This is a genomic window from Shewanella sp. SW1 (assembly GCF_025653545.1).
GTDB classification, from domain to species: domain Bacteria; phylum Pseudomonadota; class Gammaproteobacteria; order Enterobacterales; family Shewanellaceae; genus Shewanella; species Shewanella oncorhynchi.
The window spans coordinates 1-57,671 of sequence record NZ_JAKKSG010000017.1 but is presented as its reverse complement, the minus strand read 5'-3'; the positions used below and the strand labels follow the sequence as shown (position 1 = coordinate 57,671).

Genomic DNA, 57,671 nt, shown 5'->3' with positions numbered 1-57,671 from the left:
ATCGCCATGGCGATCACTAACGGCTTTTTTTCCATCTCTTCATCCTCAAGTGATATTCAGCTGTTTCCGTGCAATTTAATACTGAGCCTAGGCTCTCTTTCCAGACGCCAATCCTTTCGAGATTGAGTCTGTTCCAGATTTGGCCCTTTCGAGATTGAGCCTCTTCCAGATCGAGCCCAAGGCAATCAGTACCCATAAAGTAGGATAAATTGTCGGTTTAGCTGCTTTTTTAAGCGCTCATTCGAGCTATTGCAGGCACTCTACCTGAGATAATAAAATATATCAAATGCAAATCATTATCATTTGCGATCTTGTTTATATTGAGATATCTTAATTAGGAAAATGGCTTTCATTGGAAAAAAAGAGGTTGCTGTGACACCAAAACGATATCTTGCCTTTGGCGCGTTAACGGTTGCCATCCAGACGGGTGTTATCGCCTCCCAACCCGCTATGACTATGCAGCAAAGCGCCCAAACATCGAGCGTAAATCAAGCATCACTCACTCCCAGCGCGAATACTGTCACCCTTAATTTTTCTACAGCGACAAGCGCTGCAAGCAACACGAGTGCAGAGCCCATCAAGCAAACAGACACCAAAGTAGCCACTGTGAACAGTACAGTGCAAAAAAACAGTACAGCGCAAAAAGTATCAACAGCAGAATCTGTCGATAAGGCGGTTATCCCGACAATAGAAAAAACTAAAGCTGATCAGCGAATTGACAGCCAACTCGCCAAAAAATCTTCAGCAACAAAACCCACTGCTAACAATCTTCCGGATACTGCTCCTTTAGCGACGAACGCTTTAGAACCAAGTGCTTTAAATTCAAGCGCTTTAAACCCAAGCGCTTTAGCACATAAGCGACTCGAACAAGTTGAACAACAAACAGAACCCAAAACTGCACAAATGGATTTAATCGCTAACGCAGCCGAAGTTGATGCAAAAGCGACCCCAAATGTAGCCAGTGTAACAACTGACAGTGCCCAAACTAACATAGTGGAATTAGCCAAACCGCTGTTCGCTGCAGCACCACCGCAACCGACTTATCCAAAGATAGCGCGTAAAAAAGGGCTAGAAGGCACCGCAACCATAGAAGTGATGTTTAACGAACTTGGTGAGCAACTGGCACTGACGTTAGTAAAAAGCTCAGGGTTCAGTCTGTTAGATCAAGCCGCCTTAGATGCAGTTGAAAACTGGCAATTTGCGGCGCCAGCGCAAAGGCTAGCGAGTCATTATAAGGTCAGAGTGCCTATTCGCTTCGCGCTCAACTAACAGGCCCAATGTTGCCACTGAAAAGTTAGCTCGTGGAGAATTAGCTCGTGGAGTATTAGCCACCGCACAACTAACCTGATTTTTGTTTTACTAACTTACATATAAAACTACTTTTTCAATCGATTGGAGAGGCTTAATGCCCGTAACTGATTTTTCAACCCTACAGACTCAGCTTGGCGTGCTCACTTGGCCCTTGTTGTTATGTGCTTTTTTAGCTTTGATGATCTGCCTTGAACGTAGCGCCTTGTTTTTGCATCAAACTCTGCTGTCAATCTGGCCCCAAAAACAGGCCTGGGTAAAAGCATTGCGTCAATCAAGCTCAGCGGCGACCACTGAAAACGTCAGCGCCCTGCTAGCGCAAACCAGCGCACAGCAAGATTTACTCGCCCGTGGCGCGACCTTATTACTCAAACAAGTCCACCAGCCAAAAGTGCTAAGGGAAGAATTACTCAGTCTGTGGCTGAATAAGCAACAACGCGACTTGCAAGCCGGACTCAAGGTTTTACAAGTGATTGGCATCATTAGTCCACTGCTCGGTCTGCTCGGCACAGTATTAGGACTCATCGAAATGTTTGCCCAACTCGGGCAATCACAAGGCCCCGTCACTCCAGCACAACTCAGTGCTGGACTGGGCCTTGCGATGAACACCACAGCTGCCGGACTCATGATCGCCGTGCCCGCCATTACCGCCGCCCATCTTTTTGGGATCTGGGCTCAAGGCCAATGCCTGCGCGCTGGGCATGTGCTCAATCAACTCAATCTCTGGTTAGCGGGTATCGAAGATATTTCAATTGATGCCAATCATTACCATGCATTCACCCGAGTCAGTAAAACCAGCGTCGAGCAAAAATTGGCATCCAAGCCCCATTCTCAAATTGAGCCACAGACATGATAAGTGCAGATAAATCATTCTTATCGCAGGCTGGCATTGCTTCGCCTGAGCAACTTCCGAGCCTAGATTTAACCGCGTTAATCGACATTATTTTTATCGTGCTGGTGTTTTTACTACTGACGGCAAATAGCCAATTATTAAGTTTGCCGGTAGATGTGCCACAAAGCCCAAGCTCAGCTATCACGGCAATCGACAACAAACAAACAATTGCCATCAATATCATGGCAACAGCGCCTTATTGGGCTATTGATGGCAAAGAGTTTGATGACTTAGCCACTTTTACCACTGAATTTACTGCACATTTTCAGACTATGCCGAAGGCGACGGTTGTCATTGCCGCCGACAAAGCCGCGCCAGTGGAACCTTTGATGCAACTGCTTGCACTGTTGCAGACGCAGTCCATCAGTCAGACCCAAATTTTGATGGAGCATTAGCGTATCCGAACCAGCCATTTAAATGAGAAAGCAAAAGTCTGACATCAAAAAACGGCATATAAGCCTGTCGCGAACAAGTTGTATTAGGAGTTTAACCATGTTGTTTCAAGCAACTAAAATACCAGTAAAAAAAGGTCCCAGAGTTCAGCGTTATCAACATATACGCACATATAAGACATTAAAAAATTTGATGTTTTTCACATCAGCACTTACGGCCTTACTATCCTCAAGCGTTTTTAGCGCTGAACTGAGTGCCGAGCCAGAGATAAGACTCGTGAGTGCAGGTACGGGAGTTACAGAACTCGTGCTCGCCCTCGACGCAGGCAATGAGCTAGTCGCCATCGACTCCACCAGCTATGTGCCTGAAAGTTTGAGCCATGTGGCTAAGCTTGGTTATCACAGAATGCTCTCCGCCGAAGGCATTATTGCCCTCTCCCCAACGCTGGTTGTCGGTTCAGATGTGATGGGACCAGAAACCACACTAAAGGTATTAAAACAGGCGAATATCCAAGTTGTGCAATTACCCGCAACAAATGATGAACCACAACTGATGAACAATGTGGATACCTTAGGTCACTTACTCAATCGCCAAGAACATGCGGTTAAATTAAAACAAGATTTACATCAACAACTGCAAAGCTTAGCGGGTAAAAAACAACAAGTGCGCGATGCAGGCTCTCAGCCAAAAATTCTCTTCATGCTGTTACAAGAAGGCCGCGGTGCACGGGTTGGCGGTAAAGGCACAGCCGCAGATACTATTATCGAGCTGTCTGGGGCACAAAATATCGCCGAGTTTGATGGCTACAAAAGCATGTCTCAAGAAGGGATTCTATCCTTGCAGCCCGACATTATTTTGCTGTCAAAGCGTAGCGATAAACCCACAGATCAGACTAATGCACAAATTGCTCAAGAACTGTTGAAAGAGATGCCACTACTCGCCCATACCCCAGCAGGTGAAAACGGCCATATTCAAACACTAGCACCGCAAGCCCTTCTCGGTGGTTTAGGCATCAGTGCCATAAGCGCCGCGGATACGCTCGCCAGCACATTGCTCAAACAAAACCATTAACAGACGCAGCGATGAGCACAGTTAACACTAATTAGCCCCAGATAAAAATAGAAAGGATATTTGAGATGTTCCTCAACCGCTGGCTCTGGCCGAGTCTCGTCACACTGTTAGCCCTAAGCGGCTTACTCTCGGTCAGCACTGGCCCCGTTAGCATCAGCTTTGTCGACGCCCTAAATGCAGTGTTCAATTGGGCTACCCAACAAAATATCGGCAATATTGCGCCCCACGAGCAACTGGTAATCAACAATGTGCGCTTACCACGGACATTACTGGCGTTAGCAGTAGGCGCTACGCTCGCACAGTGCGGCGCGGTAATGCAGGGGCTTTTTCGCAATCCCTTAGCGGATCCCGGTATTATCGGAGTGTCATCCGGCGCTGCACTTGGCGCAGCCATCTGTATCGTGCTGCTACCCAACGCGAATCCGTTGATGATCCCCACCAGTGCGTTTGCATCGGGATTAGTGACCACCCTTATCGTCTACCGACTCGCCAGCAGCCCAACAGGTACATCGGTCGTATTATTACTTTTGTCGGGTGTTGCCATAGCTGCGCTGGCAGGCGCAGGAATAGGTGTTCTCACGTATCTTGCCAACGACATGGCGCTACGTGACTTAACCTTATGGCAAATGGGATCGATTGCAGGTGCGCAGTGGCTATATGTCAGTCTGTGTCTTGTGACCTTAGCGCTACTGAGTTGGCGATTTCACCAAGATGCGGCGGCACTCAATGCCTTGCTGCTTGGCGAATCCGAAGCACGCCACTTAGGGATAGATGTCGATAGGCTCAAACTTAGGCTTATTTTGCTTTGCGCCTTAGGGGTTGGCGTAAGTGTAGCTGCAACAGGAATTATCGGCTTTATCGGCCTCGTCGTACCGCATTTAGTGCGCATGATGTTAGGGCCAGATCATCGCCAACTGCTGCCCATCAGCGCACTTTTAGGTGCAGCCCTATTGGCATTGGCCGATATCGGCGCGCGCGCTTTTTTACCGCCTGCCGAGTTACCCGTTGGACTCGTCACCGCGCTCATCGGTGCACCTTTCTTCATCTTTTTACTACTGCAACAACGCAGTAAGCTAATCTAAGCGAGTTTTTATGGCTGCAACATCCTTTGCAAATCAACCATCACAATCGACAACTTATTCAGCCAAGGCGCAATTTGATCGCACCCAGCTCAGCATTTGTCAGCTCGATGTCAGCATCGGTCCAAAAACCGTGCTCAGTGATATTAATGTACAGTTTCAATCGGGTGCAGTAACCGCCCTACTCGGCCCAAATGGTGCGGGTAAATCCACCCTGCTTAAAGCCCTTTGCCAAGAAATCAGCACACCAAGGCAAAGTATACGGCTAGGCCATAGCCAGCTGGCGGATTGGCCTAGGAGCGAGCTGGCAAAATCCTTAGCTGTACTGCCGCAACACGCCAGCCTCACCTTTCCCTTCACTGTGTCAGAAGTCGTAGCAATGGGCTTATATCCCTTAACCATCAGTAAGATAGAAGGAGATGCGTTAGTTGCCGAGCAACTGGCGCAAGTGGGCTTAACCCATCTGGCTAAGCGCAGCTATCCAACCCTCTCTGGCGGCGAGAAACAGCGAGTCCAACTCGCCAGAGTCTTAACTCAACTCAGGCAATCGCCGTTTCCGCCCGTACTATTACTGGATGAACCAACATCAGCGTTGGATCTTGCCCAGCAGCACAGAGTACTTGAGTTAGCCCAAAACTTAGCTCACCAACAAGGCTACACTGTAATAGTAGTACTGCATGACTTGAACCAAGCCGCGCGCTATAGCGATCAATTAATTGTGTTAAAACAAGGGCGAATCGTCAGTGAAGGCACGCCATCCGATGCTCTGTCGGTTGATACCATTAGGGAAGTATGGGACTACGAGCCCGTATATATCCCCGCCCCACAGGGTGGACATCCACTGATTTTTTAATGGAAAGAAGATATTCATCTTACGTTTTTGAGGTCTAATGTGGGTATAATCGCTGCGTTTACACTTTAGCTATCACCTTTTAGCCACAGCCGCATTAATTTAGGCAGAGCCCAGATGAAACCCACTATCTCGACAGAAACTCAACAAGAAGCACTGGTCGCAGCCAAAGCCACCCAAAAGCCGGGACAAACCAAAGAGCAAACTAAACTCATTGCCCAAGGGATAAAAAAAGGTATAGCTGAATATAAAAAGCTGCAAAAAGCCAAAGCTCGCGAACGGGATAAAGCACGTAAACAACAGTTGAGAGCAAAATCTCGTACAATTAATGACACTGATGAACTAGAGGATTCAGACGAATTATTCGAATCTCAACGTCAGTTCACCACCGCGACTTGGATTGCCATAACGCTTTTACTATTAAGTTGGGTAGGGGTTGCCGCATATATCCTTGCAGATTTAAAGCTATGATTTATAAATAAAAACCAAGATGTCCATATATCACTTGTTAGGCAATATCCTCTAATACCTTACACACATCATTAATTGAAAAAATATTACCGTTAAGGCTTGCTCGGTCTTTTGATATATTCAGAACGAGCCTAAATACGTTGTTCGCATCAGGATAACGGGCAAGCTTTAAAATGATGTCATCACCATTTTCTTCTGCTGACCGAAAATCCCAGCCCTTCCCTGATAAATCAAAAAGCACTTCCGCCGTTTCAGTATTGATTAACACTGGCGCATAAACCCAATGCGACATTCGCATCTCACTGGGGTTGACATCCAGTGTTAACTTACCATTTTGAAAAAACAGCTTAGTGTCCATAAACAGTCCCTGAGTAACAAGTGCACAAGCGATAGGCCGATAGCTTGTATATTGAACCCCTTATCCATTTGTTGTCCATACCGCATCACTTCTAAAACGAACCGTTTACGCTCATTGCCATCAGGCAAAACCGTTAAATGCTTAAGCGAAAAAAAGACAAAAAAAAGCCTGCTCAATGAGCAGGCAAAGACATATTTCAAGCGTCCCTTTCGGGGAAGTACATTACCGCGCTAGCGGGAAAAACCTGGCATATCCATGCAAAAACATCAATATGCTACTTGAGTCTAAACACGCCAAAAAAGGCGATACAAAGGTTGATGGATGATGGAAACTCAAACTTTAAGGAGGGTTAGGCCTTAAAGCTCATGGCGAATAAACCGCCACGCAAAACATCAGTGTTAAACCAAGTGTTTTGCCAATAAATATGGTTGTTGCCTGTATAAGACATAGTCAATACTCCTAAATTAGTTGTGATTAAGTACTCTAGTGAAGCTTGGCTCGGTTCCTTGGAACTAGAGATTCTCATATCCGTTGAGACGACTTGTCACTCAGGTCCTTGGAGAAAAATATCCATCCTGGATAGACTAGAGAGGAAAGGCGTAGTGCCTAATCCACGAAAGTAATTATATGGATTTGTAGTTTTATTACAACCTTTATTTGTATTTTTTTTGATTAAGGCTTTTTAATGTAATTAAATTACACAATTATAGTGAGGTTAATGGCGACCTGCTTCACAGAAAAACAGAAATAACCCTGTAAATATCTAATAAATAAGATATTACAGAATTATTTCTATTTGTTACTAGGGCGTGTTGACGTTTCGAGATTAAATTTTGTTCGCTCTGGCAAGCTCGTGATCGCGAAACGAGGAGTGACGTGTAGTTATTCTACTCAAATGACGAGTGACAAAGAGCAAGAGCTTGCCAGACGAACCCTTCGGGCAGCGTTTGGCTGGCATTTCTGCTGCGTTATCGCCCGTTTATGTAGAATAACTACACCGCACGGGCTTTACCTTGCATAAAAGCCAGCCAACTCGCTGCAAAAATAACCCTGAAACGTCAACACGCCCTACCCGTTAGCGATTGATCAGATATTGATACAAGCCCACCAGCGGACTCGCTGTAGGTTTGCCGTAGAGCGGATCACCTTCTGTTGCACTGCCTGCGATATCTAAGTGTATGTAAGCCAATGGAATAGGGGCTGTTACACCATGGTCAAATAGCCCCGACGCTTTCAGTAAAAACGCCGCGGGATATTGATGTCCACGGGCGGTAATCGATGATGGCGCATTATTGGAAGATAATATTTCAGCAGCGCCTGACACATCGCGGATCTTAGCGAAGTCTTCAGGGCGTAATGTAGACACTTCAAAGGGTTCGCCCCATTGAGTCGCCTGCTGTTGTAAAGTGACAGCGCATTGCTGTGAACTCGCCACTGAGTTTTCCACCGCCGCGGGATAGCTGCCATAACAACGCACGACATGACCTGTGAGTGTTGCTACCGAAAACATCTCAGGCTTCACCGCCGACACGGCTTTGATACGTAAATGGCTCAGTAAATCCGCCAGCACTAAGCGCCCTTCGGCATCCGTATTACCAATTCGTACCCGCACACCCGCATGGCTAGTGATGATTTCATCGGTCACGAAGGCTTCGCTGCCTATGCTGTTACGCACTAAACCTAACTCGGCAATCACTCGAATACCTTTAGGCTTGAGCATTGACAGAGTTTTAAATAAACCCGCCACGGCAGAAGCACCGCCTTTATCACGACTCATGCCCGCCATAGCGCCGCCGACTTTCAGATCGGCGCCGCCGGTATCGTAAATCACGCCCTTACCCGCAAACAGGAAAGTGCGAGTCACTTGACCCTCTGGCAGATACTCTAGTTTCACCACCCGAGGCTGATGACGACCGACGGCAAAAGAAGAACGCGCCACAGCACTGAGCAGCGGATAATCACGCTCTAAAATATCTCTGTCTTCTACCACTGCGGTTTTGATCACGCTGCCCGCTAAGGATTGCAGACAATAATCGGCAAAGGCTTTAGCCGACATGCGCTCAGGTTCAGTACCACACAAATCCCGTGCTAATACGCGGCCCGCTTCTAAGGCATTGAGCAAATTGCTGTTATGGGTTGATGAAGATAATAACCCTATGGCCTCAAATGCAGGTGTTAAGCCCGTCGCTTCACGCAGCTCTAAGGTTTGCCACAGTTCTTGACCGCAGGCTAACGCCGCGACTTCAGAGGCAAAACTAAAACGCAGCTCCTTCGATGGCACCACATATAACAACGGACGTTTGGCGCCCGCCTCTTTTGCGATAGCAATCGCCGCCCTTGCAGCATTGGCATAGACTCGCACGTCCACATACTCGTCATTCACTTGGGTGACAGGGGCAATGATCAAACGCCCTCCCGCAAGCCCTGGGGCAAACAGTAATGTCGGGCTCTTACCCACGCGCTTATCCACGTGGGCACCGTGCTGAGCCAATAAACCTATCTCATCAAAACCGATAGAATCCAGATCGGGCGTCACCACCACAACCGCATCCCAGCCTTCACCATCAAAAATGGCATTTTCTGCTTTTACATCAACGAAGTTAACTTGAAACATGACCCATCCTTTTTCATTATTGTGCCTGCATTATTCCCGCTCTATCGCTTAATTACCAATCTAAAAGTGCTACCGACACTCCCAGAAAAAATCGAACTGGAAACTTTGGCTGCCAGCTCACCAAAAGCCTGTGACACTGAGATTATTTGGCTGCACAGAATGTGGTAGAATGGCCGCAAATTTGCCCTATACCCACAAGACCTTATGAGGGACACTCAAGTGACAGCCTTAAGTCAGTTATACCCGCAGCCATTATGGCAATGGTTCGAACAAATTTGCGCGATTCCCCATCCATCTAAGCATGAGCAAGCCTTAAGCCAGCACATTCAAGCGTGGGCTAAAAGTAAACAACTTGCCGTCGTTGAGGATGCCGTTGGCAACTTGATCATCCGTAAACCTGCGACGCCGGGTATGGAAGATCGTAAAATCGTGGTTATTCAAGCCCATATCGATATGGTGCCACAAAAAAATGCCGATAAAGTGCATGATTTTACTAAAGATCCTATCGAAGCTTATGTCGATGGCGATTGGGTTAAAGCCAAGGGTACAACCTTAGGTTCAGATAACGGTATTGGCATGGCATCGGCTTTAGCCATTTTAGGCTCTGATGATATCAAACACGGCCCATTAGAAGTGCTGCTGACGATAGATGAAGAAGCTGGCATGACAGGCGCCTTCGGTTTACAGGCGGGCATGTTAGACGCTGACATTCTGATCAATACCGACTCAGAGCAAGAAGGTGAAATCTACATGGGCTGCGCCGGCGGTGTCGATGCTCAAATCACCCTGCCTATGGTGTGGCAAGCCTCTGAGCAAAGTTACTCAGCCTTTAGCCTGCACTTATCTGGCTTAAAAGGCGGCCACTCTGGGGTGAACATTCACTTAGGTCGTGGCAATGCCAACAAGCTATTGGCGCGTTTCCTCTTTGAAAACGCAGATGATTTAGCATTGGAGTTGACCCAATTTAGCGGCGGTTCACTGCGTAATGCGATCCCACGGGAAGCCAACATCAGCTTTATGTTGCCAGAAGAAAACGTCAGCGCATTAAACGAAAAAGTCGCTGAGTTTGAAGCGCTTATCCGCACCGAACTCGCCATTGCCGATCCCGATATGCGTTTAGTGTTAAACACTATCCCAACACCAAAACGTGTGATGAGCGAAAACAGCCAAAATACCCTGATCGATTTGCTGCATGTGTGTCCGAACGGCGTGATCCGCATGAGTGATGAAGTCGAAGGTGTGACTGAAACCTCACTCAACGTTGGCGTTATCAGCACTAACGATGAAGAAGTCACTATCCTGTGCCTTATCCGCTCGCTGATCGATTCTGGCCGTACTCAAGTCGAAGGCATGTTAACTGCGCTGACCAACTTAGCCGGAGCCGATATCGATTTAAGCGGTGCTTACCCAGGCTGGAAGCCAGATAACAGCTCACCTGTAATGGCGATAGTGCGCGAAACCTATCAAGACATTTACCACAAAGAGCCAGTGATCATGGTGATCCATGCTGGTCTCGAGTGCGGCCTATTCAAGAAACCCTATCCAGACATGGACATGGTCTCGATAGGTCCCACCATTCGCTATCCACACGGTCCAGACGAAATGGTAAACATCACCACAGTCGGCCAATATTGGACATTATTATTAGCCGTACTCGAGCGCATTCCAGTCAAGGCTTAATGTTCTAACCTTACCCTAGCTCACTCAATTCAAGGCCACATCTGCTCAAGTCAGATGTGGCCTTATTTTTTACCGCGGATTCTATTTGTGTAGAAATGCCATCGATAAAATTTTTATGAAAGAACTGAATAACTTGAATTTTCTACTATAGTTGTTCTGTCTGACCCTAACGTATTTTTGCTTATCGCGCTTTTAGAGATAACCGCTTTCCCCTTCAATACTGTGACCTTAAGGAATAGAGATCATGAAATTTGGTAAAATCTTGTCAGCCGCCGCACTACTGCTCAGCAGTAACCTCAGTTTCGCCGAAGAAGTCCCCAAAGCCGTTATCAACCTAGCCGATTCACTGATGCCATTAGGCAGAGAAGTGGTACTGGTGAATGCCGTTAAAGCGCAAAACGCCCAAGGCAAAAGCTTAGATTCAATCAAAACATTAGATGAAAAATGGATTGCCACCGCAGGTATTGATGACTTTATGTCATCCCTGATGAACAACGAAGCGGCTAAGTTTCTCACGACCTTCGAAGCCAGCAAACCTTACTACCAAGAAATTTTCCTCATGGACAATCAAGGCGCGAACGTCGCCATGATCAGTAAAACTTCAGATTATTGGCAGGGTGATGAGGATAAATGGCAAAAATCCTTCGCCAATGGCAAAGGCGATAAACACATAGGTCCGGTCAAATTTGACGAGAGCTCCCAAGCCTATCTAGTACAAATTTCTATTCCAGTGATGGATGGCGATGCTGCAATTGGTGCTATCACGATTGGGATCAACCTAGATCAATTTGGACTCTAATTGCCAGAGAACGCCAGTGATGGGCTGCATCCTCTTACCACAGAGGTTATTGCGGCTCTCACCTTTTCAGTGCATCAATCAAGGAGGGCGTGACTATGGAATGGTATAAAGATCTATCCGTTAATCAGAAACTGACTTATCCGAGTCTGCTACTCGCCGGCGTAGTCATCTTCGCCTCTTCAACTGGCATTTTAGGACTCAAAGCCTTAAATCACAGCGCGAATACACTCGCGCTTGAATACTTACCTAGCCAATCTGAACTCCTACAGGCCGATAAAGAGCTTTATCAAGCTCAAGTGGCCGAGCGCAGCCTGATGTTTGTTAACGTGGGCACAGACTCTTACAACGACCTTTTAAAGCAGCACACTAATAGTATCTCTCTGGTTAAAGAACATATTGATAAGTTTGCCGATGTGACCACAAGTCCCCTCGCTAAAGATAAGCTCAATGAATTAAATCACAGTTTCGATACTTGGCGAGCGACAACCACAGAAATCAGTAATCAACGCACCCAAAATGGCCGTAACGGTAGAACGACGGCGATTGATCTTAGTTTCGGTCAAGCAGCAACGCAATTCGAGCAACTACACCAGAACATTAATCATTTAATCAATGATTTAAATAGTAATACTACCGCAGCGATAGCCCAAGTAGATGATGATGCCAATCATGGACAACAGATGCAGTTAATTGCCTTAGCCATCAGTCTCTTGATCTGCATACTCTTTATCGTTGCACTGCCTAAACTCATCAGCAAACCGCTGGCGGTTTTACTCGCAAAAATCCACGACATTACCGATGGTGATGGCGATTTGACCGAACGAGTCCACTTAACCTCTAAAGACGAGCTTGGTGATCTCGCCAAGGCATTCAATCATTTTCTCGATAACTTACACGGTATTATCTCGCAATTTAAACAGTCTACAGCAGAACTCAACACCGCTGCCGAAGGTCTAGCCAAAACCAGCGCATCAGCAAAACATACCTTGATGGATCAACAAGCTGCAACCCACAGAATCGCCGATGCCAGCGATCATATTGCCGCATCAGTGCAAGAAGTATCAGTCAGTGCCAGTCATGCCGCCGATGCCGCTAAACAAGCCGACGTATTTACCGCCGACGGTCAGGCAAGAGTGAAAAAAACCATCAATGTGATTCGTGAACTTGCGGGAGATGTAGGCACGGCAGAAATGCAGATCAATAAACTCGAACAGGAAGGCCAACATATCGGCCGCGTGCTTGAGGTGATTCAAGCCATTGCCGAACAGACGAATCTATTAGCCCTTAACGCCGCAATTGAAGCGGCGCGAGCAGGCGAACAAGGACGCGGGTTTGCAGTGGTTGCCGATGAAGTGCGATCCCTTGCCTCTAAGACTCACCAATCAACCGAAGAAATTAAATTGATGATCGCCAATGTGCAAAATGGCACTCAAAGCGCTGTGGCAGCGATTAATATCGGTAATGAAAAGGCTATCTCAAGCGTAGAAGCCGCCAGTAATGCCGGTGAAGCCTTAGCGCATATTGCAGAAATGGTCAGCCAAATTAGTGAGATGAACAATCAAATCGCCCTCGCGGCTAAAGCGCAAACCACTATGGCCAACGAGAGCCATCAAAATATTCAACACATTGCCGAACAGTCGGAGGAGAGTCTACGAACCACTGATGAAATCTACGCAGCAAGCGTACAACTCTCGTCAATGGCGAGTAATCTCACTGCGCTGGTCAGCCGCTTTAAACTGTAATTTGTTGAGAGTGAAAGCTTTTATATAAGTTACCTTTTGTAAATCAGTGATGTTTGAAAGGTCCCCTCAAACGAATAAGGGAGCATAAACCTGTCGCAGTGATTATCTGAATTCAGGTGCTCCCTTATATTTAAACAGCAAAGCTAGCACCGATTAGCAGCGCTTAACCACTAAGCCTCTTGCCTCGCGTAGGTTGACTAACATAGGTAACATCAACGCAAGGATCACGATCAGCATCCCTACCAACTGAATTTCCGTCACCGCCTGCCCCATGGCTAACGCCGTTAATGCTGCAAAAACGGGCACGAGATTAAAAAAAATCGATGCCTTAGCGGGGCCAAGCGCCTTAACACCGTTAATCCAAAACAGATAACCGAGCACAGTGGCGAACAAACCTATGTAGAGCACGCTAGAAAAAGCCGTTGCCGACAGTTCCATCAACTCCAGCCAAGGGTGAAATTCACCTCGGCCAAGCCCAACCACGGACATAGACACACTGGCAGCTATCATACTCAGCAAGGTAAAGGGCAACACAGGCAACCAATGGCCGACCCGTTGCGAACAAATGGTATAACCACTCCACGCCAACATGCCGGCGGCAATCATCACATCACCTTGGTTAAAACTAAAGTTGAGCAACTGCTGCACACTACCGTTGGTGATCACTAGCAGTACGCCCGCCAATCCCCCCACTAAGCTAAACACTTGTTGTCTGCTGAGCCATTCACGCTGTAATAGCGCATTGACGATTGAAGTCACCAGCGGGCTGAGCGCCATAATCAAGGCACCATTGGCAGCAGAGGTATGCTGCAGGCCATTAAATAACGCCAGATTTAAGCCGCCTACACCAATCACACCCACTAACGCTATGACAATATATTGCACCAAACTCAATTTGGGCCAAGCCTGACGAGTAAAAACGATATATAACGCTAGAGTCACAGCCGCAATGGTAAAACGCCAGAAGACGAGGGACTCTCCTGACATCTCCTCCAGCACTCGCTTAGCAATCGGAAACACACTGCCCCAGCTAAAAACGCAAATCAGTAGACAAACGAATGTCATGTAAGGTGTATGGGATTTCATATCGGCCTCTAGGGAGGTAATTGGGATTGAGCTTAGTTTATAAGTTTCATATATTATTAAAACCAACAAGATTGAGAGCTTAAATTCCAAATATGAAACTTAATTATTCCTTAGACGATATGCGCTTATTTTGGGTGGTGGCACAGCAAGGGAGTTTTAAGCTCGCGGCGCAGCACTTAGGCATTCCACCTTCAACCTTAAGCCGTCGAATCAATCTGTTAGAACAATCCTTAGGTCTGCGTTTACTGCACAGAGACGCCCATAGAGTCAACCTTACCGCCACAGGTCAGCGGTATCTCGAACGCTGCGGCCCGCTATTTATCGAGTTAAACCAGGTATCTGGTGAGTTGCATGCGGATAAACATCAAGCGGTTGGCAAATTGCGGATCTCGGCGCCCATCAATACAACCTATCGCTGGCTGGGTGAATCACTCAACGCCTTCCAACGGCATTATCCCAATATTGATATCGATTTAAGTCTGTCGAACATGAATATCGATGTCAGTGAAAACGCCATCGATATCGCCTTTCGAGTGGGCGCACCTAAAGATCCCGATTGGATTGCAAGGCCACTTACCACGATTAGCTTTGTACTTTGCGCCAGCACATCGGCAACGCAGTGGCATGCGCTGCAATCGATTGAAGAGCTGGATCAGCATTCGATTATCATCGCCAAGCCCACAAAAACTTGGAGTTTACAGCACAATAGCACAGGGGAAAATGTCGAGTTTGAACCAAGGGGGAATATCAAATTAGCCGTCGATGATATGGCGATTGCCTGTCAGGCCGTGGTGGCGGGGCTTGGGATTGGACTCATACCCATCAGCATGGCGAGTGAACAGATACGAAGTGGCAAACTCATTCAAATACTGCCCGAGTGGCAAGGTATTCCGCGCACCGCCTACTTGATGTATCGCGATCGGGACAACCTGCCCTTACGGGTCAGACTGTTAATTGATTTTATGTTGGCGAATCCACCCGAGGCTTATTGAGCCAATGCAGGCATGAGTCTGCGGCTTATCAACTCAATAAACGGCTAGAGTGCTAAATCCAGCTGAGTCTGGCCGTTTAAGCTTGTGGTGACGACAAGAGTAGAATCGGTAAGGCCGACCGAAATACCCAATAGACGAATGCCACGGCCTTCTTGCCTTTCCATAGCCTGTGCGAGTAGCTCATAGAACATTACAATCGAGACTTCATCGCTGCGGTGCTCAATTGTAGTCTGCTTGAAATCGTTAAACTTAAGTTTGACCACCTGTTTATGTATTTTGCGTTCCTTAGCACTGCGACTTAAACGCAACGACAGTTCTTGGATCAAACTCGGCATCACCTGCTGGCACTGCTCTAAGCTATAAATATCCTTTGCTAACGTGGTTTCAACACCCACTGATTTGCGCTCTCTGTCGGCAGATATACCCCGTTCATCTATGCCTTGGGAACGCTCAATCAACACACCACCAAACTTACCGAATCGCGCTAAGAGCTCAGGTTTAGAATAAGCTTGCACATCGCCACAGGTATTGAGCCCGAGCGAAGAGAGCTTTTCGGCGGTGACTTTGCCAACACCGGGAATTTTACGCAGCGATAAGGTCTTAACAAACTCAGAAAGCGTCTCTGGCGTAATGACATATTGGCCGTTTGGCTTGTTCAGATCCGAGGCGACCTTAGCTAAAAATTTTACTGGCGCGATACCCGCCGATGCGGTTAAACCCGTTTCGGCTAAGATATCGCGACGAATCGCTTGGGCAATCAAGGTCGCAGAGCCCTTATATTGTTGGCACTCACTCACATCCAAATAAGCTTCATCTAAGGAAAGCGGCTCAATTAATTGGGTATAGCGGGAAAATATTTCACGAATTTGTAGCGACACTTCTTTGTAAACCTGCATCCGGCCTGGTACTAAAATCAGCTCAGGGCACAACTTAAAGGCATAAGCCGTTGCCATTGCTGAACGTACACCGAATTTACGTGCCTCGTAACTGCAAGTACTGATAACACCGCGACGGTCGCTACTGCCACCCACGGCTAAAGGCTTGCCACGGTACTCAGGAAAGTCGCGCATTTCCACTGCAGCAAAATAGCAGTCCATATCGATATGAATAATTTTTCGCACGTTGAATTCCTCCAACGCCAAAATACTGTATATAAAAACAGTAATCAAGTATTCCTGATAGATTTGGGGCCAATAAGATGTGGCCTAGCGCAGGAAAAGAGAACAAGACAAGTGTGAGGAACAACAGACATACTTAATAACTGAGTTTCCTAGGCCATTACACTCAGTGGCCTAGGTATTTACTCAACCTAACAATCTAAGGCTCACATCTTAGTTTGCAGGTAGTTTTGCAATCCAACACGGTCAATAAGCCCAAGTTGTTTTTCGAGCCAATACATATGGTCAGACTCTGTATCGTCGAGTAATACTTCAAGGATTTCACGGGTCTGGTAATCTTGCTTCTGCTCACACAGTGCAATCACTTTGCGCAAATCGTCCGCGACCTTGTATTCATAGGCAAGATCATTACGTAGCATCTCTTCTACATCTTTACCTATGTTCAATGCCTCACGGGCGGCAACATTGGGTGTACCTTCGAGGAATAAAATGCGCTGCACTAATTTGGCTGCATGGGCTTTCTCATCATCTGACTCATGGGCGATACGCTCATAGAGTTCATTCAGGCCCCAATCTTCATACATATGGGCATGGACAAAATACTGATCCATTGCCGAGAGTTCTCCCGTTAGGAGTCGATTTAACGCATCGATAACGTCTTTATCGCCTTTCATATCTTGCTCCTATTGGTCGCTAATTTGCGATTGTAGATAATTTTGAATACCGGTTAGCGTAATGAGCTCTTGCTGCGACTCGAGCCAATCTAAGTGCTCTTCTTCGTCTTCGAGAATATCTTCCAGCAGATCGCGGCTCACATAGTCCTGTTCGGCTTCACACAAGCTGATCGCATCACGCAGCAATGTAAGCTGCTCTTGCACCATGGCCAGATCGCAGTCGAGCATCTCTTGGCTATGTTCACCAATGCGAAGTTTTTCGAGTTGTTGCAGATTAGGCAGACCTTCCAAAAACAGCACTCGCTCGATGAGCTTATCGGCATGCTTCATATCTTGGATGGATTTTTTGTATTCGACGTGGTTTAACTTCTCTAAGCCCCAATGTTTAAACATGCGGGCATGGAGGAAATATTGATTGATGGCGGTCAACTCACAGGTAAGCACCCGATTCAGTTGCCCAACCACTTTAGGATGACCTTTCATAAGTTACTATCCTTGGTAAGCGTGAAAAGATTGATCTAAATCAAGCTTCTAGCCTAGTACAATTTATCGACCAACTCAAATTATCTTTATATTTCACTCACTTAATGATGAAAAGCATTCTCATTCCTGCTTAGATTAACTTGCTATCCCACTCTAATCCCAAGGATAAATCTCAAATGATTAACCCGTGTAAGAAAATACGAGGCAAAAAATAGCCCCCTAAATCGGAGGCTATGATCGAATCAAGACTATTTAGATAATGCGGTCTTTCGTTAACTTCTCACGACGCGCTTCTTCAGCGGCCATACGACGTTTACGTTTGTCACAAGGGTCATCACAATCACACGCTTTTTCAATCCCTAGAACACCTAAACCGCCACAACTTCCTTCAACGGCTTTGCGCTTGATGAGATAACCAATCGACATGAGCAAAAAGAAGACTAACAAGATCACAAATGCCGCGATAAAAGAGGTCATGGTTTACTCCAAAAACTAAATAAGGAAAGGCTTGAAGGCGTCGCTGTAATAGACCTTAAATCCGTCGCCTTGCTTTTCGATTAGCATTATCGCCAAGTGTTCCTTCTTGGCAAGCTCCAATGATGCTTCTGTGCCCAAAACCATCATGGCCGTCGCAAAACCGTCGGCCGTCATACAATTTTGATGCAATACAGTCACGGATGCTAACTTATGATTTATCGGCAAACCAGTACGCGGATCGATTATATGCGTAAAACGTTGGCCGTCTTCTTCATAATAATTACGATAGTCGCCAGAGGTCGCCATCGCCATAGTACCAGGTGCAATAACCTGCTGTACGGCTTCAGAGCCATCATTGGTCGGTTGCTCTATAGCAACACGCCAAGAGCTTCCATCACCTTTGGCACCTTTGATACTCAGTTCGCCACCGATTTCAACTAAATACCCTGTCGCGTGGTATTTATCAAGAATGGAAGCGATCTTATCAACCCCAAATCCCTTCGCGATTGATGATAAATCTACATATAAATAGGTGTTGTGCTTACTTAGACGGTTGCCTTCAATGGAAAGTTCACTAATCCCTGTTTTGGCTTTAGCCGCATCAATATCAGCCTGTGTCGGAACTTTCGTTGGACGCTTATCAGGTCCAAAACCCCACAGATTAACTAAAGGACCTAAGGTAATATCAAGTGCCTTATCCGTCACTTGATATAAACGTATTCCCTCTTGCACCACTTTTATGGTATCCGGTGAGACTTCAACACTTTGCTCCAATGGCAATTGGTTGAAACGGGATAATTCTGAATTAGGCCGATAGGTCGACATCTGGTCATTGACTAGCTCAAGGGCTAAATCAATTTCCGCTTGAAGTAACTGCGCCGTCGGCATCTGCTCATTCGGGACGACTTTAATGTGATAAGTCGTGCCCATAGTGCTGCCGGCCAACGAAATGACTTCGTTTTGCTTAGAACAGGCTGAAACAAAAAAGGCCAGTCCCACGAGGACTAGCCAGTTAAATGAATACTTTAACACTGAGGTATTGATCTTTAAGGTCTGAAACATAGTGACCTACTACTCTTATTTGGGCCCTTAAATGCAAAAGTTGCAGATGAAAGGTTAACCTCAACATCTGCAACTTTTCTATCTAGGACTAATGAACATTAGCCGCCGAAGTCATCCAACAGGATGTTTTCGTCTTCGACACCAAGATTTTTCAACATACCAATTACGGCAGCGTTCATCATTGGAGGTCCACACATGTAGAACTCACAATCTTCTGGAGCATCATGGTTTTTCAGATAGTTTTCATACAATACGTTATGAATAAAACCTGTGTAACCATCCCAGTTATCCTCTGGTTGAGGATCTGAAAGTGCCACATGCCATACGAAGTTATCATTCTCAGCCGCTAGGCCGTCGAAATCTTCTACGTAGAACATTTCACGCTTAGAACGTGCACCGTACCAGAAGCTCATCTTACGTTTAGACTGAAGACGCTTCAGCTGGTCGAAGATATGTGAACGCATTGGCGCCATACCCGCACCACCGCCGATAAACACCATTTCTGCATCGGTATCTTTCGCGAAGAATTCACCGAATGGGCCAGAAATTGTCACTTTATCGCCAGCTTTTAAGCTCCAAATGTAAGATGACATCTTACCGCAAGGCAGAGTCAAGTTACGTGGTGGAGGCGTAGCAATACGCACGTTCAGCATAATAATGCCGAACTCTTCTGGGTAGTTAGCCATTGAGTATGCACGGATAGTTTCTTCATCAACCTTAGATTCAAGATTGAAGAAACCGAAGTGTTCCCAGTCGCCACGGTATTGTGCAGGTACATCAAAATCTGCATATTTAATATGATGAGCTGGTGCTTCGATTTGAATATAACCGCCAGCACGGAATGGTACAGACTCGCCATCAGGAATTTGCAGCTTCAGTTCTTTAATGAAAGTGGCTTTGTTATCGTTAGAGATAACTTCACATTCCCATTTCTTGATACCAAAGATTTCTTCGTCAAGCTCGATTTCCATATCGTTCTTAACGTTAACCTGACAAGAAAGACGACAACCTTTACGGGCATCACCTTTGCTGATGTGGTCAAGTTCCGTTGGCAGAATATCGCCGCCGCCAGACTTAATCACCACGCGACATTGGCCACATGAGCCACCGCCACCACACGCACTCGATACGAAGATACCGCTGTTAGCCAAAACGCCTAACAACTTACCGCCCGCACCGGTTGTAATCGCTTTTTCAGGATCGTCATTAATGCCGATCGTGATGTCACCACTAGCCACTAACTTAGACTTAGCGAATAAAATCACTAATACCAAGATGAGGACGATAGCAGTAAACATACTCACACCGAGGTAAACCTCGAGCGGAGTAGATTTAAAAATACCAAGAATATCCATTAACTTATCCTTAGAAGGTCCAATTCAAGAAGCCGTTATGTATCTCTTACAGAGACACACCTGAAAACGACATGAAACCTAAGGCCATCAAACCAGCGGTGATAAAGGTAATCCCTAAACCACGTAGGCCGTTAGGCACGTCGGCATACTTCAGCTTCTCACGGATACCGGCCATCAATACGATAGCTAATGCCCAACCCACTCCTGAGCCGAAACCAAACACCACACTCTCGCCCAGCTTGTAGTCACGCTCAACCATGAATGATACCGCACCGAAAATCGCGCAGTTCACTGTGATCAAAGGTAAGAAAATACCTAATGCGTTGTACAAAGGTGGAAAGTACTTGTCCAGTGCCATTTCCAGAATTTGAACCAAAGCCGCAATCACACCGATAAAGGTAATGAATTTCAAGAAGCTTAAGTCAGCTTCAGGTGCGCCAGCCCAAGCAAGTGCACCAGGAGCTAGCAGCCCTTGATAGATAACTTGGTTTGCTGGGACAGAGATAGTTAACACTACAACTACCGCAATCCCTAGGCCCATGGCTGTAGTGACTTTCTTAGACACAGCCAAGAAAGTACACATACCTAGGAAGAAGGCCAGTGCCATGTTTTCAATGAAAACAGAGCGAATTAACAGGCTAATATAATGTTCCATCGCACTTACCCTTTTGCTTCAACTTGCTCTGGCTTATAGGTACGAATAATCCAAATCAAAACACCGATCAGGAAGAACGCACTCGGAGGCAGTAGTAGCAGACCGTTTGGTTGGTACCAGCCGCCATCAGAGATCTTGTGCAGGATTTCAACACCGAACAGAGAACCGTTACCAAACAGTTCACGTACGAAGCCAACAGCTAACAGAATTGCACCGTAACCTAAACCGTTACCGATACCATCCATAAAGCTCATCATTGGCGGTGTTTTCATCGCGTAAGCTTCGGCACGACCCATTACGATACAGTTCGTAATAATCAGACCGACGAATACCGACAGCTGCTTAGAGATCTGATAAGCATAAGCCTGCAGCAATTGGTCAACCACGATTACCAAAGAGGCAATAATGGTCATCTGTACGATAATACGCACACTGCTTGGAATATGATTACGGATCATTGAGATAAACAGGTTCGAAAACGCAGTTACCGCAGTTAACGCCAACGCCATTACCAGTGCAGTTTCGAGCTTGCTCGTTACCGCTAATGCACTACATACACCAAGTACTTGTAAAGCAATCGGGTTGTTGTTGACTATAGGTCCGGTCAGAACCTGTTTCAGTTCTTTAGCGTCAGACATTAGTTGAGACCTCCATTGCGTGCTTTTTCAATGAAACTCGCAAAACCTTCTTTACCCAACCAGAATGTCAGTGAATGTTGTACACCGTTACTCGTTAAGGTTGCGCCAGATAATGCATCTACACCGTACTCAGTGCTAGCAACAGTTGGGTTTTTCGTTACGCTGATAGCGAGTTTACCTTGCTCATCAAATAACTTTTTGCCATGCCATTTCGCTTTCCACTGAGCATTTTGCACTTCGCCACCTAAGCCCGGCGTTTCGCCGTGCTCGTAGTAGACTAAGCTTTGCACTGTGTTTAGGTCAGCATCCATAGCAAGGAAGGCATACATAGTAGACCATAGGCCATAACCATGGATTGGCAGAATGACACTGGTTAATTTACCTTGCCCGTCACGAACAAGATAAACCACAGCCTTATCAGCAACACGTTTCACTGAAGCGATGTCATTCTCAGGTACAAATGAGGTTTTCACATCACGAGAAGCTTTACGTTGATCATAAGTGTCAGCATCAACACCCTCAACCCAAGCACCCGTTTTCAAATCGACCAGTTTAGCTTCGATGTGTTTGCCGTATGTATCCAGAATTTGCGCTTTGGTCACTTTGCCAGCTTTAGTATCGATAAGACCAGCGGCTTCCAGAATGTACTTTTGCTTATCAAGCAGTTTATTTTCTGCTTGAGTCGGTCTCAGTAACACAGCTGCAGTAGACACAAATATCGCACAAATTAGACATAAGCCAACGACGATAAATAACGTTCTGCCGAACGAATCTTTATTACTAGCCACGGGCAATCCTCCGCTTGATATTTGCCTGAACCACGAAGTGGTCGAACAATGGCGCGAACAGGTTAGCAAACAGAATCGCTAACATCATGCCTTCTGGGAATGCAGGGTTAATCACGCGGATAAACACAGCCATTGCACCGATCAAGATACCGTATGCCCATTTAGCTTGGTTAGTAAATGACGCTGACACTGGGTCTGTCGCCATAAACATCATGCCAAACGCAAAACCACCTAACACTAAGTGCCAGTACCAAGGCATTGCAAACATTGGGTTAGTGTCACTACCGACAAAGTTAAGCAGCGTAGAAATGGCAATCATACCCACCATCACACCACCAACAATGCGCCATGAAGCAATACGGGTATAGATGATGACCAGACCACCTAACAGAATCGCTAATGTAGACACTTCACCGACAGAACCAGGAATGAAACCGAAGAACGCATCCCACCAGTTTTGATTAATGGCGTAATCTAAGGTGCCAGATGCCGCTTGGCTCAGTGCAGTTGCACCAGAGTAACCGTCAGCCACAACCCATGAGGTATCACCCGACATGTTCAGCGGATACGCGAAGAACAGGAAGGCACGACCCGCGAGTGCTGGGTTTAAGAAGTTACGCCCTGTACCACCGAACACTTCTTTCGCCACGACCACACCGAAGGTGATACCCAGCGCCACCATCCATAATGGGATAGTTGCTGGCAGCGTTAAAGCGAACAGGATAGAGGTAACGAAGAAACCTTCGTTGACTTCATGACCGCGGACAGAGGCAAACAGCACTTCCCAGATACCACCGACGGCGAACGTCACCGCGTAGATAGGTAGGAAGAAACAGGCGCCATACCACATCAGCGCTGGCCAGCCAGAGTTAGCCGTCAGTTCGGTACCGAACATGCTAAACAAGCTCACTTGCCATACGTCAGGGGTAGCAAAACCAGCCACGAGCGCTAATTGAGCTTGCAAACCTACGTTGTACATACCCACGAACATCGCGGGGAAAGCACAAGCCCAAACCGTAATCATCATACGTTTTAGGTCGAGGTTATCGCGAACATGGGTTTTGCCCTTGTTCACTTTACCTGGGGTATAAAAAATCGTGTATGCCGCTTCGAATAAGGCATAAAACTTTTCGTATTTACCGCCTTTTTCAAAGTCGGGTTCAATACGTTCGAAAAAATCTTTCAAGCTCATTAGCCTTCCCTCTCGATCGTATCTAAACAGTCACGCAGATATGAACCGTAGTCATACTTGCCTGGACATACGAACGTACACAGTGCGAGATCTTCTTCATCTAACTCTAACGCGCCTAACGTAGCAGCACCGTCAAAGTCACCTGAAATCAAGTCACGCAACAACATAGTAGGAAGAATGTCCAATGGCATTACACGCTCATAGTTACCAATTGGCACCATAGCGCGGTCTGAACCACCTGTACTGGTCGTCATGCTGAACAGACGAGAAGGAGCAAGATGTCCTAAGAATGCACGAGTGATAGAATATTTGTCTGAGCCTGGTAATACCCAGCCTAAAAATTCTTTCTCTGTACCTTCTTCTAACAGACTTACTTGAACATGGTAACGACCTAAATACCCTTGTGGGCCAACGGCTGTACGACCATTCAGAACAGAGCCTGAAATCAGACGAACATTGCCATCTAAAGCTTCACCTGCGGTTAATTCAGTCATGCTCGCGCCCACAACAGTGCGTACGAGTCTTGGCTTAGCCGCTTTAGGGCCTGCGATCGCAATAACACGTTCGGTATTGAGTTCACCCGTCGTAAATAGCTGACCAATTGCTATTACATCTTGGTAACCAATATGCCAAACGGTACGTTTTGCAGAGGCAGACAATAAGAAGTGAATATGAGTACCGACTAATCCTGCAGGGTGCACACCAGCAAATTCTTCAACTTGGGCGTTTGCGGCAGGAATATCAGCGCCAGGCGCTTTACAAAGGTAAACTTTACCGTCAGTAAGTCTTGCTAAGACCTTAAGACCATTAGCAAAATCTTCTTTATGCTCACGGATCACCACAACGGGATCAGCGGCAAGAGGTTGAGTATCTATTGCGGTTACAAAAATACCAGCAGCAGAAGAGTCTACAGCAGGAACTTTGCTAAAAGGACGAGTACGCAAAGCAGTCCATAAACCTGATTCGATCAGATTGTCACGGACTAACTGCGAGTCGAGCGTATCGAGTGCAGTGGCATCATATTTAGCAAAGGTAACGCTTTCGTTTCCTTCCACTTCAATGACAACAGACTGCAGAACACGCTGGGCGCCCCGGTTAATGTCTAATATAGTACCACTGGCTAAAGCCGTATATTTAACGCCTAAATTCTTCTTATCTTCAAAAAGAACCTGACCTTTTTGTACTTTATCGCCCACTTTGATTTTCATCGTTGGACGTAAGCCAATATACTCTTCACCCAAAGTAGCTACATGTTTAATGGCTGGGCCATTATGGATAACTTGCTCTGGTCCGCCTGCTATAGGCAGTTCCAATCCTTTCTTAATTGTAATCATATCCACAAGCACTACGTTTGAAGGAAAGACAATGCGCCGCGTTCCTGCTAAATACTTAGGTTTTAAACAAAACCTACTGCATTGAGCTAGCGCAGATTTATCACAGAAATGCGATCGCAATCACGCTGGTCGCGCGCATTTTACCCCAATTGACTTGGCATCGCCACGAAAATTATAGGTGATTTCAAACCTAAAATACGGATTGAAAAGAATCATGCGCTACGGCGTTCACCTTCCGACCTAGTGACTGATCAGAAAGAGAGAATATTACGGCCACTGGGTACTATAGCATTAATAATTAAAGATTTAATTTAGCAAAAAGTCGAAACATCCACTACACGCGGCTTAAATCGATCTTATTTGTTTCAATTGATTTAAATTCAAACGAAATAAAATTCAACTTAAAAGCGCCATTGATAACCTAAATAGCTAATACGTCCATTTTCCGATCGAATTCCGCTATTTGATGCTGTTGTGACTAATGTCTCATCTAAGAGGTTTTCTACCCTAAAATAAATCTCATGGTGACGGTTAAAATGATAATTCGCCGCCAAATCTACTCGCCATTGTACTGCGATAGGCTGTAATTCAGCGCCAAATTGGCCCATTTCCCGCTCGGATTGATAAAAGACATTTGCATTCAATTCATATTCGGCATATTTCATTCCAGCACTAAAATGCAATTGCTGCTCAGGTAACCAAGCCACTCTATCACCAGCCACAACGCAACCTTGGATTTCGTTACAGCTATTGGTTTGATACTCTGAATTCGAATATTGATAATTTAAGACTAATGGTAACTGTACACTACCGATATCCCACTGGTAGCCAAGACTCAGCTCAACTCCTTTGGTCAGTACATCCACGACATTGCCTTGAACCCACAAACGACTGTCGGCGCATTGGGTATACGCATCGCAATTGACATGCAGGTTATCAAAATCTTGAACGTAGGTTTTGATGTCAGCACTAAAATGCTCACTGGCATATTGGGCGCTGACTTGATATTGCAGCGATACTTGCGCCTCTTGCTCAAGATTACCTGCACTCGCGGCGGTCCATGAGCGGCGAATATCCGTACTAAAGCGCCAATCTCCAGCATCATATAAAACACCGAGTTGTGGCATCCAATCGCTGTCGGAGAAATCAGCCGCATCCAGTCCTACATAAGCTAAATCGACCTTGCGATTGACGCTCACTTGTTCATAGGCGAGCGCGAGCTTTATCTGTAATTCGTCCCAATTAAACAAGGAATCGATTGCCGAAGTAAATGCTGTTGCATCGTCGGTATAGGCCAATAACGCATTTTGTGCATCACTCACTAAACTCAAGTCCTGCTGCCATAGACTCTGTTGATCGCCAAGGCGCATCTCAGCTTTATCCGTATGATAACGGGCGCTATAGATAATTTGATGGGCACCATACTGATTCACTGATTCAGTTTGTGCCCCAAAGGAGCTGAAATCATTGTCTTGCTGTAAAGAAGCCAGTTCGACGCCATCGACTGTCGGCTGACGTTCAAATGCGGCCAACGCAGCAAGACTCTGGGCATCGAGCATTTGCCCATCAAATTGATTGAGTTGGTTTAATTGCTGCGAATAAGACTGGTAGTAAAAGTCTGTGGTGACCTTATGCCCACCATTGAGCGTAACTTGGTGAGACAGTTGGTACTTATGATGTCGCCCCTGATGTTTATCCGCCGCAGTGGCCGAATACAAACTCATAGGATCTTGTTGCCAATCGGCCTGTGTTAACCCAAGCTGAGAGCGATAACTATCATCATCGAGAAACTGGTAAGTAAACTCAGTCACCTGTGGACTTCTGGCGCCGAGTAAACTCGCGGCGTTGATTTTAAATAAGATGTCTGTCGTTTGATGGTCTGTGTCTTGACCATTGAGCAAGTGCTCGGCGCCGCTACCATCGCTGTAGTTAACCGCGAGTATCATGCCGTATTCTTTTTGCTTCACGCCCCAATTCACATCGACACTGTAGTCAGCATCCGTATTGCCTTCGAGCGTTACCTTACTGTTTTCCGCTTGCTCGGCTACAGGTAAGGTTTGATAACTCACCACCCCAAACGCCCCTTGCCCACCAACCGCCATATTCGCCATTGGCGTGACAGTGACACTCTGTTGTTGCAGTAGATTGGGTAATAGTTGTAATTGCGGTGCAGAATAAGGCGCAGGTGAGAAATACACTCTATCTTGCAATACGGCCACGCCTTGACTCGCGCTGCGCATACTAATGCTTGCTGGATTTCCGTTAAGATCCGCAGGTAAAACCGTCAAAGCCGTTAACTGGCCTAACGCTAAACTGTCAGCAGTGGAGTGGAATGTGTCATTGAGCTGGTTCAGTTCCAGCATTTGACTGTGGAAATCATCGGCGAACGTTGTGTTAGAACAGGCAAGAGATACAGAAATTGCACAGAGTGATACTGTGAAGTAACGACTAGGCATACCAAGCTCCCAAAAATTTTGTTAGCGTACGGCGTTTTTGTTATTAACTTGTAAAATAGCTGAATTTGTTTGAAAAAAAAAGCGACTCTCGTCGCTTTCTCTCATTAACTTCAGGAAACTGAATTTACTGGCTAGGCACTCTTATACAAGTAAGAGTGCAAACCGTTACAGATTACCTAGAATTTCGTCGCTTAATTTCAAATCATCATTGCGATTTACACTTACGCCAGCCGCAATAATATTACGTGCGATATCTTGTGCCTGCTCTAATGAATGCATCTCATACGTACCACATTGGTATTCGTTCAGCTCAGGGATTTCTGACTGCTCAACCACTTTAAGCACATCTTCCATCGCAGCTAACCACGCATCGGCCACTTGGCGCTCAGTCGGCTCACCAATCAAACTCATATAAAATCCGGTACGGCATCCCATTGGCGAAATATCGATGATCTCAACATTGCTACCATTTAAATGGTCACGCATAAAGCCAGCGAATAAATGCTCCAGAGTGTGAATACCACGCTCACTGAGAATATCTTTATTCGGTGCGCAAAAACGTAGATCAAATACCGTAATCGCATCGCCCTTTGGCGTGCTCATGTGCTTAGCAACACGAACTGCTGGGGCATTCATTCGAGTATGATCAACGGTAAAGCTATCAAGTAATGGCATAGGGATCTCCAAATTCTCAGGGCGATATCAACGCCACTGTAACTGTCTATTTATGGCTTGCAAGCATAACACCAAATGAATTACGCCGATAACAAGATAATTTAAGATGAAATCATCTCATATAAATCAGCTGTTAATGTGACAGTGAGTGCTAAAAACGGCACGCATTTAGTGTTGACGCTGTTGGCTGTAAGCATCCTCAGATATTTTATGATACTGGCGTACACCTTGCTCGTAGGCGTGATAGGCGGCGTACACTTTTCGCATTAAAGGATCTTGATTGGCTTGCTCTTCAATCACTTGTTTAGAGATTTTCTCAAGTTCCAACAACACTTTCGGTGGAAACGCTTTGAGCACTACCCCTTCATCATTCACTAACGTTTCAAGGGCGGCAACATTACGGGTCGTGTATTCATCGAGCATATCTTGGTTAATGGCTCTCGCCGCGACTTTAACTATGGCTTGTAAATCTTGAGGTAAACTCTCGAAGGCGGCTTTATTAATCAAGAATTCCATATTAGAACCCGGCTCATGCCAACCAGGGTAATAGTAGTACTTCGCCACTTTATGTAGACCAAAGGCAAGGTCGTTCAATGGCCCTACCCACTCAGCCGCATCAATCGAGCCTGTTTGCAATGCACCATAAAGTTCACGCCCCGCCATGTTTACAGGTACAGCACCAACGCGTTTCAACACTTCACCACCTAAGCCCGGCATGCGGACCTTCAATCCCTTAAAATCCGCAATAGTATTGATGGGTTTATTAAACCAGCCGCCCATCTGCATCCCAGTATTGCCTCCCGCGAGGGGAATAATACCAAAGGGTTGATACACTTCAGTCCACAGCTCCATACCACCACCATAGTGAAGCCAGCCATTTATTTCCTGTGCGGTCATACCAAAGGGGATCGATGAAAAAAACTGCGCTGCGGGCGCTTTTCCTCTCCAGTAGAAAGAAGCGGAGTGGGCCATTTGAATTTTACCCTGACTCACACCATCAAATACGGCAAAAGCAGGCATCAACTCACCCGCACCATAAACGCTAATCTTTAACCGACCGTTAGACATTTCATCGACTAAATGCGCAAAACGCTCAGGAGCCGTGCCTAAACCGGGGAAGTTTTTCGGCCAAGAGGTCGCAAGACGCCATTCAATAGCAGGTAAAGCATGGGGAACATCAGTTGCGGCATGGGAAGCGGCTACGCTTTGCGCATCACTGGAGACGGGGTTACAACCGCTCAGTCCCATCAGCAGCACTGAGATAAACAAACTCCCTAACTTACGCATTTTTAATAGTCTCCCTGATGTCAAACGAGCACATGGATCCAACTGACATGGAAATGCACTCAGGATGGGTATCGACAATCACATCGCCCAACCTCTTAAAATAAAACATATTGTTAACACAGAAACTAAGGTAGGGAAACTAGAAACTAAGGTTAGCAAACCCAAAAATGGTCTTAAGCCGGCCTAAAACAAAAAGCCACTCTATGAAGAGTGGCCTTGAAATCTAAGCTAAACAGTATCGCGGAGCGATTAATTAACCACGACAATTTGGCGTATTAGGCACTTGTACATTCGCATCCCATTCACTTTGAGTGAATGTGTGAATCGACAAGGCATGCACGCCATTCGCTAACTCATGGGCTAAGTGAGTATTAACCAATCGATGCCGGGCCAAGAGACGTAAACCATCAAACTGCTCACTCACGAGCACAACTTTGAAATGGGTTTCCGAATTCGGTGGCACATGGTGACGATTACTTTCGTTGATCACTTCTAAGTGAGTCGGCGAGAAGCCTTCAGTTAACTTCTGCGTGATAGTGTTAGCCACTGTGCCCTGCACATGAGTATTGGACATATTCGAGTCTCAGAATGGGAAAATCCAGTTGCCGCAGAGTACTGCTTCAAATTGAAAAGATCAAATTCACGCTTTCAATTTGTTGATGCCCTACCACTTTATATCCAGCCATATTTCGCAGTGCTTCACCATAGGCAGTTAGCGTGAGGCAATTAACCATGGAAATTAACGATGAGTTGCCTAAAGGTGTAATTCCAGCGCGGCTCTTTTACTTTCAACCGTTTAGGGAGGCTATGCAGCCAATCACTTTGCATGGGCCAATGCATGATCAGTAGATCGCCACTGTTCAAACTTATGCAGTACTTGGTTTGACTGTGCTTATGCTTAAGCACAAAATCCCGCGTGGCGCCTAAGGTAATAGAAGCAATATGACTCCCCTGAGCAATTTCAGGTTCATCATCACTGTGGGCGCCCATACAATCTTTACCATCGGCGTAGCGATTCACTAATACCCCATTGCTCTCCAAACCATAATCCCGCGCTAACTTATCCCTCAACTTGTGAGCATATTTAGGCCAAGGTAAGGCGCGAATAAACAGTCCTGAATATAAATAGTCGCAGCCCAAATCGCCAAACCACACTTGCTGGCGGGGAATTGCGTGAAACTGACCAAAGACTTGGATTTCGGGGCGGCTTAAGGGATAGGTCAGCGCTTCTTTCATTAGCGCCGCTTGCTGCTCAGCATTAAGATAACCCCGCACTAAGGTGATGGGCGGTTTAATTTGAGCCTCACCCTCTGTATCAAACCCTAACTTACCTTGCTGCATTGACGTCCTCCATGCGAGCCGTCGCACTGCGACATGAAATCTGCGATAATCTGCGCCTTAAATTTATTGGCGCAGTGTGGCACATGACAACACAATTTTCAGTAGCGGGTGTTGAACTCGAACTCTTACGGTATCCAACTCAGCAGGAATCTAATCTTCAAGCTTGGGATGCCGCCGATGAACACTTACTCAAAAGCCTTATTGAGTCAGAGCAAGCCGCCGTGCCAACCGCCATTATCAACGACAGTTTCGGCGCCTTAAGCTGCGGTTTATTTAAATTGCATCCAAGTTGGCCGCTATTTGTTGAAACCGATGCCAGAACCAGCTTTTTAGGCACAGAGCAAAACCATGGCCGCAATCAGTTGCCGATGGATAATCTGAAGTGGTTTACCAGCCGCGATACCTTGCCGGAAAACTTAGCATTAGTATTGATGAAGTTGCCTAAGAACTTAAGCTACTTTGCCCACCAGCTAACGCGCTTGTCGCAAGTGTTACCCGCAGGCACTCGTGTATTAGTGGCCGCCAAATCCAAATCGATTAATGGCGCCTTACTCGACATCTTTGCTAAGCATTTAGGCCCCGCAAGCGCTAGCTTAGCGTGGAAAAACACCCGAGTGATCACCTGTGTCAGTGATGGCAAACCAAGACCATTAGCCAAAGAAGTGACTTGGGCCGTACCCGAATATCAACTTGAGATCAGCAATTTAAGTAATGTGTTTGCCGCCAACAAACTCGATATTGGCGCACGCATCATGCTAGATAATCTGCCCAAAGGGGATTTTAAGTCGATTGTCGATCTCGGCTGTGGCAATGGCGTGCTGGGGTTACGCACCGCCCAGTTATTCCCAGAGGCTGACATTCACTTTATCGACGATTCTGAAATGGCAGTCGCATCAGCCAAGGCAAACTGGGCACGCAACCAATTGCCCGTAGACAAAGGCCACTTCTATTGGGACGATTGCATGACGCATCTGCCCGATGATGTTCAACCGGATCTGGTGCTGTGTAACCCACCCTTTCATCAAGGTGAAGCCATTACCGATCATATCGCTTGGCAGATGTTTTTAGATGCCCGCCGCCGCTTAAAAGAGGGGGGGATCTTACATATCGTCGGTAACCGTCATCTGGCTTACCATGTAAAATTACAGCGCTTATTTAAGAACTGCACCACAGTCGCCTCCAACGGTAAATTTGTGATCCTGCAGGCACAGAAAAAATAACCTCATCGAAATTGACACGTTAAATGAGAGCCAGCAATGTTTGGCTCTTTTTTATACAGGGCTCTTCTTATGCTGAGCAATGACATGTTGGAAAAGTAGCAGTCGGAGATTTCCTAAAAATCAACAACAACTAGCCGAAAAATACACATACAAGTACACTTCTTGCCGACAAAGGTTTATGAGTTAAGCACTTAAACACTTAGGAATGAGATATGCCGTTAAAGGATGACGTTGCCCAACTAAAAGCTGAGCTGGCACAGTTACAATCGCTGCATTTATCGCAGCAATCTTCGCTCGGTCGTCAATTAGCAGAATTCTCCACTAAGCTCGAGACGTTAAGTCAGCAAATTGCGGCTGAAGACACGCTCCCATTAACCTATGCGGCACAAACACCAACCCTTGAGCCAGCTTCCGTAGAACCAGCCCCAGCAGAACCCAACCCATGGCAGCAAGGCCCTATACCAAGTGAACCTTGGCAAGAAGACCCTTGGCAAAGAAAAACGAAAAATACCTCGACGGAACAAGTCGCTAAAACCGAACACCTTATTCAAGCACAAAATCAACAGCTGAGTGATGAAGTCAAATTGCAGGCAAGTGTGCAAGCGGCGAGTCAATTTGATGAGTTGTTATCCCAAGGACTCGCGGCCGTCATGGCACCCTTTGCGGCAGTCAACGAGCAAGTCAAATCTTTCTATCATCATTATCAGGCTAAGGGATTAGGACCTGTCTTTTTAATGACTGTCGCAGGGATCATCACCCTGACCTTAGGCTTTGGTTATTTACTGCAATATTCAATCAACCATTGGTTTTCTGAACTTGGCAAAGCGCTACTCGGGTTTGCCAGCGCGAACGCTATCATAGTGGGCGGGATTTTTATTCGCCAAAAACGCGCGGGTATGGCGGATTTTGGCTCAGGTATTGTCGGACTCGGACTCATACTTAATTACCTCTGCGCGTACTTTATTGGGCCGTATTTTGAGTTAATTCCCAATAGCGCGAGTTTTATCTTACTGTTATTGATCACTTTGGCGGGTTATGGCCTGTCGATGCGCTTAGATGCCAAAGTGATCGCCGTGATCGCCTTAGTCGGTGGCTCGACCGCGCCTATGATGCTGTTATCCCAAAGCTATGCGCCGCTATTGTATCTGCCTTATTTAGTGCTTATTGGTGCGGGCGCCCTTGCCCAGAGTCGCAAACTTAAGTGGCCGCTGCTACTGGAAATCAGCGCCCTGTTGCACATAGGCTGCATCGAAGCTTTTAGCAATTTCATTGAATTGCCACTTGGCGACATTGGCGGAGTCAGTCTGCTCGCACTTATCAGTATTAATGCGTTCTTTTATCTCTACGGCATCACAGGCCTACTATTTACCAAACCGTTTACCCATCAGGATGAAAAACATAATGCACTGAGCCATCGCATACTCGCCCTACCGATAGCATTGCTCGCATTTGTGTTATTAGAGTTGACGCAATTTACTGAGTTCGCAGGGGAAATCTTTGCGGCGAACGCACTGATTTGCGCAGCCCTATATTGGAAGCGCACAGGCAATCTAGAAAAAGCCCGCAGCGGCTTATTGTTAGTCTTTGCAGGCAGTTTTGCGGGATTTGCCGCACTGTATTTACTCAGCCACGATTTCCTTGGATTAGTATTACTGCTCGAAGCCTTATTACTCTTGTGGATTGGCACCAAAGAAGAACTGATTTCCGTTCGCGCCGAAGCCTATGTATTGCTGCTGATGGGATTAGGGCTCAATGTGTCTAGTGTACTGACGGGCATGAGCCTTTTAGAATCAAGCTTTATCGATGGGGCGCCAATTTCTCCCTTGTCAGCTTTTGGCTTTCCACTGTTGGCACTGGCTTTAAGTTGCGCCGCCTTAGTCTTAGTGATTCGGCTATTAACACTCCATCATACGTTACTTTCGACCCTAGAAAGTCAGCTAAACAGAGTGTTAAAAGAGCTATTAAGCGGTTTTTATGTGGCGACAATTATCCTCGCGGCTTACCTTCTGAGTAGCGATTACTACCTCGCCATCTTGCCACTCGTCAGCCTATTACTGCTGTATTTGAGCGCAAAGGACAGACTCGTTGTGAGCGAGTTTGCTGCTTGGCTCTTACTATTGCCGCTGCTGTTTAAGGTTGTTGAAGGCATAATGCTCACAGGCAGTTTTAGCTTTAGTGCCCAACCGCTTATGGCAAAACTGGCACGGTTTGAGTTATTTATCGTCCTACTCTTGGCCCATTATTGGTATCGTCGCCACTATAAAGATGCCTTATTTGCCAAAGCCGCTTATACGATGCAAATCTTCTGCTATTTGCTGCTGCCGCTTATTCTGCTGCCCAAAGTCATCCGCAACCATTGGGAATATACCGCTATTGCACTCTGGCTGAGCACCTTTATGAGCCTAGGTTTAGCCTACTTTGTTAAACATAAGAGTTTGAATATAGAAGCCAAAATCCTCACTTGGCTAGCGGTTCTTATGACAGCCTCGCTATGCCTTATTCACGCTTGGCAAGGACTCGCGGCGCTAGCCGTTGGCGCCCTCTTTATGGGCTTCACACTGCTTCGTTATCGCCAATTACCCGAGACATGGCGTCCCTTGCTGCAGCTACAATGGCAATTAAGCCCTTATTACTTTGCACTGGTATTGGCCGTGATCGTTTATGGTTTTAATCATTCTGAGCTAGTAGGAATAGCCATGACAGCATTAGCCTTAAGTGGTTATTTTGCTTTGCTAATCCAAAGAGGTTTAAGCCTGAGAGGTTTAAGTCAGAGATCTGTAGGCCAAGCCTCATATAGCGCAAAATTCCCCCTCGCCGCCGAAATCCAAGCCGCAATAAAGGAAAGCTATCATCTCGCCTATGGCCTAACGTTAGGCTTAGCCCTGCTGCCCATCATGTTGCATTTTGAGCTAACACTCGGGCTTAATCGTGATAATGCCTCGTTTGTGTTAATCGAGTTTTTATCACTGGCACTCCTAGCAAGGCTTATCTTGCAGCACGGTGCAGCAATACGCTTGCATAGACGCATCTTACCTTTACAAGGACTTAAGTGGGGTTGGCATCTGTTACTCGCCTTAAGTTACTTCATGTGGAGTTATAGCTTCGATAACATGATTGCCGCACCGCTCAGCGCGATTTTATTGGTTATCCATGGCAGTGTGTTGATGTTTATCAGCTTAAAACCACAAAATGCCAATATGATCAGCCTCGCTGCTGGGCTATTTACCTTATCGACGCTCAAGGTGCTATTACTGGATATGGCGTCCTTCGAGCTAGTGCAAAAGGTGATTGCCTTTATGCTGATCGGGGTCATTTTGCTGACTGTTTCTTACTTCTATCAGAAGGCGAGAAATCGACTGCAGTAAGATTAACATCGTTTTTAAAGCACTAAAAAAGCCGCTATCGAATTGAATCGATGGCGGCTTTTTACTGTTAACGATTTAATAAAGCGATGAGGTATCGGCTATTTAATATGGACTATTCGATACGAGCTATTTGCTCACCAGTGCCTTATCGAGCGCCTGCGCCACATCGTTAATGATGTCGTCGATATGCTCAATCCCAACCGAGATACGGATAAGATCCTCAGACACGCCCGCCCTTGCCAGTTCATCGGCATCGAGCTGTCTGTGCGTAGTGCTCGCAGGGTGGCAGGCCAAGGATTTCGCATCCCCAATGTTCACTAAACGCAGGATCATCTGCAGTGCATCGATAAAACGTCCGCCAGCAAGCTTACCTTCTTCTGCTGTGGCCGCTTTAATCCCAAAGCTGATGATCCCAGAAGCTTTTCCGCCAGTGATCTTGTGGCAATTATCCTGATAAGGACTGCTCGGCAAGGCGCCGTAGTTCACCCAACCGACCGCCGGATGCAACACCAGATATTCAGCTAATGCCAAGGCATTCGAGCAATGGCGCTCCATTCTAAGGCTTAAGGTTTCAAGGCCTTGCAACAGTAAAAATGCACTGTGCGGTGACAGTGCAGCACCGGTATTACGCAGCGGTACCACACGGCAACGACCAATAAATGCAGCAGGACCAAAGGCTTCTGTGTAAACCACGCCGTGGTAGGAAGGATCGGCTTGATTGAGTAAGGCAAATCTTTCCTTATTCGCCACCCAATCGAACTTGCCAGAATCGATAATCACGCCGCCAATCGTCGTGCCATGGCCACCAATATATTTAGTTAAAGAGTGAATAACGATATCGGCGCCATGCTCAAAGGGGCGACATAACACTGGAGTCGCGACCGTATTATCGACAATTAAAGGCACGCCATGTTTATGGGCAATCTCGGCTAAACGCTGTAAATCGACAATATTGCCGGCTGGATTACCAATCGATTCGCAGAACAAGGCCTTAGTTTTGTCATCGATCAGCTCATCGAGGCCTTCAAAATCATCGAAGGCCGCCATGCGAACTTCAACGCCTTGGCGCGGCAGCGTATGGGCAAACAGATTATAGGTGCCGCCATAGAGCTGACTGGTGCTGACGATGTTATCGCCAACTTGAGTCAAGGCTTGAATTGCATAGGTAATCGCCGCCATACCCGATGCCACGGCCAGCGCACCTATGCCGCCTTCAATGGCCGCCAGACGTTGCTCTAGCACGCTAGTCGTAGGATTCATTATCCGTGTATAAATATTACCAGCGACTTTTAAGTCAAATAAATCAGCACCATGCTGGGTATCATCGAAGGTATAAGAGGTCGTTTGATAGATAGGTACTGCGGCCGCCTTCGTGGTCGCTTCTGACTCATAACCGTGGTGTAATGCCAGTGACTCTAATTTCATTTTCCCTTCCTTATCCGTAGCAGCCCAGTTTTCAATCGACATTGAGAATTGCACAAGATTTGTGCATGCTCAACAAGCTAACAGATAGACATCTAGAAGTCTAAAACTTTTTAGCCACAGCCTTTAACTTCGGCGCGAATAGTTACGAATAAGTTCGGCCAGCACCACGACCGCAGAGACTATCTCTGGCGAGCACTCGTATGAGGCATTCAAACGCATAAAATGGCGGAATTCGACCTGATTACTAAAGAGATTTCCGGGTGCAATACTGATCTCACGCTCAATCGCCTGATAATAAATTTGTGTAGCGTCCATGTGTGATGGCAGCGCTAACCAGAGAAAATAGCCGCCCTGCGCGAAGTTGACCCCCACAGATTCAGGCAGATGCGCGCACAATAATTGATACATGGCCAATTTACGGCTGGCTAACTTTTTACGTAACTGTTTCAAATGGCGTTCATATTGCGCCGACTGAATAAAATCGGCGATGGCGAGCTGCATGGGCGCACTGGTCGATAACGTCGACATGACTTGTAAACGTTGTAACTGCGGTGCATGGCATCCCGCCGCCACCCAGCCGACACGATAACCAGCAATCAAAGACTTAGAAAATGAGCCACAGTGCAACACCCGTCCTTCGGTATCGAAGGCTTTTACTGGCCTTGGCGCGCTGGAGTCGACATAGAGTTCTTGATAAACATCATCCTCAATCAAACTGACTTTATGCTCGTTTAGTAGCTGATAAAGCGCCTGTTTTTTAGCATCCGATAAGCTGCAACCTAAGGGATTTTGATGTTGGCTCATCAACCAGCAGGCTTTCACTGGATAGGTATTTAACACTTCTGCCAGCGCCTCGAGATCAATCCCCTGTTGTGGATCGGTCGCGACCGCAATCGCCCTGAGTTTAAGCCGTTCAATGGCTTGCATCGCGCCATAAAAGGTCGGTGATTCAATGACAACCCAATCACCCGCTTGAGTCAGCGTCGCTAAGCTCAAGTTGAGCGCCTCCATGGCACCCGAGGTAATGATGATTTCGTCGGGCGAAATGCTCATGCCCAATTTGGCATAACGTTGGGAGATCGCCTTACGCAATCCCGCATTTCCTGGCGGTAAATTATCGGCGGCAAAAGAAGGTGACATGTGCCGAGTCACCTTAACTAAAGATCGCGCCAGTGCTTGTTGCGGGAATAAACTAGGATCGGGAAATCCAGAGCCAAAGGGCACTATGTCCGCCTGCTTTGAAGCCTGCAGAACATTGAATACAAACTCATTAATATCCACGCTATCGGAAAGATAAATCGGCTTTTGTCGCTCGGGATAACGAAAGGCTTCTCCCTGCCGCGCGATTAATTCCGGCTTTGGCACCACTAAATAGCCCGATTTTGCCTGCGCCGAGATCACGCCTTGGCTTTCCAATAGCTGATAGGCATTGAGCACTGTCATCAGACTCAAGCCCGAATCGGCCACAGTTTGGCGCAGCGACGGCAACTTGTCCCCCGCCTGCCAGACACCTTGGGCTATTCGTGTCTTTAATTCCTGCGCTAACTGCTCGTACTTCGTCATCTGTTATAGCCAATCCAAGATATTCTGTGTCTGTTATAGCCAGCATATCCCATGGTCTAATAGCACACAAGCTTTCACCGTCAAGCCAATTTAGGGTTCAGTGAACGCGACTAGAACAATGCCTTTGTAACGAGAAATGCCTATCGCTCGAGGAAATTATGTTTGATTTTGATGCCACAGTGCTCGCTAGGATCCAATTTGCTTTTACCATCTCTTTTCACATTATTTTCCCTGCCATCACTATCGGCCTCGCCACCTATCTGGCGGTATTAGAAGGCTTATGGCTGAAAACAGCGAATGAGGTGTACCAACAACTCTATCAATTTTGGTCGAAGATTTTTGCCATAAACTTCGGCATGGGTGTGGTCTCAGGCATAGTGATGGCCTATCAATTTGGTACCCATTGGAGTGCTTTTTCCGCCTTCGCGGGCAGCGTAACTGGGCCGCTACTCACCTATGAAGTCCTCACCGCCTTCTTCCTCGAAGCGGGGTTTCTGGGGGTCATGCTATTTGGTCAGCAGAAGGTAGGCAAAAACCTGCATTTCTTCGCCACTTGTATGGTCGCCACGGGCACTATTATCTCAACCTTCTGGATCTTAGCTTCAAACAGCTGGATGCAGACGCCCCAAGGTTTTGAAATTGTGAATAATCGCGTCATTCCTGTGGATTGGTTTCAGATAGTGTTTAACCCTTCATTTCCCTATCGTTTAGCCCATATGACAGTAGCGGCGTTTATTTCGTCGGCTTTCTTTGTGGGCGCATCGGCGGCTTGGCATTTACTCAAAGGTAACGATACACCCGCGATCCGTAAGATGTTGTCTATGGCGATGTGGATGGCGTTAATCGTCGCGCCGTTGCAAGCTGTGATTGGTGATTTTCATGGTTTAAATACCCTTGAATATCAACCTGTAAAAGTGGCGGCGATGGAAGGCCATTGGCGTAATGAGGGTGACAAACCCACACCGCTTATCTTGTTTGCGATTCCCGATATGGACGCAGAGAAAAAGCACTTCAGTCTCGAAATCCCAGGGCTCGCTAGCCTGATCTTAAAGCATGATTTAAGCAAACAAGTGCCAGCCTTGACTGAGTATCCCGCCGAGGACAGACCAAATGTGTTGTTAGTGTTCTGGAGTTTTAGGCTCATGGTCGGCTTAGGCTTATTGATGATTTTTGCTGGACTGTGGAGCGCTTATCTCAGGCGCAAAGGCAGCCTCTACAGCAACAAACACTTTCTGCGATTTGTACTCGTGCTCGGCCCCGCCGGATTGCTCGCCACACTAGCGGGTTGGTTTACCACCGAACTTGGCCGTCAACCTTGGGTGATCCAAGGGTTGATGCGCACTCAGGATGCCGTGTCTTCCCACAGCGTTACCCACCTGAGTATCAGCCTAGGGATTTTCATCGTCAGTTACTGTGGCATCTTCGGCGTTGGTTATCGCTATATGATGCGACTCATCCGCAAAGGGCCAGATATCGCGGCAACAAGCCATTAATTTTAAAGTAAATGAATCTAGTTTAACTTATTCAATCTTAAACATATTTAAGGGCTCACCATGGAATTCGATCTACCCTTGATTTGGTTCGGGATCATCATTTTTGCCACCTTAATGTATATCGTGATGGATGGCTTCGATCTCGGCATCGGCATACTGTTTCCCTTCATTCACGACGAGGACGACAGAGATATTATGGTCAATACCGTCGCCCCTGTTTGGGATGGTAATGAAACCTGGTTAGTGCTCGGCGGCGCCAGCCTGCTCGGTGCATTTCCCCTCGCCTATGCCATAGTGCTCGAAGCGCTAACCATACCGCTGCTCATCATGCTGCTGGCATTGATTTTTCGCGGCGTGGCATTTGAGTTTAGATTTAAGTCGGGCGCAGAAGCTAAACCATTCTGGGATAAAGCGTTTATGTTTGGCTCTATCACAGCCACCTTTTCACAGGGCGTAGTGCTGGGGGCGTTTATCTCCGGCATTTCGGTGAGTAACCAACAATTTAGCGGCAGTAGTTTCGATTGGTTAACGCCCTTCTCACTTTTCTGTGGATTTGGCCTTATGCTGGCCTATGCTCTGCTCGGCGCGACTTGGTTAGTAAAAAAATGCCAAGGCGAGCTTAAAACGACCATGCAACAACTCGGCAAAGCACTGACATTATGCCTGTTGATGACCATAGGTTTAGTCAGTTTATGGACCCCCTTCGTGCAACCCAATATTGCCCTGCGCTGGTTTAGTTTACCGAATTTATTCTACTTCGCCCCAGTGCCAATACTGGTATTAGCCTGCAGTTGGGCCTTGATAAAATCCCTAAATCGTGATGATAACTATCAGCCATTCCTACTCACTCTAGGGCTGATTTTCTTAGGATTTAGTGGCTTAGGGATCAGCATCTGGCCACACATTATTCCACCCAACATCAGCCTTTGGCAGGCAGCTGCCCCCGACAGCAGCCTGAGCTTTATGCTCGTCGGCGCCCTGATGATCATCCCGCTGATTTTGGTTTATACCTTTTGGAGCTACTACGTGTTCCGCGGCAAAGTGACCAAGGATGCAGGCTATCACTAGCCATAACTCAGATAAAAGAAGAGGCTTCCCAAAACGCGACCTAAGCTAACTTGGCTTAGGTCGCTGATTCACCTTAGATGACTTTACATATGCAGGAGATCAACATGACGACCCAAACGAAATCCCTCGCCTATCGACTCGGCTGGTTAGTGCTGATTTGGTGTACGAGCGTAAGCTGTCTGTTCCTCGTCTCTATGTGTATCAAAATACTTTTAAAAGGTGCGGGCTTAACAACCTAAGTAAATATTGACTTTATAAGCTTATATTAAGGCTTAATTCAGTTAGTGCCCATAGCATCTAGCAACAATGCACTAGAATATTCAAACAATGCACTAGAATATTCAATGGTTGAATTAATTTGCGCCAAATTAACAAGTGCTCAGTTTACTTTACGAGTGCTAGCATTAAATTGACGAAGACTAGCCCCCAATGTGGCAAGGTTAAAACAATGTTAAATCCAACTTTACTGTTATCAGTATATTCAGCAAGATTAGCTTAGTTAGGCTTGCTTTATATTTTTACTTGACCTATGGTATCAGCCAAGCAATTACTTATTTAGTTAATGGCAAGATTTAGTTAATGGCAAGACCGATATACTAAATCGATATACAAAAAAATAAATAATCAATCGAATATCAACTTTTGACTGGAGATGTAACACTATGTTTAGCACTGCATTTTCATCACTATTTTCCCATGTGTTAGCTAACACATCTAGTTCAGTAAGCTCAATCCGCCTCTCGCTCAAATTCCCAGTCTAAGCCGAGCGTCACTCGCGCTCGGCAGAATTATAACTTCTTGTGAAATAAGCACAGAGTAATACTCATTTTAATTTCTATGCTTATATTTTAACTTTGTTATTTCAGAGGCGGCAATGGCATATTCTTTTTTTAGTGGTCTTTTCCAGAATTTTATTCTAAAAACTGAAACCTATTATTTACAAAACAGTTTTAATGCCTCTCTACGCCCAACGGCTTTGGCAGGCGTGATTAGTAAGCTTGAGCAGCTAAAGTATGATACGACGAGTGATAAAGTGACTGTGGGACGGGAAATTCACTTAGTTAATCTGCAGGATCAGCAAGAGTACCAAATTGAACTCGTGTATCCACCAAGGCATAAACCCAGTGCAGGACGTTTCTCTGTCATATCAGATTTAGGCGTTAGCTTACTTGGGTTATCAAAGGGCGAACTGGCAGAGGTGAGCATTTTAGGCAAACCAGTTCTGTTTATGATTAAAGATGTCAATTTAACGAAAAAACAACCTAAAAAGTCTGTATAGGAAAAAATCATTTGGGCATACTGTTTGTAAATGGCTATTGAGTATTGCTACTTGATAACATTTCAGAAAATTTTAAAGATATGATTATAAGGTTGTAAGCATTTTAAAATAGAGCATGTTCAATTCAGTGGCAACATGCTTTGAACTCGCTATTAGCGGCGGCTTATAGCGGCATTTTCAACATAATATAATAAGAGGGAATGTTATTTTGAAGTCATTAACTGGCCGCGATATTTATTAAAGAGACACTTTAAATAAGTTTAACACTGCAATTAACGACTCTTTGCAACTATTTACGTATAAGTCATGGCAGCGCTTTAGAGTAAACAGCAAAGGGGTTAAGAGGTTTAGCACGGCGCCTCAATCGTTAAATTTATTTTTATACTCTTTATAAATAAACCGTCTCAATTAAAGCCTGAAATAAAAAATTGAGCCCAACTATCGAAACCGATTTGCGGCGCGGGTTCGGATAGTAACCTTCACTTTGGAGTTTATATCTATGAGTAAAGAAAAAAACAAAAAACCGCCAATGAAAACCTTAAAAGAGAAGCGTCAAGATAAACGGAACCGCCAAAAGGCTTCCGACTAACTTATCTAACTCTGTAAAAAACCTTAAATCCTCTCTTTAAATAGGCCGAAAATAGGGTGTTAATACTTTAGCACCCTATCTTATTTCACAGTTTCCCCCAATATTTTTAGTGCATCATCTAGCGCGACTTTCGCATAAGATCTCATCATCTCGCCTTTATTAAGCCTTGCTCCATCAGCCACTCAATCACAATCGGCGGCGATACTGCTCAGGTGAGCACTGAGCATATTTTTTAAACATCACGATATAAGGCGAAGTTTGGTTATAGCCGAGCGTCAATGCCACTTCTTTGATCGCAAGTCCCTGACGTAATAGTTGTAAGGAATAGATAAACTTATGCCTTTGTCTTAGCTCAGTAAAACTCATCCCCAGAACCTCTTGGCAGCGGCGAGCTAAAGTACGCTCTGTGGTATGTAATTCACTCGCCCAAGATTTAAAGGTTTTCGAACTCGCAGGGTCGGCTTCAAGTGCCAGCAACAACGGCTGTAACAGTTTATCTGAAACGGTGGGCAGAAATTGCGGCAGAGCTTTACCCAAGGTCAGCTGATCGAGTAAAACCTCAACCAGTCGCTTATCCGCCGCAGTTTCTGCCACAGTGACTTGCCGCTCCCGCAGATCGTTAACGATAGATTGGGCAATGGGTGTCACGGCTAAAAGACAGGTCTCTATGGGAAAAGCCGCAGCCCGCTCAGCAACTATATTCATCGAGCAATAATGAATACTGCGCCGAGTATAACTTTCATGTTCTATCCCCGCAGGAACCCAAATCGCATATTGTGACGGCGATAAAAACCGTTGCCCTGCAGCATGTAACTCCATAATTCCACCGCTGATTAACTGCAGTTGCCCCCAAATATGTTGATGTTTTGGCGTTACCGTATTTGGCAGGAAAGCTTCATAGTTGAAGAAGATATCTGCAGCAGGCTCTTGCTCTGCCGTGAGCGGATGGTAAACCGTGCGCATTTTGATGCCCTCAAAGCTATGGTGGTCCAAAAACTCAAACGAAATCGCTAACCCAGATTACGCTTGTCCGTAGAGGAACTGACCTTGTCTGATAAGCGATATTTATATCATAACCGACCATGGATAATAGCCACTAATCTATTATCTGGATGCTTAAGTGATAAGCCATAAGCTATGGCCAGTCACTTTAGCCAGTACCTAAAGGCAAGACCATGCTGTATTTGTTTCCCCTGTTGGCCGTATTAATTTGGGCAGGCAATTCGATAGTCAACAAGCTCTCATTTGGGATTATCGATCCTGAAGCCATAGCGTTTTACCGTTGGTTTTTCGCTATGTTATTGTTAACCCCCTTTGTCGCAAGTCGCGTCTGGCAAAAACGCCAAGTGATACTACCTTTGTTACCTAAGTTCGCTACTTTGGCTTTGTTAGGTATGGTGCTAAACCAAAGTCTGGCCTATTTTGCGGCGGCAACCACCACGGCAACAAATATGGCATTAATCACCTCTCTCGTGCCTATGATCAGTCTGTTTTTAGCCGTGCCATTACTCAAGCAAAAATTATCACCGTTAGCCTTTGGTGGCACCTTAATCTCGCTATTTGGATTGATTTTTATGCTCAGTCACGGCGATATGATGAACCTTGCCATCGGCGTGACCCAAGGTGATTTACTGTTGCTCTTTAGCGCCTTTGTGTATGCGCTCTATGGCGTATTACTGAAACGCTGGCAACTGCCACTACCGACTTGGGAATCGGTTTATATTCAAGGACTCATAGCCGTATTCATGCTAACGCCACTGCTGTTTACGAGTCCCAGCATGGCGATCAGTGCCCAATCAGCACCACTGATACTTTACGCTGCTATCGCTGCCTCACTTTTAGCGCCGTGGGCTTGGATCAATGGCATAAGCAAACTCGGCGCCGATCGCACCAGCGTATTCTTTAATTTAATGCCTATTATTGCGGCTATACTGGCGGCCATCATCCTAGATGAAACCTTAGCCATTTATCATTATATTGGCGGTTCTATGGTCATTATTGGCGTCATGCTAGTGCAGATAAAACCTAAGCCTAAAGTCATCCCTACCCTAGCTTGTCCTGAATAATACAAAGTAATGCGTCAACGCCTTGGTAACAGTGACCAAGGCGGTTTCGCTTATTTCAATGTGTACAAAATCCCATCGCAATCTGCTGCATGCAAAGGCAATTCTATAAATAACGGCTAAGCTATTTATTAAGTTATTAATGGAGATCGTCCTATGTTTAACAGTATTCGCGTTAAGTTTTCACTGATGTTTGCCATTATGGCGACAGCGCTCATTGTCATGGCAGTCACCGATGCTATGCAAAGCCGTGCTACTGTGAAACAGATGCAGGAATTTAGTCAGTTATTTAATCCCGCAATTTCGGCAATTCTCAATGCAGATCGCGACCTTTATCAAGCGCAGCTAAGTGAAGAAGTGTTACTCAGGGAAGAATTATCTGCCGATAATCGCAAAAGTGAGATTGATAACTGGCAAGAGAATGTCGATCAAGCCCGTGACAGAATGGGAGAATTTAAACAAATCCTGACAGATCACCTGCAAGTACTGCAATCAACCAGTGGCTTTGAGGCGCAGTTTTCGCTCTGGTATCAAGCCTCATCAGAGGTCATTAATGCCGTTAAAAGTAATGATTTTGAACGCGCGAAACAACTCCACGAAACCAAATCCAAGCAAGAATTTAAGGCATTAAGAGATATCTACAATGCCGCGGGCGAAGCCGCCGATAACAGAGTAAAAGAGCTAGATTTACAAGCAACGGAACAGGCAACCACCCAAACCCAAATATCCTTAACGATAGCGAGCTTAGTCGCCATTGTGGCGCTTTTGATTGCCTACTTCGGACCTAAAATCATAGTCAATGCAATTGAAGATATCACTAGCAGGATCAATGACATTGTCGATGGTGACGGTAACTTAACCCAAAGGATCCCTATCACACGTCAGGATGAAATCGGCGAGCTCGCCCATGCATTTAACTTATTTGTAGAGCAGCTACAGCAAATGGTCATCTCGATTATTGGTCAAACTAAAGATGTGAGCCAAACCGTTGAAAGCCTTGCAACTAAGTCAGCTACCACAATCAACATCAGCCATGAACAAGAGCAGTTTGTCGATACCATTGTCACAGCAGTGAATGAAATGAGTGCAGCCGTAAGAGAAGTCGCCAGTAACGCTCTTCATACTGCCACCGAAATCACTAAGGTGAATGACCAAACAGTAGAGGGTAAGAATATCCTTGCCCAGTCCGTTAATCATATTCAGCAACTGTCTGAATCAGTTAAAAATGCCGTGACTGTTATTGAAAAACTTTCAGTCAATTCTGCCAATATTGCCTCAGTGCTTGATGTGATCCGCTCAATCGCTGAGCAAACTAACCTCCTTGCCCTTAACGCGGCCATTGAAGCGGCGCGCGCTGGCGAACAGGGCCGTGGCTTTGCCGTAGTTGCCGATGAAGTACGTACACTGGCGAGTCGTACCGAAACCTCAACCCAAGATATTCAGCGCATGATTGAAGAGTTGCAACGCGGAGTAAATGATGCGGTTAAAAGCATTGAATCGGGAGCTAGCCTGACCACATCAACCGTGACCCTCGCCAGCCAGACCCAAGATGCATTAGATGAAATTCTAAACTCCACCTCTAAGGTCAGTGAGATGTCCACTCAAACGGCGACTGCAACCGAAGAGCAAACCCATGTGACCGAAGAAATTAATCGTAACTTGACCGAATTATCCGATAAAACAAGATACTGCAACTTAGTGATCCAAGAAACTCAGCAAATAGTCGTCAACACTAAAGCCATTTGCAGCAACCTACAAAAAGAAGTTGCGCGATTTAAAGTCGCTTAAGATAAATGACTAACGACACATAGTTAGCGATAAGCTATTGAAACGAAAAGAGTGCCCAATGTAGGCACTCTTTTTAATGGAAATAATACCAAGCAAAGCTTGAAGACAATAAAAGCCCACAACCGTATGCAAGTTGCAAATCACGGTAACGAAACCCAAGTTGTATCGATTCACCCGTTAAAGTGCGAATAACAGTACTAACTGCTTAACGTTAACTCACAGTAATGATTGAATTTCTAATTCAATCATCTGCAAAAGCTGTAAAACAACCAAAAGATACATCAATCAAAACTGACTAATTGCCCACCCAAGTGAGCAATTTTTTCAGCGGCCAAGTCGGGATTAAGATAGCCTGCGACTTTCGTTAACGCATCGGCGCGCCAAGCAAAAGAGGCTCTCACACTAACAATACGCTCGCTTTCAGCATCGATGTTCGTATCGGCAACATTGCCAGTTGGCAGTAATAGTGCAGGGTAATCATGACTTAAGGTTTGTGAGACCCTTGAGCTGGCGAGCGCCATATTGCTAACGCAAAGCTTTTGGCTCGCTCCTAATGGACCGCGGCACACTACATTTAAAGATGCACTGCCAAAAACTTTTAAATCGCCACCCGCATTGACCCAACCTCCGCTCACGCCAGCGCGACGCAGCTCACTCACTGCCATATCAACCGCATAACCTTTAGCTATACCATCTAAGGTTAAAATTAGCGGTCTAGCTAATCGCGCTTGATTACCTTTTATTTCAATATCTTGCCAGTCACCTTGCAATAACAATGGCATACCAAGGTAAGCAGGCAAAGCGCCGCGAGACATCATTTCGCCGCCAACGGTACAATTGAATAAGTTGTTGCTCGCCTTACCCAGCCCCTTAGCCAACTTGAGCACTCGTAAACTATCTTGGCTTAACGTTACCCAAATTCCCGGCTGCCGATTTAACTGATTTAACTCGCTGTCCTGTTGATGGAAGCTCAGCAACCGCCCAATATGGGTCACACGCGAAAAAGCCGCGCTAATAGCCGCTTCCAATGCTTTATCTTTAAGTAGTACCTCACCGCTTTGATTTGGCAGTGACTCGGCAGCGATTTCCACCAGCGTTCCGAGTAATGGCTTAGCGCGACGTATCATGATAATACCCACTGTAGTAGGAAGATCTGAGGGATCAGCAATAAACGCTTCATCCAGTTAAATTTAAACAAAGCACTAAGAGCAATTAACATAATTTGTGCGGATTCTATTAAAGTCTCTACTTCAATACAAATTGTTGCCATTAGTTTTTATGGGGATTTTAGATGCTTGAAACTGTTTTACATTTAAAAACAATAGATTGCTTATTAAGGTTTTATTAAAGTTATTTGACTTATCATTGCTATCACAACGCTGCACAAGCGAACTAAGTCAATACGTCCCCAAATGAGCCCTATTGATTAATGCCACTCATCATTTACGCTATTTATGGCTGTCTTACCCACCAATAACTCAAACTAAATGGAGCAATAAATAGCCGGCTTACTCCATCACACCAGTCATCCGCTTAAATTTTACGCTATTCCATTCAGTTGAAATACACGCTAAATCAGATATAAACCCTCTAACTCAATCTAAATGAAAACAGGTAAAATATTGATTAGTAATTAAAATAAAGACTAATTTTCATCTTATACAACCTATTAATAACCTAGCGATCACAACGGAAGTAAAAACATCTAGACGTCTAAATTGACAGGTTATCAGGGATCAAATATGCTTTGCCTCAAGTTGCTAGGATACGATGCCGAAGCGACACTAAATTTAAGCGAGTTTGACTGCTAAGGATCCTGCGGAAAAACCCTAAGCGAAAGAGAGATAACATTTGAGCAATCCAACAGCAGCACAGCACAGCCCGGCATCTTTTATTGCCCTGTTGCCATTATTTGTTTTCCTTGGTCTTTTCATTGGCGCGGGTGTGTATTTCCAAAGCCAAGGTGTCGACTTTGCCTTCTATCAATTACCCAGCGTTATCGCTATTTTACCTGCAATCATTCTGGCGTTGATTTTATCAAAACAGAAATTAAATCAATCGATTGATACCTTTATTGGCGGTATTGGTCACAGCAATATTATTGCTATGTGTTTAATTTACTTACTTGCAGGCGCCTTCGCTGCAGTCGCTAAAGCCACTGGCGGCGTCGATGCTACTGTTGCTCTTGGTTTATCGTTAATACCATCGAACCTGTTACTACCTGGTTTCTTCGTGATTGCGGCCTTTATCGCAACGGCCATGGGAACCTCTATGGGGACAATCGCGGCTGTCGCTCCCATCGCTCTAGGCGTAGCCGACCAAGCGCAAATCGACTATGCACTGATGGCGGGAGCCGTGATGTCTGGCGCTCTATTTGGTGACAACTTGTCGATTATTTCCGATACCACTATTGCAGCTACGCGCACCCAAGGCTGTGATATGAAAGATAAATTTCGTGAAAATTTAATTTTCGCTATCCCCGCATCACTGCTAACTTTAATCGCCTTTGTATTTGCCGGACAAGGCCAAGCAGAATTAGCAACGCAGAATATCGATCTTATTAAGGTCATTCCTTATCTGACCATTTTGATCTTAGCTGTGGCAGGTCTGAACGTATTTGTCGTCTTAACCTTAGGTATCTTATTAGCGGGCGCAACCGGCCTGTTTACTATGGATTACGGTGTGATCCAATTTGGTAAAGATATTTATGCTGGCTTTAGCAATATGCAGGAGATTTTCATTCTGTCTATGCTAGTGGGTGGTTTAGCCGCACTCATGCAGCAGCAAGGTGGCCTTGCCTTTGTGAGTAAACAGATTGAAAAGCTGATCACTCGTTTCTCCAAGGCGCAAGGTGAAGCTTCATGCCGCGCTGCTGAGCTAGGTATGGCAGGTATAGTCGCAGTGACTAACTCTTGTGTGGCTAACAACACGGTTTCTATCGTGGTGACGGGTGATATTGCAAAAGACTTAGCAGAGAAGCATGGCGTGAGTCCAAAACGTGCCGCCAGCATACTCGATATTTTCGCCTGTATTATCCAAGGTTTGATCCCGTATGGTGCACAGGCACTCTTGATTGCTTCGACCTTTAGCATCACGCCATTAGCAGCGGTATCACACGCTTGGTACTGTATGATTTTAGCCGTAGTGGCTGTTGCGATTGTAATTTTCCGCAAACGACACTAAATGATATTTGAGTCGCATGAGTAAAATCTAACGTTTATGACAAGGAACGCACTAGGCGTTCCTTGTCATTTTAAAGCCCTCTTTTGACGAAAAAGCATCAACTCGCTTGCCTTCATTAAACAATTCAGGCAAGTTACCGCATTCAATGTGGTCATATCCCGTCAGTATATTTTTAGTCTCCATGAATCCTCTTTATCACCAAGAACCAAGTTATTACGATCTACATCGTCTTATTACATGGTTGATTGTAGGCGCAGCCTTTATTAGTGCTTCTGGAGTTTTAATTGCTATTTATGCTGAATATCAAAACGTTGGAGTTCAAGTCTTACAAATACGAGCTGATTTTTTAGGTAACTATATCAACTCCTCCCTCGCTTATGTGTTTAATTTAAGCTTATTGGCTGCGGGGCTCTGCATACTCATTTCAATGACCGGGCTCTACATACTAAAACTAGATACGTTTAGCCAATGCATAGCACTTACAGGTGCTTGGGTAGGAGTCTCTGTGATTTTGATGGGAATATTCCCCATTAATTTTTTGAGCATACACAGAATAGTTTCAACGAGTTATCTATTAAGCACCCTCATCTTACACAGCCTTGTGATTATAGCGGGGATAGTGCCTCGGTTTATTTGCCCAAAGCCACTGTTCTATTTGAGCCTGATCAGCTTTTGTAGTGCCGTGAGTTTAACCCTGCAATTAGATTGGACAATATTGGATTTCCCTCCCTGTGTGCCCCAAACACACTTTTGTACTGTTTCAGCCAATATGTGGCTGCAAACTAACTTGAGTATTATTTGGTGTTTAAGCCTAGCCTTTGCAATGCGGCGCCTATCAAAAATACTGTATCATCGCGCCCAAGAACGCCAAATACTTTAGGGTAATCCATGCGCTTAGCAAAATACCTCGCCCAGTGTGGCATAGGCTCACGCCGTGAAGCCTGCCGTTTGATTGAGGCTGGGCGCATCACACTCAATGGCGGTATCGCCCGCCACACAGATCCCATCTGTTTGGACGAGTCATTAAACTGCCTCGACTGTATTGAGTTTGATGGCAAACCTATCACTAAAGCCGAAACGCTCGCCTATTGGGTATTTAACAAAGCTGTGGGCACGGATTGCCGTCTGCTTGAGCAAGATGAAACGAGCCTCATACACCTACTTCCCAAAGCACCAAGACTCTACCCCGTCGGCAGACTCGATAAAGACTCCCGCGGCATACTGCTGTTAACTAACGATGGTGAGCTGACCCATAAACTGATGCACCCCAGTTTTGCCCACAGCAAAACCTACCATGTGCGCCTCGATAGGCCATTCGCAGATGATTTTATTGAACAAATGGCCAGTGGAGTGCGTTATAAAGACCTGCAAACCCTGCCCTGCCAAGTCCGCCGCCTCAGTTCGGACAGCTTTGAAATCGTGCTGACTCAGGGATTAAATCGACAAATTCGGCGTATGGCCAGCGCCTTAGGCTATAAGGTAATTGACTTACAGCGCGTCGCATTAATGACATTAACGCTAGAATCCTTAGCCGAAGGAGCGATGCGGCCACTCACCCCACAGGAAGTTGCAGTGCTTAAAGCCGCAGTGACAATTTAGAGAAAGACAAGTGGCGAATACACTCAAGCTACTAACCTCAATTTTAGACAAATGCCCGCGCGAACAATATCTTCCAATGAACTCCAATGAAGATAGAAACGCCTGAGATGACTCAGGCGTTTCTATAAAACGAGGCTCCCCTTTCAAGCTTATTAATATGAGCTACTTTTTATCGGAACGAAGTACTAACTCCACTCTGCGATTCAGTTTTTGTCCGGCGTCATTAGTATTGCTGGCGACAGGGCTATATTCCCCGTTACCGTGGGCGGTTAATTGGGCCGACGGAATTTGAAACCCGTCACTCAACTGCTTAATCACAGCTGCGGCGCGGCTCTCCGACAGGCTTTGATTGTAACTCCGCTCGCCCTTGTCATCGGTATGTCCAACCACATAAAAACTCATCGCCGGATGCTGCTTAAGATAGCTTGCCAGCACCTCCAGTACAGGTTTGGACTCAGGCAACATGCGCTCACTGTCATAATCAAACAGCAATCCCTCCAACGTCGCCTTGCCAGTTTGGCTAATCGCATCGGTCAAAGCATTGAGGTCAATCGCCACTCGATCATCCTTCAGAGTAGAGAGTTCCATTACCCTGAGGGTAGTATCGGCAGGTGTGCCATCGAAATATCCTTGGGAATAGATATCGAAGTAAACATCGCCCTTTGCGTGACTAAGCTTAAACAGCTGATACTCCTGCCATTCGTCCTCTTTATCGTCCTTGATTAATTTGATGGCATTAATCAGGCTATCATCGTCGCCGCAAGCCGTGCCTTTGCAATGGAATACCCGCTCTGCTGCCAGCTTTTGTGCGGCTGCGGCATAATTGCTGTTGATTTCAAACAACGAATAGCTTTCAGGCATCTGATAACTTATTTGGGTAAGCTTGGCGTCCAGCGATTTGGTTTGATAATTTGCGCCCGAGATCCCAACTAATACAGGCACTTGGGTAAAGTTAGTTTGTTTGTAACTTGTAATATAACTGCCGGGCATACGTCCCAGCAAAGGATGGTCTGTCGAGCCTTGAGCATCGTCACTACGCCTATCTTTAATCTCAATGTTCTTCGGCGCCTGCTGTAAAAAGTCACTATTCGCTTGGATTAAGTCCAGCGGCTCAGGGATAGCGTCGAGAATATCGACTTGCAGATAGGTATATCTGTCCTCGCGATTGACGACATAGATACTGGTGTAAACCTCACCGCGAGTACCTTTCAGTTTTGCCGCCACGTAAGCACTGTGATAGTCGGCATTCACGCTTTTAAGCGGCTTTAGCTGAGTTTGCATGACTTGACCATCACCGCAGGTGACGGCCTGACAACTAAATAACACTTCAGCATTCAGCTTTTTTAGCTGTGCCAAATAATTATTGATAACATGCTCAGGACTATAACTCTCGGGAAGCTCAACGCTTTGTCGAGTCAATTTCCCCGATACAGGCAACAGAGTGAACTTGTCACCATTCACTGCGGTGATAAGTTCAAAGGGCGTAAAGTGGATGCGCTTTTCTTCAGGCGATTTGGCGTCAGGAAAGGGAGTAAACAGCGATTCAGCATTCACCGCAAAAGTGGCGACACCGCAGGTCGCGGTCAAAAGTACAACACTCAATAACGTCTTATGTCCCATAAAAAATCCTTTTCTGTGGGTAAATAGAAATTTAGCTCATAGCTTAAAAACATAAGCGCGAACGATATTACGATAAAATGCAAAATAATTCAGCCTAGATATTACTTCAAAGCTTGAGACATATTTTCAAACTTTAAAAGCCACCTCCCTTACTAGCGTTGCGCTCAAAAAATCTATGACATATAAGCAGCTTAATAACCAAATCAAAATTACATTAAGATGCGCTGAGTTATACAGCTAATTAGTCAGAAATCCTTCTTTAGTGTTATAGCCATCAGCAATACATCTCCTTATAAAAGGGCAATTAATTTTTTCCGAAAGCCATATTTTTATATGCTGATGAAATTATAAATAGAAAATGTTTACTCATTCAGTAAACACGAAGACATTAACGGATACAAAGACGACGCCGAAAACGAATCGTCAATAACGAAGACATAATGGAACTAAGGCTATAACTTCAGTTGGTTTTTCCCATTTTTAGCTAGCTAAACTCATGCTCAAAGGACTTTGCAAAAATGCGATTCAGAATAATGTTATCTCACGTAAAACTTTTACTTTGTATATCACTATTCATGCTTGCTCCTACATCAGTGGCGGAAGAAAAAGCGGTAACTGTGCAAAGTATCCTTGCTAATGCACCTAAACCCCATGAGGTTGAATTTGCTCGTAAAGGCGTAGCAGAAACAAGCATAGAGAATGCTTGGGAGCGGCCATGCCCATATAACAGTTCTCGCTTGCTCTTTGACGATTCGGGCGATATTAACTTAGACGAAATTCATCTCCGTTGTCGCCGCTGGCAAGACTGTAAGACGATGGGAGCTTCAGCGAGTCAGTTTACTGAAGGTTTTTTCAAGCACCATAAAACGGGGGAGAAAATTCCTCAGCAGTGGAAAGACGATGGCGAAGACTTGGCCAAGAATGATGCAGAATTTGGTGGCGGTTCGGGACATTCGTATAACCATGCCTTGAAATTTGCTGAAAAAAACTGGCGCTTGTTTGAAGATCGCAGTGCTAGCGAAGCCGACAAACTCGTTAAAAAGCAATTCTGGCAATGGTGCGCGGTCGAACCTTTGTCTATTTGGAAAAGTAAACTAGATGATTAGGATTAGTATGTATTTCAAATTCTTATCAACAGTGACTTAGGTGTAAAAATGCGATTTAGAATAAGGTTATTTCAAGCAAAAATTTTACTTTGTGTCTCGCTGCTCAGCGCCGCCTCTATTTCCATTGCAGAGGAAAAATCCGGCTATGACTTGTTATTGGAGATGTTTCCTGAGCCTTATGAGATTGAACTGGCGCGCAAAGGTATAGCCGAAACCAATATCGATAAGGCTTGGGAACGAGCTTGCCCCTATCGAGAGCTAACAGGAACGACTGAGGCGGAGGACGAGTATTTCTTTCGCTGCAAACGTTGGGACGACTGTGTGTCGGCAGGCAGTTCGGCCAGCGTTTACACAGAGGGGTTCTTCAGAAACCAGCAACTGGATCCCAATGCACAAGTACCGTGGGAGCTCTACCGGGATGTTCTGTTGGAGGGGGCTGATTTAGAAAGGGTTACAGGTCACTTAAAACAACATGCCGTGAAGTTTGCCGAGGCAAATTGGCGCTTGTTTGAGGGGCGGGATGCTGCCGCGGCAAGTGACTTGGTTGAGAAGAAATTCTGGCAATGGTGCTCTGCCGAACCTTTGACTTTATGGAAGGCTGAGTATCAATAGCAGGCGTCCCACACCCTAGCAACAAATTTAATGTGAATAAAGGCTGAGCATTCAAGCATCGCCGTCGGCTTTTCCATGCTCTCAATATCGGAAGAGTTCACGGCGGGGAGATAAAAAAGGACGGAGATAAAGGGATAAAGAGGGATAAAGAGGACAGCCATATCTTTTGTGTTTTGTGCCCCTTCTACTAGGCTTTACATTATCTTGCTTTTGTTTGTGTGGAGCTTGTGATGACCTCAGCCAGAAGACAGTTAATTGATGCCAATACAACGCCTTTCTATCATGTGATAAATCGCTGTGTTAGAAGGGCTTTTTTGTGTGGTGAGGATAAACTCACTGGTCGCAGTTACGAGCATAGGCGCGGCTGGATTGTTGATAAAATCATTGAAATCGTGCTGACGCAAGGCTTAAATAGGCAAATTCGGCGTATGGCCAGCGCCTTACGCTATAAGGTTATCGACTTACAACGCGTCGAGCTAATGACGCTAAGGTTAGCGATAGAGGCGGAAGACTCTTGTACTGAAGCAGCATTAGCAGAGGGAGAAATGCGACCACTCACACTAGATGAAATTGCAACGCTAAAAGCCGCGCTGGCAATAATATAGGCGGTTGTATGCCTCACCCTAGCGGCACTCAGAGAAGTCTTGCGCTCTTTTCACATCAGTCTTTAGTATCACTGTAGCCACTTCGTACGATGTGCCTTACTGTTCTTAAAAAGTGGGAGCATTACCAAGTGTCGCACTATTTTGGTGATAAGACGTATTTGGCGATAAGAGATAGACAACTCTTTCATTGCTAGAATCACATCCGTCTCATTTCTCTGCATATTTTACAATCCTACCTATACTTTTAATTCATATGAAGCGAATGGATTTGCCTTATGCTGAAAAAGTGCTTTTTTACCATAATGTTGCAGTTGACGATTGTGAATGCGATGGCGGAAGAAAACTCCCCGTATACCTGGTCGAATGCCCTTACACTGGAGTCTGTCACCAATCTTAAAGGAGGGATCGCAGAGGGAACACGCAATCTCGCAAATTTGGATTTAACCTTAGCGATCGATACGCAAGCTGCCAATTGGTCGAATAATGGCAACATCTTTATTTATGTCTTAGGTAATTATGGAAAGGCGCCCTCTGATTTGACTGGCGACTTACAAACCATTTCGAATATTCAAACCGATAATCATCTTAAACTCTATGAATTGTGGTATGAGCATAGTTTTGCAAATGGCGCGGTAAATTTATTGGCAGGCCTGCATGATTACAACTCAACCTTTTACACACTTGAATCTGCGGGACTATTCACAACGTCATCTTTTGGTATTGGTCCAGAAGTCGCTCAAGTAGGCCCTTCCATTTTTGCGACAACCGCGGTAGGAGTTCAACTAACACTTGTTGGTGAACATCAATATCTCTTACTTGCGACATACGATGGCATTCCCGGCGATCCTGAGCATCCGCATGGTACTCACATTAAATTTAAACAATCTGATGGTTTATTCAATGCCATTGAATGGGGAATAAAAAATGAACATTCCTATAAATTTGCCATCGGTGCATGGCACCATTCTGCAGAAATAGAAAATCCCGTTGACGAGAATATCAGTGATTCAAATAGCGGTTTTTATTTAATTGGCGAAAAGAATATTAACGATAGATTGACCGCTTTTTTCCAATATGGACGAGCTGATGCCAGTAAAAATCAATTAGCATCCTATCTAGGTATCGGGTTCACTCTAAATAATATTTGGTTTGAAGAAGATACCATTGGTTTAGCCTATGCTTCTACTCAAAATAGTTCGCCATTCTTACGCGTAAATACTGATTTACTCTTCAATGAGAATATTTTAGAGCTGAGTTATTTATGTCCAGTCACATCTTCAGTGAGTATGCAAGCCAGTTTGTACGGTATTGATAATCCAAGTATGTCATCAGTGCTAGATAACGCATTAGCATTTGGAGTGCGAGCTTATATTGAATTTTGAGCTAATAAATTAATCGTAGATGACGCTGTAAAATTAAAGTTTGTGGATCTATTAAGGATTTTAGGGACAGCATATGAATATTAAACAATCAATTATCGCGGGTTTAGTGGCATTTTTAATATCTATCGGTATTAATACCTATGTGGGTTACTCAGCGACAGTACAAATGTCAAACATGCTAACCTACATCACAGGTCCGGCTTGGAATACGGCCGATGGTGCCATGGAGGGGCAGATAGAGCTTGAAAAACAAATTATTGTTATTAACCGTTTACAACAAAAACAAATTGATCCAGCCGAAGCTCGAACTGAAATGGATGCCGCCATTGAAGCCGCAGAAGAAGCCTTAGGGCGAATGAAATCACAAAACTTGATAGAGCCTCAGCAAGTTAACTCATTAAACCATCGTTTAGAGAGTTTTAATCATATCCGCGAAGTCATATTTTCAGCCTTGCAAAGCGGAGATGTACCAGAAAATGATATTAAACAATTTAATCAACAAATAAGTGAACTGTTAGCATTTATAACCAGTTTAGAGGAAGCTGCTGATAGTAAGGTAGAGGGGGAATCTAGCCAAATTGATTCCATTGTTACCAGGGGCTGATCATACTCGATCGCTTTTTATGCATAACCCTTAAAAACAATGAGATAAGAAATAGCTTGATTGATCCCGCCAATGTGATCAAATAGGTCACTTTTTCTTTGTCTTTTGACCTATATATGCTCAAACATCTCGATAACATTGCTGATTGCCGTTCCCATATAAATCAAGAACATGATGTCATTGACATCTGTTTTCTTGTGCTTAGTGCCGTCATCTCAGGCGCTCAAAGCTGGTCTG

Annotated in this window: 52 protein-coding genes and 2 pseudogenes (1 of these 54 running past the window's edge); 29 read left to right on the top strand and 25 right to left on the bottom strand. The window is 45.6% G+C overall.

All coding sequences use genetic code 11. The features are described from left to right. Positions 1 to 35, bottom strand: the 5' end (the start) of a protein-coding gene (locus tag L5M71_RS15735; RefSeq protein WP_263208651.1) for a TonB-dependent hemoglobin/transferrin/lactoferrin family receptor. The gene continues 2,056 nt to the left of window position 1, outside the view; 35 of the gene's 2,091 nt are visible here — the first part of the coding sequence; it begins with the start codon at positions 33 to 35; its stop codon lies beyond the left edge, outside the window. A gap of 337 nt (positions 36 to 372) precedes the next feature. Between L5M71_RS15735 and L5M71_RS15730 the strand changes: the two genes are divergently transcribed. The 7 genes from L5M71_RS15730 to L5M71_RS15700 all read left to right on the top strand — a co-directional run bounded on the left by L5M71_RS15730 (position 373) and on the right by L5M71_RS15700 (position 6,064). Then, complete coding sequence (locus tag L5M71_RS15730; protein WP_263208650.1) at positions 373 to 1,269, top strand: energy transducer TonB; 897 nt, start codon at positions 373 to 375, stop codon at positions 1,267 to 1,269. Positions 1,270 to 1,405: 136 nt separating this feature from the next. After that, positions 1,406 to 2,161 carry a MotA/TolQ/ExbB proton channel family protein gene (locus tag L5M71_RS15725; RefSeq protein WP_198572976.1) on the top strand — a complete coding sequence of 252 codons (756 nt, stop codon included), beginning with the start codon at positions 1,406 to 1,408 and terminating at the stop codon, positions 2,159 to 2,161. After that, a complete protein-coding gene (locus tag L5M71_RS15720) occupies positions 2,158 to 2,595 on the top strand; it encodes an ExbD/TolR family protein (protein WP_168824988.1) in 438 nt (145 codons plus the stop codon). The genes L5M71_RS15725 and L5M71_RS15720 overlap by 4 nt, the downstream gene beginning before the upstream one ends. A 190-nt stretch (positions 2,596 to 2,785) precedes the next feature. Further along, on the top strand, positions 2,786 to 3,664 hold the full coding sequence (locus L5M71_RS15715) for an ABC transporter substrate-binding protein (protein WP_411568967.1): 879 nt from the start codon (positions 2,786 to 2,788) through the stop codon (positions 3,662 to 3,664). A gap of 65 nt (positions 3,665 to 3,729) precedes the next feature. Beyond that, positions 3,730 to 4,746: a FecCD family ABC transporter permease gene (locus L5M71_RS15710; RefSeq protein ID WP_263208648.1), complete on the top strand. Its 1,017-nt coding sequence runs from the start codon at positions 3,730 to 3,732 to the stop codon at positions 4,744 to 4,746. A 10-nt stretch (positions 4,747 to 4,756) separates the two neighbouring features. After that, positions 4,757 to 5,596, top strand: a complete 840-nt coding sequence (locus L5M71_RS15705) for a heme ABC transporter ATP-binding protein (protein ID WP_263208647.1) — start codon at positions 4,757 to 4,759, stop codon at positions 5,594 to 5,596. A gap of 114 nt (positions 5,597 to 5,710) precedes the next feature. Continuing rightward, a complete protein-coding gene (locus tag L5M71_RS15700; RefSeq protein WP_263208645.1) occupies positions 5,711 to 6,064 on the top strand; it encodes a DUF2956 domain-containing protein in 354 nt (117 codons plus the stop codon). A gap of 37 nt (positions 6,065 to 6,101) precedes the next feature. Here the strand turns inward: L5M71_RS15700 and L5M71_RS15695 are convergent, their stop codons facing one another. After that, positions 6,102 to 6,422, bottom strand: a complete 321-nt coding sequence (locus tag L5M71_RS15695) for a hypothetical protein (protein ID WP_263208643.1) — start codon at positions 6,420 to 6,422, stop codon at positions 6,102 to 6,104. Positions 6,423 to 7,497: 1,075 nt separating this feature from the next. Continuing rightward, positions 7,498 to 9,036, bottom strand: a complete 1,539-nt coding sequence (locus L5M71_RS15690; RefSeq protein WP_263208640.1) for a leucyl aminopeptidase family protein — start codon at positions 9,034 to 9,036, stop codon at positions 7,498 to 7,500. Between L5M71_RS15690 and L5M71_RS15685 the strand changes: the two genes are divergently transcribed. The 4 genes from L5M71_RS15685 (at position 9,028) to L5M71_RS15670 (ending at position 13,257) form a co-directional block, all read left to right on the top strand. Further along, entirely contained in the window at positions 9,028 to 9,204 is a 177-nt protein-coding gene (locus L5M71_RS15685; RefSeq protein WP_219250307.1) for a hypothetical protein, read from the top strand. The two genes, L5M71_RS15690 and L5M71_RS15685, sit on opposite strands and share 9 nt — an antisense overlap. Positions 9,205 to 9,255: 51 nt before the next feature. Beyond that, entirely contained in the window at positions 9,256 to 10,716 is a 1,461-nt protein-coding gene (locus L5M71_RS15680; RefSeq protein ID WP_028761557.1) for an aminoacyl-histidine dipeptidase, read from the top strand. A 244-nt stretch (positions 10,717 to 10,960) separates the two neighbouring features. Next, positions 10,961 to 11,515, top strand: coding sequence for a cache domain-containing protein (locus L5M71_RS15675; protein ID WP_263208638.1), 555 nt, complete (start codon positions 10,961 to 10,963; stop codon positions 11,513 to 11,515). 95 nt (positions 11,516 to 11,610) lie between these two features. Beyond that, a complete protein-coding gene (locus L5M71_RS15670) occupies positions 11,611 to 13,257 on the top strand; it encodes a methyl-accepting chemotaxis protein (protein WP_263208636.1) in 1,647 nt (548 codons plus the stop codon). Between the two features lie 153 nt (positions 13,258 to 13,410). On the opposite strand, the gene L5M71_RS15665 is transcribed toward L5M71_RS15670, so the two are convergent. Beyond that, positions 13,411 to 14,343: a DMT family transporter gene (locus tag L5M71_RS15665; protein ID WP_263208634.1), complete on the bottom strand. Its 933-nt coding sequence runs from the start codon at positions 14,341 to 14,343 to the stop codon at positions 13,411 to 13,413. 92 nt (positions 14,344 to 14,435) lie between these two features. Between L5M71_RS15665 and L5M71_RS15660 the strand changes: the two genes are divergently transcribed. Further along, positions 14,436 to 15,335 carry a LysR family transcriptional regulator gene (locus tag L5M71_RS15660; protein WP_263208631.1) on the top strand — a complete coding sequence of 300 codons (900 nt, stop codon included), beginning with the start codon at positions 14,436 to 14,438 and terminating at the stop codon, positions 15,333 to 15,335. A 44-nt stretch (positions 15,336 to 15,379) separates the two neighbouring features. Here L5M71_RS15660 and dinB read toward each other — a convergent pair whose 3' ends face one another. From dinB to L5M71_RS15580, 16 genes are all read right to left on the bottom strand, one after another. Further along, positions 15,380 to 16,456 carry a DNA polymerase IV gene (gene dinB, locus L5M71_RS15655; protein ID WP_263208629.1) on the bottom strand — a complete coding sequence of 359 codons (1,077 nt, stop codon included), beginning with the start codon at positions 16,454 to 16,456 and terminating at the stop codon, positions 15,380 to 15,382. 203 nt (positions 16,457 to 16,659) lie between these two features. Next, positions 16,660 to 17,127, bottom strand: a complete 468-nt coding sequence (gene bfr / locus L5M71_RS15650) for a bacterioferritin (RefSeq protein ID WP_011918791.1) — start codon at positions 17,125 to 17,127, stop codon at positions 16,660 to 16,662. A gap of 9 nt (positions 17,128 to 17,136) precedes the next feature. After that, complete coding sequence (gene bfr, locus L5M71_RS15645; RefSeq protein ID WP_006080475.1) at positions 17,137 to 17,610, bottom strand: bacterioferritin; 474 nt, start codon at positions 17,608 to 17,610, stop codon at positions 17,137 to 17,139. Between the two features lie 252 nt (positions 17,611 to 17,862). Beyond that, positions 17,863 to 18,087: a (Na+)-NQR maturation NqrM gene (nqrM, locus tag L5M71_RS15640; protein WP_105250019.1), complete on the bottom strand. Its 225-nt coding sequence runs from the start codon at positions 18,085 to 18,087 to the stop codon at positions 17,863 to 17,865. 15 nt (positions 18,088 to 18,102) lie between these two features. Then, on the bottom strand, positions 18,103 to 19,149 hold the full coding sequence (locus tag L5M71_RS15635) for an FAD:protein FMN transferase (protein WP_263208627.1): 1,047 nt from the start codon (positions 19,147 to 19,149) through the stop codon (positions 18,103 to 18,105). A gap of 98 nt (positions 19,150 to 19,247) precedes the next feature. Further along, entirely contained in the window at positions 19,248 to 20,504 is a 1,257-nt protein-coding gene (nqrF, locus tag L5M71_RS15630) for an NADH:ubiquinone reductase (Na(+)-transporting) subunit F (RefSeq protein WP_028761565.1), read from the bottom strand. 46 nt (positions 20,505 to 20,550) lie between these two features. Beyond that, on the bottom strand, positions 20,551 to 21,159 hold the full coding sequence (gene nqrE, locus L5M71_RS15625; RefSeq protein WP_006080469.1) for an NADH:ubiquinone reductase (Na(+)-transporting) subunit E: 609 nt from the start codon (positions 21,157 to 21,159) through the stop codon (positions 20,551 to 20,553). Positions 21,160 to 21,164: 5 nt separating this feature from the next. Next, positions 21,165 to 21,797, bottom strand: a complete 633-nt coding sequence (locus tag L5M71_RS15620; protein WP_006080467.1) for an NADH:ubiquinone reductase (Na(+)-transporting) subunit D — start codon at positions 21,795 to 21,797, stop codon at positions 21,165 to 21,167. Next, complete coding sequence (locus L5M71_RS15615; RefSeq protein ID WP_028761566.1) at positions 21,797 to 22,585, bottom strand: Na(+)-translocating NADH-quinone reductase subunit C; 789 nt, start codon at positions 22,583 to 22,585, stop codon at positions 21,797 to 21,799. Before L5M71_RS15615 ends, L5M71_RS15620 begins: the two co-directional genes overlap by 1 nt. After that, the gene (locus L5M71_RS15610) at positions 22,578 to 23,777 is read right to left on the bottom strand and encodes an NADH:ubiquinone reductase (Na(+)-transporting) subunit B (protein ID WP_198780843.1); all 1,200 of its coding nucleotides are present in this window, start codon (positions 23,775 to 23,777) and stop codon (positions 22,578 to 22,580) included. The genes L5M71_RS15615 and L5M71_RS15610 overlap by 8 nt, the downstream gene beginning before the upstream one ends. Next, positions 23,777 to 25,111, bottom strand: a complete 1,335-nt coding sequence (locus L5M71_RS15605) for a Na(+)-translocating NADH-quinone reductase subunit A (RefSeq protein ID WP_263208694.1) — start codon at positions 25,109 to 25,111, stop codon at positions 23,777 to 23,779. Before L5M71_RS15605 ends, L5M71_RS15610 begins: the two co-directional genes overlap by 1 nt. 401 nt (positions 25,112 to 25,512) lie before the next feature. Continuing rightward, a complete protein-coding gene (locus L5M71_RS15600) occupies positions 25,513 to 27,567 on the bottom strand; it encodes a TonB-dependent receptor (protein ID WP_263208622.1) in 2,055 nt (684 codons plus the stop codon). 165 nt (positions 27,568 to 27,732) lie between these two features. Then, a complete protein-coding gene (gene luxS, locus L5M71_RS15595) occupies positions 27,733 to 28,242 on the bottom strand; it encodes an S-ribosylhomocysteine lyase (RefSeq protein ID WP_006080460.1) in 510 nt (169 codons plus the stop codon). Between the two features lie 168 nt (positions 28,243 to 28,410). Further along, a complete protein-coding gene (locus L5M71_RS15590) occupies positions 28,411 to 29,529 on the bottom strand; it encodes a TRAP transporter substrate-binding protein (RefSeq protein ID WP_263208619.1) in 1,119 nt (372 codons plus the stop codon). A gap of 253 nt (positions 29,530 to 29,782) precedes the next feature. Next, positions 29,783 to 30,103, bottom strand: a complete 321-nt coding sequence (locus L5M71_RS15585) for a BolA family protein (RefSeq protein WP_263208617.1) — start codon at positions 30,101 to 30,103, stop codon at positions 29,783 to 29,785. Positions 30,104 to 30,255: 152 nt separating this feature from the next. Then, the gene (locus tag L5M71_RS15580) at positions 30,256 to 30,870 is read right to left on the bottom strand and encodes an alpha-ketoglutarate-dependent dioxygenase AlkB family protein (RefSeq protein ID WP_263208615.1); all 615 of its coding nucleotides are present in this window, start codon (positions 30,868 to 30,870) and stop codon (positions 30,256 to 30,258) included. Positions 30,871 to 30,953: 83 nt separating this feature from the next. Between L5M71_RS15580 and L5M71_RS15575 the strand changes: the two genes are divergently transcribed. Then, the gene (locus L5M71_RS15575) at positions 30,954 to 32,090 is read left to right on the top strand and encodes a methyltransferase (protein ID WP_263208614.1); all 1,137 of its coding nucleotides are present in this window, start codon (positions 30,954 to 30,956) and stop codon (positions 32,088 to 32,090) included. Positions 32,091 to 32,302: 212 nt separating this feature from the next. Further along, positions 32,303 to 35,455: a DUF2339 domain-containing protein gene (locus L5M71_RS15570; protein ID WP_263208613.1), complete on the top strand. Its 3,153-nt coding sequence runs from the start codon at positions 32,303 to 32,305 to the stop codon at positions 35,453 to 35,455. A 126-nt stretch (positions 35,456 to 35,581) separates the two neighbouring features. Here L5M71_RS15570 and L5M71_RS15565 read toward each other — a convergent pair whose 3' ends face one another. Further along, positions 35,582 to 36,880, bottom strand: coding sequence for an O-acetylhomoserine aminocarboxypropyltransferase/cysteine synthase family protein (locus tag L5M71_RS15565; protein ID WP_263175746.1), 1,299 nt, complete (start codon positions 36,878 to 36,880; stop codon positions 35,582 to 35,584). A 123-nt stretch (positions 36,881 to 37,003) separates the two neighbouring features. Next, complete coding sequence (locus L5M71_RS15560; protein ID WP_263208612.1) at positions 37,004 to 38,443, bottom strand: PLP-dependent aminotransferase family protein; 1,440 nt, start codon at positions 38,441 to 38,443, stop codon at positions 37,004 to 37,006. A 158-nt stretch (positions 38,444 to 38,601) separates the two neighbouring features. On the opposite strand from L5M71_RS15560, the gene L5M71_RS15555 reads away from it, so the two are divergent. The 4 genes from L5M71_RS15555 to L5M71_RS15540 all read left to right on the top strand — a co-directional run bounded on the left by L5M71_RS15555 (position 38,602) and on the right by L5M71_RS15540 (position 42,283). Then, the gene (locus L5M71_RS15555) at positions 38,602 to 39,936 is read left to right on the top strand and encodes a cytochrome ubiquinol oxidase subunit I (protein ID WP_263208611.1); all 1,335 of its coding nucleotides are present in this window, start codon (positions 38,602 to 38,604) and stop codon (positions 39,934 to 39,936) included. A gap of 60 nt (positions 39,937 to 39,996) precedes the next feature. After that, positions 39,997 to 41,004: a cytochrome d ubiquinol oxidase subunit II gene (gene cydB / locus L5M71_RS15550; protein ID WP_263208610.1), complete on the top strand. Its 1,008-nt coding sequence runs from the start codon at positions 39,997 to 39,999 to the stop codon at positions 41,002 to 41,004. A 104-nt stretch (positions 41,005 to 41,108) separates the two neighbouring features. Continuing rightward, positions 41,109 to 41,243, top strand: coding sequence for a DUF2474 domain-containing protein (locus L5M71_RS15545; protein ID WP_105250029.1), 135 nt, complete (start codon positions 41,109 to 41,111; stop codon positions 41,241 to 41,243). A gap of 635 nt (positions 41,244 to 41,878) precedes the next feature. Next, positions 41,879 to 42,283 (top strand): GreA/GreB family elongation factor, encoded by a 405-nt coding sequence (locus L5M71_RS15540; RefSeq protein ID WP_263208609.1) that lies wholly within the window; start codon positions 41,879 to 41,881, stop codon positions 42,281 to 42,283. A gap of 775 nt (positions 42,284 to 43,058) precedes the next feature. On the opposite strand, the gene L5M71_RS15535 is transcribed toward L5M71_RS15540, so the two are convergent. Beyond that, positions 43,059 to 43,835 (bottom strand): AraC family transcriptional regulator, encoded by a 777-nt coding sequence (locus L5M71_RS15535; RefSeq protein WP_219255290.1) that lies wholly within the window; start codon positions 43,833 to 43,835, stop codon positions 43,059 to 43,061. A gap of 212 nt (positions 43,836 to 44,047) precedes the next feature. Here L5M71_RS15535 and L5M71_RS15530 point away from each other — a divergent pair, with 212 nt between their 5' ends. Both L5M71_RS15530 and L5M71_RS15525 read left to right on the top strand, forming a co-directional pair. After that, entirely contained in the window at positions 44,048 to 44,938 is an 891-nt protein-coding gene (locus tag L5M71_RS15530) for a DMT family transporter (RefSeq protein ID WP_028761579.1), read from the top strand. Positions 44,939 to 45,091: 153 nt separating this feature from the next. Further along, the gene (locus tag L5M71_RS15525; RefSeq protein WP_168824943.1) at positions 45,092 to 46,723 is read left to right on the top strand and encodes a methyl-accepting chemotaxis protein; all 1,632 of its coding nucleotides are present in this window, start codon (positions 45,092 to 45,094) and stop codon (positions 46,721 to 46,723) included. Between the two features lie 281 nt (positions 46,724 to 47,004). Here L5M71_RS15525 and L5M71_RS15520 read toward each other — a convergent pair whose 3' ends face one another. Continuing rightward, positions 47,005 to 47,850 carry an FAD:protein FMN transferase gene (locus tag L5M71_RS15520; protein WP_263175751.1) on the bottom strand — a complete coding sequence of 282 codons (846 nt, stop codon included), beginning with the start codon at positions 47,848 to 47,850 and terminating at the stop codon, positions 47,005 to 47,007. Positions 47,851 to 48,574: 724 nt separating this feature from the next. Here L5M71_RS15520 and L5M71_RS15515 point away from each other — a divergent pair. Next, the gene (locus L5M71_RS15515) at positions 48,575 to 49,906 is read left to right on the top strand and encodes a Na+/H+ antiporter NhaC family protein (RefSeq protein WP_105250033.1); all 1,332 of its coding nucleotides are present in this window, start codon (positions 48,575 to 48,577) and stop codon (positions 49,904 to 49,906) included. An 888-nt stretch (positions 49,907 to 50,794) separates the two neighbouring features. Further along, positions 50,795 to 51,505 (top strand): 23S rRNA pseudouridine(2604) synthase RluF, encoded by a 711-nt coding sequence (locus tag L5M71_RS15510; protein ID WP_263208606.1) that lies wholly within the window; start codon positions 50,795 to 50,797, stop codon positions 51,503 to 51,505. Positions 51,506 to 51,667: 162 nt separating this feature from the next. On the opposite strand, the gene L5M71_RS15505 is transcribed toward L5M71_RS15510, so the two are convergent. Then, positions 51,668 to 53,125 (bottom strand): OmpA family protein, encoded by a 1,458-nt coding sequence (locus L5M71_RS15505; protein ID WP_263208604.1) that lies wholly within the window; start codon positions 53,123 to 53,125, stop codon positions 51,668 to 51,670. A gap of 575 nt (positions 53,126 to 53,700) precedes the next feature. On the opposite strand from L5M71_RS15505, the gene L5M71_RS15500 reads away from it, so the two are divergent. From L5M71_RS15500 to L5M71_RS15470, 7 genes and pseudogenes are all read left to right on the top strand, one after another. Continuing rightward, complete coding sequence (locus L5M71_RS15500) at positions 53,701 to 54,231, top strand: hypothetical protein (protein ID WP_263208602.1); 531 nt, start codon at positions 53,701 to 53,703, stop codon at positions 54,229 to 54,231. A 48-nt stretch (positions 54,232 to 54,279) separates the two neighbouring features. Further along, positions 54,280 to 54,843 carry a hypothetical protein gene (locus L5M71_RS15495; RefSeq protein WP_263208600.1) on the top strand — a complete coding sequence of 188 codons (564 nt, stop codon included), beginning with the start codon at positions 54,280 to 54,282 and terminating at the stop codon, positions 54,841 to 54,843. Positions 54,844 to 55,073: 230 nt separating this feature from the next. Continuing rightward, positions 55,074 to 55,226 (top strand): annotated as a pseudogene (locus L5M71_RS15490) (alpha-amylase family glycosyl hydrolase); the annotation flags it as partial. 3 nt (positions 55,227 to 55,229) lie between these two features. Next, a pseudogene (locus L5M71_RS15485) lies at positions 55,230 to 55,448 on the top strand (23S rRNA pseudouridine synthase F); the annotation flags it as partial. Positions 55,449 to 55,723: 275 nt separating this feature from the next. Further along, positions 55,724 to 56,830 carry a carbohydrate porin gene (locus L5M71_RS15480; protein ID WP_168824937.1) on the top strand — a complete coding sequence of 369 codons (1,107 nt, stop codon included), beginning with the start codon at positions 55,724 to 55,726 and terminating at the stop codon, positions 56,828 to 56,830. Between the two features lie 73 nt (positions 56,831 to 56,903). After that, the gene (locus L5M71_RS15475) at positions 56,904 to 57,434 is read left to right on the top strand and encodes a hypothetical protein (protein WP_263208597.1); all 531 of its coding nucleotides are present in this window, start codon (positions 56,904 to 56,906) and stop codon (positions 57,432 to 57,434) included. Between the two features lie 116 nt (positions 57,435 to 57,550). Then, on the top strand, positions 57,551 to 57,671 hold a 121-nt coding region (locus tag L5M71_RS15470; RefSeq protein WP_263205711.1), incomplete at its 3' end, for a transposase family protein.

Excerpts from the sequence above, each read along its gene's own strand:
- L5M71_RS15725 (WP_198572976.1), top strand. The coding sequence starts at position 1,406 with ATGCCCGTAACTGATTTTTCAACCCTACAGACTCAGCTTGGCGTGCTC.
- L5M71_RS15720 (WP_168824988.1), top strand. The coding sequence starts at position 2,158 with ATGATAAGTGCAGATAAATCATTCTTATCGCAGGCTGGCATTGCTTCG.
- L5M71_RS15715 (WP_411568967.1), top strand. The coding sequence starts at position 2,786 with ATGTTTTTCACATCAGCACTTACGGCCTTACTATCCTCAAGCGTTTTT.
- L5M71_RS15710 (WP_263208648.1), top strand. The coding sequence starts at position 3,730 with ATGTTCCTCAACCGCTGGCTCTGGCCGAGTCTCGTCACACTGTTAGCC.
- L5M71_RS15705 (WP_263208647.1), top strand. The coding sequence starts at position 4,757 with ATGGCTGCAACATCCTTTGCAAATCAACCATCACAATCGACAACTTAT.
- L5M71_RS15700 (WP_263208645.1), top strand. The coding sequence starts at position 5,711 with ATGAAACCCACTATCTCGACAGAAACTCAACAAGAAGCACTGGTCGCA.
- L5M71_RS15695 (WP_263208643.1), bottom strand. The coding sequence starts at position 6,422 with ATGGACACTAAGCTGTTTTTTCAAAATGGTAAGTTAACACTGGATGTC.
- L5M71_RS15690 (WP_263208640.1), bottom strand. The coding sequence starts at position 9,036 with ATGTTTCAAGTTAACTTCGTTGATGTAAAAGCAGAAAATGCCATTTTT.
- L5M71_RS15675 (WP_263208638.1), top strand. The coding sequence starts at position 10,961 with ATGAAATTTGGTAAAATCTTGTCAGCCGCCGCACTACTGCTCAGCAGT.
- L5M71_RS15670 (WP_263208636.1), top strand. The coding sequence starts at position 11,611 with ATGGAATGGTATAAAGATCTATCCGTTAATCAGAAACTGACTTATCCG.
- L5M71_RS15665 (WP_263208634.1), bottom strand. The coding sequence starts at position 14,343 with ATGAAATCCCATACACCTTACATGACATTCGTTTGTCTACTGATTTGC.
- L5M71_RS15660 (WP_263208631.1), top strand. The coding sequence starts at position 14,436 with ATGAAACTTAATTATTCCTTAGACGATATGCGCTTATTTTGGGTGGTG.
- bfr (WP_011918791.1), bottom strand. The coding sequence starts at position 17,127 with ATGAAAGGCGATAAAGACGTTATCGATGCGTTAAATCGACTCCTAACG.
- bfr (WP_006080475.1), bottom strand. The coding sequence starts at position 17,610 with ATGAAAGGTCATCCTAAAGTGGTTGGGCAACTGAATCGGGTGCTTACC.
- nqrM (WP_105250019.1), bottom strand. The coding sequence starts at position 18,087 with ATGACCTCTTTTATCGCGGCATTTGTGATCTTGTTAGTCTTCTTTTTG.
- L5M71_RS15635 (WP_263208627.1), bottom strand. The coding sequence starts at position 19,149 with ATGTTTCAGACCTTAAAGATCAATACCTCAGTGTTAAAGTATTCATTT.
- nqrF (WP_028761565.1), bottom strand. The coding sequence starts at position 20,504 with ATGGATATTCTTGGTATTTTTAAATCTACTCCGCTCGAGGTTTACCTC.
- nqrE (WP_006080469.1), bottom strand. The coding sequence starts at position 21,159 with ATGGAACATTATATTAGCCTGTTAATTCGCTCTGTTTTCATTGAAAAC.
- L5M71_RS15620 (WP_006080467.1), bottom strand. The coding sequence starts at position 21,797 with ATGTCTGACGCTAAAGAACTGAAACAGGTTCTGACCGGACCTATAGTC.
- L5M71_RS15610 (WP_198780843.1), bottom strand. The coding sequence starts at position 23,777 with ATGAGCTTGAAAGATTTTTTCGAACGTATTGAACCCGACTTTGAAAAA.
- L5M71_RS15605 (WP_263208694.1), bottom strand. The coding sequence starts at position 25,111 with ATGATTACAATTAAGAAAGGATTGGAACTGCCTATAGCAGGCGGACCA.
- L5M71_RS15600 (WP_263208622.1), bottom strand. The coding sequence starts at position 27,567 with ATGCCTAGTCGTTACTTCACAGTATCACTCTGTGCAATTTCTGTATCT.
- luxS (WP_006080460.1), bottom strand. The coding sequence starts at position 28,242 with ATGCCATTACTTGATAGCTTTACCGTTGATCATACTCGAATGAATGCC.
- L5M71_RS15590 (WP_263208619.1), bottom strand. The coding sequence starts at position 29,529 with ATGCGTAAGTTAGGGAGTTTGTTTATCTCAGTGCTGCTGATGGGACTG.
- L5M71_RS15585 (WP_263208617.1), bottom strand. The coding sequence starts at position 30,103 with ATGTCCAATACTCATGTGCAGGGCACAGTGGCTAACACTATCACGCAG.
- L5M71_RS15580 (WP_263208615.1), bottom strand. The coding sequence starts at position 30,870 with ATGCAGCAAGGTAAGTTAGGGTTTGATACAGAGGGTGAGGCTCAAATT.
- L5M71_RS15575 (WP_263208614.1), top strand. The coding sequence starts at position 30,954 with ATGACAACACAATTTTCAGTAGCGGGTGTTGAACTCGAACTCTTACGG.
- L5M71_RS15570 (WP_263208613.1), top strand. The coding sequence starts at position 32,303 with ATGCCGTTAAAGGATGACGTTGCCCAACTAAAAGCTGAGCTGGCACAG.
- L5M71_RS15565 (WP_263175746.1), bottom strand. The coding sequence starts at position 36,880 with ATGAAATTAGAGTCACTGGCATTACACCACGGTTATGAGTCAGAAGCG.
- L5M71_RS15560 (WP_263208612.1), bottom strand. The coding sequence starts at position 38,443 with ATGACGAAGTACGAGCAGTTAGCGCAGGAATTAAAGACACGAATAGCC.
- L5M71_RS15555 (WP_263208611.1), top strand. The coding sequence starts at position 38,602 with ATGTTTGATTTTGATGCCACAGTGCTCGCTAGGATCCAATTTGCTTTT.
- cydB (WP_263208610.1), top strand. The coding sequence starts at position 39,997 with ATGGAATTCGATCTACCCTTGATTTGGTTCGGGATCATCATTTTTGCC.
- L5M71_RS15545 (WP_105250029.1), top strand. The coding sequence starts at position 41,109 with ATGACGACCCAAACGAAATCCCTCGCCTATCGACTCGGCTGGTTAGTG.
- L5M71_RS15540 (WP_263208609.1), top strand. The coding sequence starts at position 41,879 with ATGGCATATTCTTTTTTTAGTGGTCTTTTCCAGAATTTTATTCTAAAA.
- L5M71_RS15535 (WP_219255290.1), bottom strand. The coding sequence starts at position 43,835 with ATGCGCACGGTTTACCATCCGCTCACGGCAGAGCAAGAGCCTGCTGCA.
- L5M71_RS15530 (WP_028761579.1), top strand. The coding sequence starts at position 44,048 with ATGCTGTATTTGTTTCCCCTGTTGGCCGTATTAATTTGGGCAGGCAAT.
- L5M71_RS15525 (WP_168824943.1), top strand. The coding sequence starts at position 45,092 with ATGTTTAACAGTATTCGCGTTAAGTTTTCACTGATGTTTGCCATTATG.
- L5M71_RS15520 (WP_263175751.1), bottom strand. The coding sequence starts at position 47,850 with ATGATACGTCGCGCTAAGCCATTACTCGGAACGCTGGTGGAAATCGCT.
- L5M71_RS15510 (WP_263208606.1), top strand. The coding sequence starts at position 50,795 with ATGCGCTTAGCAAAATACCTCGCCCAGTGTGGCATAGGCTCACGCCGT.
- L5M71_RS15505 (WP_263208604.1), bottom strand. The coding sequence starts at position 53,125 with ATGGGACATAAGACGTTATTGAGTGTTGTACTTTTGACCGCGACCTGC.
- L5M71_RS15500 (WP_263208602.1), top strand. The coding sequence starts at position 53,701 with ATGCTTGCTCCTACATCAGTGGCGGAAGAAAAAGCGGTAACTGTGCAA.
- L5M71_RS15495 (WP_263208600.1), top strand. The coding sequence starts at position 54,280 with ATGCGATTTAGAATAAGGTTATTTCAAGCAAAAATTTTACTTTGTGTC.
- L5M71_RS15480 (WP_168824937.1), top strand. The coding sequence starts at position 55,724 with ATGCTGAAAAAGTGCTTTTTTACCATAATGTTGCAGTTGACGATTGTG.
- L5M71_RS15475 (WP_263208597.1), top strand. The coding sequence starts at position 56,904 with ATGAATATTAAACAATCAATTATCGCGGGTTTAGTGGCATTTTTAATA.